General features: G+C 73.1%; 52 protein-coding genes, 2 tRNA genes and 1 riboswitch (1 of these 55 running past the window's edge). Of the genes, 49 read left to right on the top strand and 5 right to left on the bottom strand.

Annotated features, from left to right (window positions below; all coding sequences use genetic code 11):
• The first annotated feature begins 4 nt into the window (after positions 1-4).
• The 5 genes from dusB to EQG70_RS12030 all read left to right on the top strand — a co-directional run bounded on the left by dusB (position 5) and on the right by EQG70_RS12030 (position 6,127).
• Complete coding sequence (gene dusB, locus EQG70_RS12050) at positions 5-1,183, top strand: tRNA dihydrouridine synthase DusB (protein ID WP_017834110.1); 1,179 nt, start codon at positions 5-7, stop codon at positions 1,181-1,183.
• Positions 1,184-1,213: 30 nt separating this feature from the next.
• Positions 1,214-2,545, top strand: coding sequence for a deoxyguanosinetriphosphate triphosphohydrolase (locus EQG70_RS12045; RefSeq protein WP_017834111.1), 1,332 nt, complete (start codon positions 1,214-1,216; stop codon positions 2,543-2,545).
• Between the two features lie 115 nt (positions 2,546-2,660).
• Positions 2,661-3,989 carry an MFS transporter gene (locus tag EQG70_RS12040; RefSeq protein WP_208746202.1) on the top strand — a complete coding sequence of 443 codons (1,329 nt, stop codon included), beginning with the start codon at positions 2,661-2,663 and terminating at the stop codon, positions 3,987-3,989.
• 105 nt (positions 3,990-4,094) lie between these two features.
• Positions 4,095-5,975, top strand: coding sequence for a DNA primase (gene dnaG / locus EQG70_RS12035; protein ID WP_095651361.1), 1,881 nt, complete (start codon positions 4,095-4,097; stop codon positions 5,973-5,975).
• Between the two features lie 79 nt (positions 5,976-6,054).
• Positions 6,055-6,127 (top strand) — tRNA-Asn (locus EQG70_RS12030).
• Between the two features lie 345 nt (positions 6,128-6,472).
• Here EQG70_RS12030 and EQG70_RS12025 read toward each other — a convergent pair.
• Together EQG70_RS12025 and EQG70_RS12020 are read right to left on the bottom strand one after the other, a co-directional pair.
• Positions 6,473-7,192, bottom strand: a complete 720-nt coding sequence (locus tag EQG70_RS12025; RefSeq protein ID WP_095651362.1) for a hypothetical protein — start codon at positions 7,190-7,192, stop codon at positions 6,473-6,475.
• 305 nt (positions 7,193-7,497) lie between these two features.
• Positions 7,498-7,761: a hypothetical protein gene (locus EQG70_RS12020; protein ID WP_138976474.1), complete on the bottom strand. Its 264-nt coding sequence runs from the start codon at positions 7,759-7,761 to the stop codon at positions 7,498-7,500.
• Between the two features lie 416 nt (positions 7,762-8,177).
• On the opposite strand from EQG70_RS12020, the gene EQG70_RS12015 reads away from it, so the two are divergent.
• The 7 genes from EQG70_RS12015 to EQG70_RS11985 all read left to right on the top strand — a co-directional run bounded on the left by EQG70_RS12015 (position 8,178) and on the right by EQG70_RS11985 (position 13,843).
• Positions 8,178-9,347 (top strand): heparan-alpha-glucosaminide N-acetyltransferase domain-containing protein, encoded by a 1,170-nt coding sequence (locus EQG70_RS12015; protein ID WP_241975694.1) that lies wholly within the window; start codon positions 8,178-8,180, stop codon positions 9,345-9,347.
• A 129-nt stretch (positions 9,348-9,476) separates the two neighbouring features.
• Positions 9,477-9,863 carry a hypothetical protein gene (locus EQG70_RS12010; RefSeq protein ID WP_109222377.1) on the top strand — a complete coding sequence of 129 codons (387 nt, stop codon included), beginning with the start codon at positions 9,477-9,479 and terminating at the stop codon, positions 9,861-9,863.
• 173 nt (positions 9,864-10,036) lie between these two features.
• Positions 10,037-10,894, top strand: coding sequence for a phage holin family protein (locus EQG70_RS12005; RefSeq protein ID WP_017834120.1), 858 nt, complete (start codon positions 10,037-10,039; stop codon positions 10,892-10,894).
• 166 nt (positions 10,895-11,060) lie between these two features.
• Positions 11,061-12,056: a DMT family transporter gene (locus EQG70_RS12000; protein ID WP_035926345.1), complete on the top strand. Its 996-nt coding sequence runs from the start codon at positions 11,061-11,063 to the stop codon at positions 12,054-12,056.
• Complete coding sequence (locus tag EQG70_RS11995; protein WP_109268700.1) at positions 12,053-13,348, top strand: glycosyltransferase; 1,296 nt, start codon at positions 12,053-12,055, stop codon at positions 13,346-13,348. Before EQG70_RS12000 ends, EQG70_RS11995 begins: the two co-directional genes overlap by 4 nt.
• 33 nt (positions 13,349-13,381) lie before the next feature.
• Positions 13,382-13,455 (top strand) — tRNA-Ile (locus EQG70_RS11990).
• Positions 13,456-13,594: 139 nt separating this feature from the next.
• Positions 13,595-13,843: a hypothetical protein gene (locus tag EQG70_RS11985; RefSeq protein ID WP_017834127.1), complete on the top strand. Its 249-nt coding sequence runs from the start codon at positions 13,595-13,597 to the stop codon at positions 13,841-13,843.
• On the opposite strand, the gene EQG70_RS11980 is transcribed toward EQG70_RS11985, so the two are convergent.
• Positions 13,825-14,403: a M23 family metallopeptidase gene (locus tag EQG70_RS11980; RefSeq protein ID WP_109222381.1), complete on the bottom strand. Its 579-nt coding sequence runs from the start codon at positions 14,401-14,403 to the stop codon at positions 13,825-13,827. The genes EQG70_RS11985 and EQG70_RS11980 overlap by 19 nt on opposite strands.
• 440 nt (positions 14,404-14,843) lie before the next feature.
• Here EQG70_RS11980 and rpsB point away from each other — a divergent pair, with 440 nt between their 5' ends.
• The 18 genes from rpsB to EQG70_RS11890 all read left to right on the top strand — a co-directional run bounded on the left by rpsB (position 14,844) and on the right by EQG70_RS11890 (position 33,455).
• The gene (gene rpsB, locus EQG70_RS11975) at positions 14,844-15,752 is read left to right on the top strand and encodes a 30S ribosomal protein S2 (protein WP_109222382.1); all 909 of its coding nucleotides are present in this window, start codon (positions 14,844-14,846) and stop codon (positions 15,750-15,752) included.
• Between the two features lie 110 nt (positions 15,753-15,862).
• Positions 15,863-16,693 carry a translation elongation factor Ts gene (tsf, locus tag EQG70_RS11970; protein WP_017834130.1) on the top strand — a complete coding sequence of 277 codons (831 nt, stop codon included), beginning with the start codon at positions 15,863-15,865 and terminating at the stop codon, positions 16,691-16,693.
• A gap of 232 nt (positions 16,694-16,925) precedes the next feature.
• Positions 16,926-17,699: a UMP kinase gene (pyrH, locus tag EQG70_RS11965; protein WP_017834131.1), complete on the top strand. Its 774-nt coding sequence runs from the start codon at positions 16,926-16,928 to the stop codon at positions 17,697-17,699.
• Positions 17,700-17,825: 126 nt separating this feature from the next.
• Positions 17,826-18,383, top strand: a complete 558-nt coding sequence (gene frr, locus EQG70_RS11960; RefSeq protein ID WP_017834132.1) for a ribosome recycling factor — start codon at positions 17,826-17,828, stop codon at positions 18,381-18,383.
• Positions 18,383-19,339, top strand: coding sequence for a phosphatidate cytidylyltransferase (locus tag EQG70_RS11955; protein WP_017834133.1), 957 nt, complete (start codon positions 18,383-18,385; stop codon positions 19,337-19,339). Before frr ends, EQG70_RS11955 begins: the two co-directional genes overlap by 1 nt.
• Before the next feature lie 25 nt (positions 19,340-19,364).
• On the top strand, positions 19,365-19,973 hold the full coding sequence (locus EQG70_RS11950; RefSeq protein WP_095651366.1) for a DivIVA domain-containing protein: 609 nt from the start codon (positions 19,365-19,367) through the stop codon (positions 19,971-19,973).
• A gap of 164 nt (positions 19,974-20,137) precedes the next feature.
• A complete protein-coding gene (locus EQG70_RS11945) occupies positions 20,138-20,518 on the top strand; it encodes a DUF485 domain-containing protein (RefSeq protein ID WP_017834135.1) in 381 nt (126 codons plus the stop codon).
• A 3-nt stretch (positions 20,519-20,521) separates the two neighbouring features.
• A complete protein-coding gene (locus EQG70_RS11940; RefSeq protein ID WP_109222385.1) occupies positions 20,522-22,153 on the top strand; it encodes a solute symporter family protein in 1,632 nt (543 codons plus the stop codon).
• Positions 22,154-22,376: 223 nt separating this feature from the next.
• Positions 22,377-22,649, top strand: coding sequence for a GlsB/YeaQ/YmgE family stress response membrane protein (locus EQG70_RS11935; protein ID WP_017834137.1), 273 nt, complete (start codon positions 22,377-22,379; stop codon positions 22,647-22,649).
• A gap of 131 nt (positions 22,650-22,780) precedes the next feature.
• Complete coding sequence (gene dxr / locus EQG70_RS11930; RefSeq protein WP_232035319.1) at positions 22,781-24,055, top strand: 1-deoxy-D-xylulose-5-phosphate reductoisomerase; 1,275 nt, start codon at positions 22,781-22,783, stop codon at positions 24,053-24,055.
• A 44-nt stretch (positions 24,056-24,099) separates the two neighbouring features.
• Positions 24,100-24,216, top strand: a riboswitch (SAM riboswitch).
• A 100-nt stretch (positions 24,217-24,316) separates the two neighbouring features.
• Positions 24,317-25,210 (top strand): MetQ/NlpA family ABC transporter substrate-binding protein, encoded by an 894-nt coding sequence (locus tag EQG70_RS11925; protein ID WP_109268701.1) that lies wholly within the window; start codon positions 24,317-24,319, stop codon positions 25,208-25,210.
• Positions 25,207-26,286 carry a methionine ABC transporter ATP-binding protein gene (locus EQG70_RS11920; protein ID WP_109268702.1) on the top strand — a complete coding sequence of 360 codons (1,080 nt, stop codon included), beginning with the start codon at positions 25,207-25,209 and terminating at the stop codon, positions 26,284-26,286. Before EQG70_RS11925 ends, EQG70_RS11920 begins: the two co-directional genes overlap by 4 nt.
• Positions 26,287-26,342: 56 nt before the next feature.
• Positions 26,343-26,942 (top strand): methionine ABC transporter permease, encoded by a 600-nt coding sequence (locus EQG70_RS11915; RefSeq protein WP_081615817.1) that lies wholly within the window; start codon positions 26,343-26,345, stop codon positions 26,940-26,942.
• A 196-nt stretch (positions 26,943-27,138) separates the two neighbouring features.
• Entirely contained in the window at positions 27,139-28,473 is a 1,335-nt protein-coding gene (locus EQG70_RS11910; protein WP_035929719.1) for a M50 family metallopeptidase, read from the top strand.
• A 177-nt stretch (positions 28,474-28,650) separates the two neighbouring features.
• Complete coding sequence (gene ispG / locus EQG70_RS11905) at positions 28,651-29,817, top strand: flavodoxin-dependent (E)-4-hydroxy-3-methylbut-2-enyl-diphosphate synthase (RefSeq protein WP_017832938.1); 1,167 nt, start codon at positions 28,651-28,653, stop codon at positions 29,815-29,817.
• A gap of 18 nt (positions 29,818-29,835) precedes the next feature.
• A complete protein-coding gene (locus EQG70_RS11900) occupies positions 29,836-30,690 on the top strand; it encodes a GNAT family N-acetyltransferase (RefSeq protein WP_241975697.1) in 855 nt (284 codons plus the stop codon).
• Between the two features lie 148 nt (positions 30,691-30,838).
• Positions 30,839-32,638 (top strand): proline--tRNA ligase, encoded by a 1,800-nt coding sequence (locus tag EQG70_RS11895; protein ID WP_109268703.1) that lies wholly within the window; start codon positions 30,839-30,841, stop codon positions 32,636-32,638.
• Between the two features lie 49 nt (positions 32,639-32,687).
• The gene (locus tag EQG70_RS11890; protein ID WP_031282729.1) at positions 32,688-33,455 is read left to right on the top strand and encodes a TSUP family transporter; all 768 of its coding nucleotides are present in this window, start codon (positions 32,688-32,690) and stop codon (positions 33,453-33,455) included.
• A gap of 21 nt (positions 33,456-33,476) precedes the next feature.
• On the opposite strand, the gene EQG70_RS11885 is transcribed toward EQG70_RS11890, so the two are convergent.
• On the bottom strand, positions 33,477-34,511 hold the full coding sequence (locus EQG70_RS11885) for a hypothetical protein (RefSeq protein ID WP_109268704.1): 1,035 nt from the start codon (positions 34,509-34,511) through the stop codon (positions 33,477-33,479).
• Between the two features lie 100 nt (positions 34,512-34,611).
• On the opposite strand from EQG70_RS11885, the gene EQG70_RS11880 reads away from it, so the two are divergent.
• The 10 genes from EQG70_RS11880 to EQG70_RS11835 all read left to right on the top strand — a co-directional run bounded on the left by EQG70_RS11880 (position 34,612) and on the right by EQG70_RS11835 (position 44,300).
• The gene (locus EQG70_RS11880; RefSeq protein WP_095651572.1) at positions 34,612-35,127 is read left to right on the top strand and encodes a ribosome maturation factor RimP; all 516 of its coding nucleotides are present in this window, start codon (positions 34,612-34,614) and stop codon (positions 35,125-35,127) included.
• A gap of 191 nt (positions 35,128-35,318) precedes the next feature.
• Positions 35,319-36,299, top strand: coding sequence for a transcription termination factor NusA (nusA, locus tag EQG70_RS11875; protein WP_017832933.1), 981 nt, complete (start codon positions 35,319-35,321; stop codon positions 36,297-36,299).
• Between the two features lie 267 nt (positions 36,300-36,566).
• Positions 36,567-36,845, top strand: coding sequence for a DUF448 domain-containing protein (locus tag EQG70_RS11870; RefSeq protein ID WP_229588731.1), 279 nt, complete (start codon positions 36,567-36,569; stop codon positions 36,843-36,845).
• 204 nt (positions 36,846-37,049) lie between these two features.
• Positions 37,050-39,917 (top strand): translation initiation factor IF-2, encoded by a 2,868-nt coding sequence (gene infB, locus EQG70_RS11865; protein WP_031282722.1) that lies wholly within the window; start codon positions 37,050-37,052, stop codon positions 39,915-39,917.
• Positions 39,918-40,075: 158 nt separating this feature from the next.
• Positions 40,076-40,525 (top strand): 30S ribosome-binding factor RbfA, encoded by a 450-nt coding sequence (gene rbfA / locus EQG70_RS11860; RefSeq protein ID WP_017832930.1) that lies wholly within the window; start codon positions 40,076-40,078, stop codon positions 40,523-40,525.
• A 21-nt stretch (positions 40,526-40,546) separates the two neighbouring features.
• Positions 40,547-41,599, top strand: coding sequence for a tRNA pseudouridine(55) synthase TruB (gene truB, locus EQG70_RS11855; RefSeq protein WP_109268705.1), 1,053 nt, complete (start codon positions 40,547-40,549; stop codon positions 41,597-41,599).
• Positions 41,599-41,970: a hypothetical protein gene (locus EQG70_RS11850; RefSeq protein ID WP_109243412.1), complete on the top strand. Its 372-nt coding sequence runs from the start codon at positions 41,599-41,601 to the stop codon at positions 41,968-41,970. The genes truB and EQG70_RS11850 overlap by 1 nt, the downstream gene beginning before the upstream one ends.
• A 55-nt stretch (positions 41,971-42,025) precedes the next feature.
• Positions 42,026-42,508, top strand: coding sequence for a hypothetical protein (locus EQG70_RS11845; protein WP_081994572.1), 483 nt, complete (start codon positions 42,026-42,028; stop codon positions 42,506-42,508).
• Between the two features lie 100 nt (positions 42,509-42,608).
• Entirely contained in the window at positions 42,609-43,268 is a 660-nt protein-coding gene (locus EQG70_RS11840) for a GNAT family N-acetyltransferase (protein ID WP_109268706.1), read from the top strand.
• 30 nt (positions 43,269-43,298) lie between these two features.
• Positions 43,299-44,300, top strand: coding sequence for a bifunctional riboflavin kinase/FAD synthetase (locus tag EQG70_RS11835; protein WP_017832925.1), 1,002 nt, complete (start codon positions 43,299-43,301; stop codon positions 44,298-44,300).
• A 22-nt stretch (positions 44,301-44,322) separates the two neighbouring features.
• Here EQG70_RS11835 and EQG70_RS11830 read toward each other — a convergent pair whose 3' ends face one another.
• Positions 44,323-45,192, bottom strand: a complete 870-nt coding sequence (locus tag EQG70_RS11830) for an aldo/keto reductase (RefSeq protein ID WP_017832924.1) — start codon at positions 45,190-45,192, stop codon at positions 44,323-44,325.
• A gap of 298 nt (positions 45,193-45,490) precedes the next feature.
• Between EQG70_RS11830 and rpsO the strand changes: the two genes are divergently transcribed.
• The 9 genes from rpsO to pgsA form a co-directional block, all read left to right on the top strand.
• Complete coding sequence (gene rpsO / locus EQG70_RS11825) at positions 45,491-45,760, top strand: 30S ribosomal protein S15 (RefSeq protein ID WP_017832923.1); 270 nt, start codon at positions 45,491-45,493, stop codon at positions 45,758-45,760.
• A gap of 262 nt (positions 45,761-46,022) precedes the next feature.
• Positions 46,023-48,287: a polyribonucleotide nucleotidyltransferase gene (locus EQG70_RS11820; protein ID WP_017832922.1), complete on the top strand. Its 2,265-nt coding sequence runs from the start codon at positions 46,023-46,025 to the stop codon at positions 48,285-48,287.
• Positions 48,288-48,341: 54 nt separating this feature from the next.
• Positions 48,342-49,766 (top strand): M16 family metallopeptidase, encoded by a 1,425-nt coding sequence (locus tag EQG70_RS11815; RefSeq protein WP_017832921.1) that lies wholly within the window; start codon positions 48,342-48,344, stop codon positions 49,764-49,766.
• A 62-nt stretch (positions 49,767-49,828) separates the two neighbouring features.
• Positions 49,829-50,632, top strand: coding sequence for a 4-hydroxy-tetrahydrodipicolinate reductase (gene dapB, locus EQG70_RS11810; protein ID WP_017832920.1), 804 nt, complete (start codon positions 49,829-49,831; stop codon positions 50,630-50,632).
• A 5-nt stretch (positions 50,633-50,637) separates the two neighbouring features.
• Positions 50,638-51,270 (top strand): tetratricopeptide repeat protein, encoded by a 633-nt coding sequence (locus tag EQG70_RS11805; RefSeq protein ID WP_017832919.1) that lies wholly within the window; start codon positions 50,638-50,640, stop codon positions 51,268-51,270.
• A gap of 67 nt (positions 51,271-51,337) precedes the next feature.
• Complete coding sequence (gene dapA, locus EQG70_RS11800) at positions 51,338-52,294, top strand: 4-hydroxy-tetrahydrodipicolinate synthase (protein WP_017832918.1); 957 nt, start codon at positions 51,338-51,340, stop codon at positions 52,292-52,294.
• Between the two features lie 13 nt (positions 52,295-52,307).
• Positions 52,308-53,999: a ribonuclease J gene (locus EQG70_RS11795; RefSeq protein ID WP_017832917.1), complete on the top strand. Its 1,692-nt coding sequence runs from the start codon at positions 52,308-52,310 to the stop codon at positions 53,997-53,999.
• Between the two features lie 64 nt (positions 54,000-54,063).
• Positions 54,064-57,054 carry an FtsK/SpoIIIE family DNA translocase gene (locus EQG70_RS11790; RefSeq protein ID WP_109268707.1) on the top strand — a complete coding sequence of 997 codons (2,991 nt, stop codon included), beginning with the start codon at positions 54,064-54,066 and terminating at the stop codon, positions 57,052-57,054.
• Positions 57,055-57,091: 37 nt separating this feature from the next.
• Positions 57,092-57,234 carry the beginning of a CDP-diacylglycerol--glycerol-3-phosphate 3-phosphatidyltransferase gene (gene pgsA / locus EQG70_RS11785; RefSeq protein WP_017832914.1) on the top strand. The gene runs 463 nt beyond the window's last position, so the window shows 143 of its 606 coding nt (coding positions 1-143); it begins with the start codon at positions 57,092-57,094; its stop codon lies beyond the right edge, outside the window.

The raw sequence follows: 57,234 nt of genomic DNA, 5'->3' as shown, positions 1-57,234 counted from the left end.
GGTGATGGACACCCGTACCGAGAACCACCCCGCCCGGCTCGACCTGCCGCCGCTGCACCTGGGCGCGCTCACGATCGACGTCCCTGTGGTGCTGGCGCCGATGGCCGGGGTCACCAACAAGGCGTTCCGCCGGCTGTGCCGCGAGTACGGCGGCGGCCTGTACGTCACCGAGATGGTCACGGCCCGCGCCCTCGTGGAACGCCGGCCCGAGTCGATGCGGATCATCGACCACGACCCGGACGAGACGCCCCGCTCCATCCAGATCTACGGCGTGGACGCCGTCCACGTCGGGCAGGCCGTGCGGATGGTCGTCGAGGAGGACCGGGCCGACCACATCGACCTGAACTTCGGCTGCCCCGTCCCCAAGGTCACCAAGCGCGGCGGCGGCTCCGCCCTGCCCTGGAAGACCGACCTGTTCACCGCGATCGTGCGCACCGCCGTCCAGGAGGCCTCCCGCGGGAACGTCCCCGTGACGGTCAAGATGCGCAAGGGCATCGACGACGGCCACCTCACCTTTCTCGAGGCCGGCCGGATCGCCCGCGACAGCGGCGTCGCGGCCGTGGCCCTGCACGGGCGCACCCTCGAGCAGCACTACTCGGGGACCGCGGACTGGGACGCCATCGCGCAGCTGCGCGAGGCCCTGCCGGACGTGCCCGTGCTCGGCAACGGGGACATCTGGAGCGCCGAGGACGCCGTGCGCATGGTCGAGCAGACCGGCGTGGACGGCGTGGTCGTCGGCCGCGGCTGCCAGGGCCGGCCCTGGCTCTTCGGGGACCTGCAGGCCGCCTTCGAGGGCCGCCCCGACCGCTTCCGCCCCGGGGTGGACCAGGTCGCCCGCACGATCTACCGCCACGCCGAGCTGCTCGTGGAGATGTTCGGCGACGAGGCCAAGGGGCTGCGCGACATCCGCAAGCACGTCGCCTGGTACTTCAAGGGCTACCCGGTGGGCGGTGAGCTGCGCGCCAGGATGGCCCAGGTGCCGGATCTCGCGACCCTGCGCGAGCTGCTGGACGAGCTCGACCTGTCCCTCGGCTACCCGGGCGAGGCGGTCGAGGGCCCGCGCGGCCGCGCCGGCTCCCCGAAGAAGCCGCACCTGCCGGACGGCTGGCTGGGCTCCCGCGAGCTGGGGGACGCCGAGCGGCTGGGGCTGGTCGCGGCGGAGCTCGACGTCTCCGGCGGCTGAGCCGTCCCCACCACACGGAAAGGACCGGGCATGCCCCACACGTCCATCGAGATCGACCGCACCGGCGCGCCCGCCCCGGGCTACGAGGCCCGCGACGTCGCGCGCTGGGTGGCGGAGGACCACCACAACAAGTACCGCTCCGACTTCGAGCGGGACCGCGCCCGGATCCTGCACTCCTCGGGGCTGCGGCGGCTGGCGGCCAAGACCCAGGTCGTCTCCCCGGACACCGACGACTTCGTGCGCAACCGCCTGACCCACTCTCTCGAGGTCGCCCAGATCGGCCGGGAGCTGGGCCGGATGCTCGGCTGCGACCCCGACGTCGTCGACGCCGCCTGCCTCTCCCACGACCTCGGGCACCCGCCGTTCGGGCACAACGGGGAAGCGGCCCTGCACCGGCTGACCCAGCACATCGGCGGCTTCGAGGGCAACGCGCAGACCCTGCGCCTGCTGACCCGGCTCGAGCCCAAGGTGCTCGACGACGACGGGCGGCCCGCGGGCCTGAACCTCACCCGCGCCGTGCTGGACGCCGTGTGCAAGTACCCCTGGGAGGCCCACGAGGCGCCGCTGCGCCCGGACGGGACCAGGTCCCCGAAGTTCGGGGTCTACACGGACGATCTGCCGGTGTTCGCGTGGTTGCGCGACGGCGCCCCGGCGCGCACCAAGTGCCTCGAGGCCCAGGTCATGGATCTCTCGGACGACATCTCCTACTCCGTGCACGACGTCGAGGACGCGATCGCCTCCGGGCTCGTGCAGCTGGGCTGGCTCGCCGACACCACCCAGCGGGACCGGGTGCTCGAGCTCACCCGGCGCTGGTACCTGCCCGAGGCCGCGCCGGAGTCCCTCGACGCCGCCCTGACCCGCCTCGAGGACTCGTCCCTGTGGGTCCGGGAGATGGACGGGTCCCGCAAGGACCTCGCCCGGCTGAAGAACATGACGAGCCAGCTCATCGGCCGCTTCGCGATGTCCGCGGTCGGCGCCACCCGGGACATCTACGGCGAGGACCCGCTGACCCGCTACGACGCCCAGCTCGTGGTGCCGGAGGGGACCACGGAGGAGATCGGCGTGCTCAAGGGCATCGCCACGACCTACGTCATCACGGTGCGCGACGCCCAGCCGATCTACGACAACCAGCAGGAGGTGCTCTCGATCCTGGTGGGGGCGCTGATGGACTCCGACGGCCGTTTCCTCTCGCCCGCCTTCACCGCCGACTGGCACGACCTCGGCGACGGGCCGGGCACGGAGGCCGCCCGCCTGCGCCTCGTGGTGGACCAGATCGCGTCCCTCACCGACCTGTCCGCCGTGTCCCTGCACGACCGGATCCGCGGCACCCACTGGCGGGTGGGGGACAAGCCGCTCTGGTGAGCCGTCCCACCGGAGCGGCGGCCGATCCCGTTCAATGACTGTGCGCTGGGTCGCACGCGGCGCCGCTCCCTAGACTCGGCGCGTTTGTGCTCCTCCTCACAAAGGTCTGATCGTCATGGAAAACTCCACCGGACCCGCCCCGCAGGCCGCGTCCCCCTCCTCCCCGGGCGCCCGGCCCGTCCTCCGCTCCCGGGCGTGGGTGGCGCCGCTGTGCTGGATCGCGGTGCTGCTGGACGGCTTCGACGCCGTGGTCCTGGGCGCGGTGCTGCCGTCCATGCTCGAGAACAACGAGCTCGGGATGACCACCGCGCAGGGCACCGCCGTGGCCACCGTCGGCCTCGTGGGCATGATGATCGGCGCGCTGACCATGGGCTACCTCACCGACCGGCTCGGCCGCCGCAAGATGCTCATCGGCGCCGTGGTCATGTTCTCCCTGCTGACCTTCGCCGCGGCGTTCTCCCCGAGCGTGTTCGTCTTCGGCCTCCTGCGCTTCCTCGCCGGCCTGGGCCTCGGCGGCTGCCTGCCCACCGCCATCGCGATGGTCACCGAGTTCGCCCGCCTCGGCCGGGGCTCCGACGCCACGACCCTGGTGATGACCGGCTACCACGTGGGCGCGGTGCTCACCGCGGCGCTCGCCATCGTCGTCGTCGTCCAGTTCGGCTGGCAGGAGATGTTCGTCCTGGGCTCCCTGCCGGCGCTCGTCCTCGTGCCTCTCATGCTCGTGTTCCTCCCCGAGTCCCCCTCGTTCCTCGCGTCCAAGGGGCGGATGGCCGAGGCCCGCGCCGTGGCCGAGCACTACGGCGTGCACCTCGAGCACCACACCGCCGAGGAGCAGGCCGAGAAGGTCGGCGCCACCATGCTGCTCTCCACCGGCTGGCGCCGGAACTCGATCGCCATCTGGGTCGCCTCCTTCATGGGCCTGCTGCTCGTCTACGGGCTCAACACCTGGCTGCCGCAGATCATGCGGGCGGCCGACTACGACCTCGGCAACTCCCTCGGCTTCCTGCTGATCCTCAACGTGGGCGCCATCGCGGGGCTGGCGGTCGCCGGCCGGGTGGCCGACCGGATCACCCCGCGCGCAGCCGGCATCATCTGGTTCCTCGGCTCGGCCGCGCTGCTCGCGGCCCTGGCGATCAAGCTGCCGCTGCTCGGGATCTACGCCATGGTCTTCGTCACCGGCTGCTTCGTGTTCTCCTCCCAGGTGCTCGTCTACGCGTTCACCGCCGCCAACCACCCGCCGCGCGTGCGCGCCACGGCGCTGGGCATGTCCGCCGGGGTCGGCCGGCTCGGGGCGATCTCGGGCCCGATCATCGGGGGCACCCTGCTGACCGCGGGCCTGGCCTACCCGTGGGGCTTCTTCGCCTTCGCCGCGGTGGGCGCCCTGGGCGGCCTCGCCCTGACCGGTACCCGGACCCGGCAGGACTTGCGGGAAAGCTCCCGCTGAGCCGCTGACGGATCCCGCTCCACGGGCCGCCCCGGGCCGCACGGCGATCCACCGCGCGGCCCGGGGCGGCCCTCCGCCGTCCGGCCGCGCGCCTAGACTGGCGGTGTGGCAGGACTGATCAGACGCGAGGACATCGACGAGGTGCGGGCGCGCACCGACATCAAGGAGATCGTCGACGGCTACGTCACCCTCAAGAGCGCCGGCATCGGCTCCTGGAAGGGGCTCTGCCCGTTCCACGACGAGCGCACCCCGTCCTTCCACGTGCGGCCGCAGATGGGCACCTACCACTGCTTCGGCTGCGACGAGTCCGGGGACGTCATCTCCTTCCTCATGACGATGGACCACACCACCTTCTCCGAGACCGTGGAGAAGCTCGCGGCCCGGGTGGGCTACGAGCTGCACTACGAGCAGGGCTCCGGGCCGAACAAGGAGGAGGTCGGCCGCCGCCAGCGCCTGCTGGACGCGCACAAGGTCGCCGCGGAGTTCTTCCAGCGCAACCTCTACACCCGCCAGGCCGCCCCCGCCCAGCAGTTCCTGGGCGAGCGGGGCTTCGACGGCGAGGCGGCCCGGCGCTACGGCGTGGGCTACGCGCCCCGCGGCTGGGACCACCTCCTCAAGCACCTGCGGGAGCGCGGCTTCACGGACCAGGAGCTCAAGCTCACCGGGATGTTCTCCGAGGGCAACCGCGGGCTCTACGACCGGTTCCGCGGCCGGCTCGTCTGGCCCATCCGCGCGGTCGCCGGCGAGGTCATCGGCTTCGGCGCCCGCAAGCTCCACGACGACGACCAGGGCCCGAAGTACCTCAACACCCCCGAGACCGCCCTGTACAAGAAGTCCCAGGTGCTCTACGGCATCGACCTCGCGAAGCGGGAGATCGCCAGGCAGCGGCGCCTCGTCGTCGTCGAGGGCTACACCGACGTCATGGCCTGCCACCTCGCGGGCGTGACCACGGCGGTGGCCACGTGCGGCACCGCCTTCGGGGCCGAGCACATCAAGATCGTCCGGCGGTTCCTCTCCGACGACGGCGGCGGGGGAGAGGTCGTCTTCACCTTCGACGGCGACGCCGCCGGGCAGAAGGCCGCCCTGCGCGCGTTCGAGGAGGACCAGAAGTTCGTGGCGCAGACCTACGTGGCGGTCGAGCCCCACGGCATGGACCCCTGCGACCTCCGGCTCGCCCGCGGGGACGCCGCCGTGGCCGAGCTCGTGGAGAACCGCCGCCCCCTGTTCGAGTTCGCGATCCGGGCGACGCTGAAGAACTTTGACCTGGACACCATCGAGGGCCGCATCCGGGCGATGCGCGCCTGTGCGCCCATCGTGGCGCGGATCCGCGACCGCTCCCTGCGCCCCGCCTACGCGCGGCAGCTCGCGGGCTGGCTCGGGCTCGAGCCGGCGGAGGTCCAGCGGGCCGTCGACGCCGCGGGCCGCGCCCAGCGGGAGGAGGCCCCCGCGCCGCACCGGCCGGCGGAGCCGGAGGCGTCCGGGCCGGCCCCGGTCGAGCTGCCCGACCCGCGCGAGCCCGTGGCCCGGATGGAGCGCGAGGCCCTCGAGACCGTCATCCAGTGCCCGGACCTGATGCTCGCGCGGCACTGGGAGGAGTTCGGGCTCAGCGACTTCCGCTACCCCGTGCACGGGGCCGTGCACGACGCCGTGCTCGCCGCGCGCGCCGAGCTGCTCGGCGACGGCTCCGCCGTGCCGAGCGGGCAGGCCTGGGTGGACGGGGTGCGCGGACACCTGCCCGAGCCGCTGCACGGCTACCTCGCCGAGCTCGCCGTGACCCCGCTGCCGGCCACCACGCAGCAGCAGCTGGAGCGCTACACCGCGGACATCCTCAACCGCCTCTTCGAGCTGCAGATCAACCGGCGGAAGTCGGACCGGCTGGCGGAGCTCCAGCGCACGGATCCCACCGGGCAGCGCGAGCGCTACCAGGAGCTCCAGCGGGAGCTGCTGGAGCTGGAGATGCAGCGGCGCGGCCTCCGCCAGGACTGACGCCACCGGGCGGAACCGGATTTGTCGAAGCCCGGCGGGAACGGTAAAGTGATGGCTCGTTGCACGTCCGCGTGCACGGTCCCCCGTAGCTCAATTGGCAGAGCATTCGACTGTTAATCGAAGGGTTACTGGTTCGAGTCCAGTCGGGGGAGCAACACAGGAGGCCCTCACCGGCGGAAACGCCGGTGAGGGCCTCCGTCGTCCCCGACGACGGCTGCATCCTGGGGACACCGGGACCTGGTCTCAGGACCCGGTCCGTCGTTGCTCACTCGTGTGTGAGTGGTTCACAGTGCCTGCACGACGACGAGGACGCAGTCGTGGATGGTCGATGACCGCCTGTGGGAACTGATCGCCCCGGTGCTTCAGGAGCAGGGCGAAGGAATCGGTCCTCCAGGGCGGTGGCCGCCTCCTTGGGGGCGAGTGAGGGTCATCAGGGAGTCCTCTGGTGTCGGGCGGCCGCGCGCGGGTCAGGAGACCATGTGTGCTGACAGCCCGTCTCAGCCGCGCCCCTCGCGCCTTTCGCGCTCGGCCCGGCGCCGAGCCATCAGGGCGTGCTTCATGTGGCGTATCGCCTCTGCTTGCGCATCGTCGGTGAACGCTTCGGCGAGCTCGGTACTGGCCCCGACCAGGGTGATGATGTTGAACAGGTCGGCAGTGCGCTCCGCCAGCAGGCCCAGGGCCTCCAGGGAGAAGCTGCTCAGATCTGCGCAGTCCAGCAACGCCTCCTGCGGCGGCAGGTCCCGGCCGGTGAACGGCGCCAGCAGCGCGGTGACCTGCTCGGGCTCCAGCAGCCTACCCGGCATGGTGATCGTGACCGGGAGGAGGGAGTCGGGGCCCGGCTTCAGATGGGTGAGAGCCATCTTGATCATCTCGCCGAGCACCTCGATGAGCTGGTCGGCCGTCAGGGAGCTGGACAGCGGGTCGCCGACGATCTTGCCGCGGGAGGACTCCAGCTTCGGGAACCCGGAGGGCCGGTGGTCATGGACGCTCGGGGTCTGGGTGCCGGTGGGCCACACTCGGAAACGGGCGAGGTCGCCCCGGTAGGTGAAGACGAAGGGGCGACCGGACAGCACGCCGGTGGCCGTGAGCGGGATGTCACTGAAGCGGTGCAGCGCCCCGTCCTCGTCACGGCGGAACTGCAGTCCCGGATGGCGGGATTCCAGGGCGGCGGCGACCTCTGCGTCCGCGTCGTGCTCGACAGGGGGCTCGTGCTCCACGGGGGTCTCCTCGGGGTCTGACCCGGATACGGTAGCCCCGGGTCATGATCCATTTGTACGGACTGGCCCTGTGGTGATGCTGAGACAGCCCTATGGTTTCTCCAGCGCATTCGCCGCCGGTATCACTCCCGGCCGGTCGGTGACCGCCTAGGAGTGCTACCCACTGCCTCCAGTGCGCGTACTCGGCGGCGAGCTCGCGGGCTGCGGCCCGGACCTGCTCGTCCGTGGCGTTCAGGGGCACCTCGACGGTGTCGCACCCACGACGCGGCCAACCTCATGGCCGTGACGCCCCGGCGCGTCGCGCGTCAGCCGGTGACGCTGATCCGCACCCCGTCGGAGGGCGCGGGCACGTCGAAGACGGCCGTGTAGTTGAGGACGGCGGTCCAGACCGCCACCCGCACATCGCTCTCCGACATGTCGGGCGGGTGGTGGGACACGGTCACGGACCACTCCTGGCCGTCGAACAGCATCTCGACGGAGGTGACGGTGACGCCGCGGGCGGCGAGCGCGCCGACGACGCCGGCCCGGACGAGGGACTCGGCGGGATGGGCCCGGGGGATGGCGGTCATGGTGGTCGTCCTTCCGGCGGGAGCTCGGATCAAGCTCCCTTCCATTGACTCGCATCCGATCGCGAAAGTAATGCCCGCTCTTTGCCCGACAGGGCGGAAGCGGCGGGAAACGGGCTGTCGGTCCCGCTCCGAGCCGCACGCATGTCTTATGGAATCCTTATGTTCTTCCTAGCCAGGACGGAAGTCCGTGGCGCACCCTGGGTCCAGGGCGGTCCCGGGCGAGTCGAGATCCTGGACGCACCGGACGGGATCCTCCGTGCGGCTTCCGGACGGGGCCCGACATTTCGGGAGGAATCATGCGTCGGTCGGCCAGGACAGCCGGACCCGCCGCGAACCGGGGCCGGAGCGCCGCGGGGAAGCCGTCAAGGCGTCTGACCGGCGTCGACGCGGCCCGCGGTCTGGCGCTCATCGGTCTCATGTCCGTCCACGTCCTGCCGTCCTCCGACGACGAGACCGGCGAGCCGACCTGGTCGCAGATCCTCTTCTCCGGGGACTCGGCGGCGCTGTTCGCGCTGCTGGCGGGCGTGGGACTCGCCCTGTCCACCGGTGGACCCCGCCCGCACGGTGGCCGGGAGCTGGGCGCGGACCGTGTGGCGCTCGTGGTGCGGGCGGTGCTGATCGCGGTGCTGGGACTGGCCATCGGATCCCTGCTGGCCGACGACCTGCCGGCGGACAACATCCTCATCTACTACGGCGTGTTCTTCCTCCTGGCCGTGCCCTTCCTGCGCGCGGGCCCGAAGCCGCTGTTCGGCTCGGCGGCGGTCTTCCTGCTCGTGGCTCCGGTGCTCATGCAGTCGCTGCGCGACGCACTGCCCGAGCCCGTCGCCGACAACCCCGCGTTCGGGGAGCTGCTGACGGAGCCGGGGGCGACGGCGGCCCAGCTGCTGCTGACCGGCACCTATCCGGCGCTCGCCTACCTGACCTACCTGCTGACCGGCATGGGGCTCGGCCGGCTCGATCTGCGGAGGAGGGCGACCCAGCTGCGCCTCCTGGCGGTCGGCCTGGGTCTGTCGGTCTGCGCGCAGGCGGCCTCGTACGTCCTGCTCCACGGCCTCGGCGGCTACGAACGGCTGCTGGCCTCCTCGTCGGGGGACGCGAGGCAACTGGACGAGATCCTGATCTGGGGCGAGGACTGGCTGCCCACCGACACCTGGTGGTCGCTCGCCGTCGACGCGCCGCACACCAACACCCCCCTGGCCATCGCGGTCAGCCTCGGCACGGGCATGGCCGTCCTGGGCGCCTTCCTGCTGATCTCCCGCGTGGTCGGCGCCTGGCTGCTGCCGCTGTCGGCGATGGGCTCGATGACCCTGACCCTGTACACCGCGCACCTGGTCGTCCTGTCGTTCGAGGTCCACGAGGACCGGCCCCACCTGTGGCTCGCCGTCCAGCTCGTGTCGGCGGTCCTGTTCGCCGTGACGTGGCAGCGGACCATGGGGCAGGGGCCGCTGGAGCGGGCGCTCGGCGCCGTCACGAAGGGCGCGCGGCGCCGGTCCCTCGTCGCGTCCTCCGGCCCCCGGGGCGTCGAGGAGCCCGGCACCGGCGGGAGCCGACCGCCGGGCGAACCGGACAGTAGTTCCGATCCGTGACCGTACCGCGTCCGGAACGTCACCGTTTGCTATTGAGTGCCTTGTCAGAAGCGAATTAGGCTGATCTCACCTTATTCACCAAGGGGGAACACAGTGAAAACTCTGGAAAAGCTGGTAGCGAGTGTCGCCGTGGCGGGACTGCTGATCGGGGGAGCAGGTCCGGCGCTCGCTGACGGCAAGGACGATCGCAAGGGCGACGACAAGGGGCACAGCAAGAAGGACGAGCGCAAGAACGGCGAGGTCGACGTCGTCGTCAAGTACAAGCACCGCGGCGACTGGAAGACGAAGCGCTACGAGGACAAGAGCCTCGAGAAGGCCGCGTCCATCGCCAAGGAGAAGTGCCACGGGGGCGACTGGCGCGAGTACTACAGGGACGCCCGCCAGGTCGACCGCACCGGCAAGTCGGACAAGGTCTGCCAGAAGAAGTACGTGAGGGTGTACTTCGAGCAGGACGAGGACCGGCACTGGGACAAGGACAAGGGCGACAAGGGCAAGGGCCGGGACGGGAAGAAGTAGCACCGGACCCGACTCCGACGCACCGACGGGAGGGCCCGTCCGGGGAACCGGACGGGCCCTCCCGCACGTCCCGGCAGGCTGAGCCGCGACCCCGTGCGCGCCCGCCGGCGGCGTCCCCGATGGTAGCTTGGTGCTCAGTCCACGTACTTTTCTCATCATCAACGGAGGCGGGCATGAGTCATTCGGTAGGCCCCAGCACGGGCGGAGCGTCGGGAGCGGGGTCGGAGCACTCCGATCCCGGATCGGCGTCGATCCTCGATGTCGTCAAGGTCTTCGCCAGGCTGCTGCCCAAGCAGCTCAAGGACGAGGCGCAGCTCGCCAAGCTCGAGCTCACGGAGAAGGCGAAGACGCTGGGCAAGGGCGCGGCCTTCGTCGTCGTCGGCCTCGTGTTCCTGCTGCTCGCCACGATCGCCCTGGTCGGCGCGGCGATCGCGGGTCTGTCGCAGATCATGCCGGCCTGGCTGGCCGCCCTGCTGCTCGCCGTGCTGTTCCTGATCATCCTGGCCGTCGCGGCGCTCATCGGGGTGTCCACCATCAAGAAGGCCCTTCCGCTCGTGCCGCGCAAGGCGCTCTTCGGGGTCAAGTACGACCTCGGCGTGGTCAAGGAGGGCTCCGCCTACACCGAGAGCCGTGTCCAGCGCGAGGAGCAGCTGGCCCGCGAGCGCAAGGAGCAGGAGAAGCGGGAGGCCGCGCAGGACCCGGCCCAGCAGAAGCCCCCGGCGCCCACCGAGGAGCAGCTGCGGCACCGGCTCAAGCTGCGCCGCGAGCACCTCAAGACGCTGCGCGACGACGTGCAGGGCCGTGCGGAGACCATCCAGTCCACCACCAAGGGGTTCGTGGACCGCACCAGCCGCACCGTGAAGACCACCCCGAAGGACGTGAAGGGCCTGCTCGCCCAGGGCGGCGCGAAGTCCCGCTCGACCTCCGGCTCGTCCGCCGGGTCCGGCCTCGGCGAGCGGTGGCAGCCGCTCACGGTGCTGGCCGTTGCGGGGAGCGCGTTCGTCGTCTTCCTCCGCAAGCTGTTCCGGTGACGTCGCCGTCCATGGGTTCCCCGTGGACGAGCGCACCGGTCGAGGGCCCGGAAGCCACAGGCTTCCGGGCCTTCCCCGTGCGTTCACCGGGTGTCCACGCGCCCCGGGCCGGACGGGCGGGCCGGCTCGATAGACTCCCGGGCGTGACGACAGATCGGTGGATGCCATGAGCCAGTGGTTGGCGGTCGCCCTGGCGCTGCTCTCGGCCGTGTGCCTGGCCGTCGGGACGCAGCAGCAGGGCAGTGCCGTGGCGGACGTCGCGAAGGGACGGCTGCGCCTGCGCAGCATCGCGGTCCTGCTGCGCCGTCCCCGCTGGCTGCTGGGTCTCACCCTGCTGGGCCTCGGCACCGGCCTCAACGTCACCGCCCTGGGACTCGCCACCGTGACGGTGGTCCAGCCGATCGGCGTGGTGGCCCTGGTGATCACCACATTGCTGCACGCACGGCACCGCCGGCTGCGGATCAACCGGCGCACCTGGACGGCGATCGGACTGTGCACCGCGGGCGGGGCGGTCTTCGTGACGTGCGCCGTGGCGGCGACCGACCCCGCCCGGGGCATCTCGCGGTGGGCCGAGCACACCGTGGTGGTCATGCTCGTGGTGCTGATCTGCGTCCTGGGGGTCTCCGCGGCGATGTTCGGCCGCAGCCTGGGCGGGACGTTCTACGTGGTGGGCGCCGGCATCCTCTACGGATTCGTGGCGGTGCTCGTGCGGCTGACCCTGATCCGCATCCAGGGCAGCGCCGGGACGCCCCTGGACGACGTCAACTGGCTGGCCGCGGGCACCGCCGTCGTCGCCGCCGTGCTGGGCGGGTGGTTCGTGCAGACGGCCTTCGCGTCGGGTCCGCCGGACCTCGTGATCGCGGGGCTGACCGTGATCGACCCCATGGTGGGCGTCCTCCTGGGGCTGCTGGTGCTGGGCGAGGCGGTGCCGGGCTTCTCCGTCCCGGTCGGGATGCTGATGGCCGCGGCAGGCGGCGTTGCTATAGTCGGGGTCGCCGTGCTCTCGCAGCACCACCCGGAGGTGCTCGAGCGCCGGGCCGAACGCGCACGGCAGGACCGGGCGCAGCCCCCCTCGGGCTCCGCCGCACGGCGCCCCGCAGCATCCGACCGCCCCACGGCATCCGACCGCCCCGCACACGACCGACCGGGAAGACACGCTTGAGCGCCCACACCCCCTCCGCCGCACGCCCCCTGACCGTCCTCCTGGGCGCCGAGACCTACCCCCCGGACGTCAACGGGGCCGCGCAGTTCGGGCACCGTCTGGCCCGGGGCCTGCACGAGCAGGGCCACCGGGTGCACGTCCTGTGCGCACGGCCGGGCCCCGGGCCGTCGTACCGGGCCGAGGACGACGGCGTGGTCGAGCACCGGCTCCGCTCCCACCGGGCCTTCACCCACCCGTACTTCCGCCTGTGCTTCCCGTGGCAGGTGGCCGGGGAGATCCGCCGCGTGCTGGACGAGGTGCGCCCCGACGTCGTGCACGTCCAGTGCCACTACATCCTCGGCCGGATGCTGGTGCGGGAGGCCCGGCGGCGGGGCATCCGCACCGTGGCCACCAACCACTTCGTCCCCGAGAACCTGGAGCCGTTCCTGCCGTTCCCGGCATGGGTTCTGAACCGCTACCGCGCGGTGTCTTGGCGGGACATGGTGCGGGTGTTCGGCGCCTGCGACGTGGTGACCGCACCGACCCCGCTCGCGGTGGAGGCCATGCGCCGCAACGGCTTCCCCGACACGGTGCTCGCCGTGTCCAACGGGATCCGGATCGCCGACTACGAGGCCCACGACGGCGAGCGGCGGCAGCCGGCCGCGCACCCGACCGTCCTGTTCACCGGCCGGCTCGCGGTGGAGAAGAACGTGGACGTGCTCATCGAGGCGATCTCCGTGCTGCCCGCCGAGCTCGACGCCCACCTGGAGATCGTGGGCGACGGCGAGCAGCGGCCCGCGCTCGAGAAGCTGGCGCGGACCCTGGGGGTCGCCCACCGGGTCCGTTTCCTGGGCTACGTCCCGGACGAGGGCCTGCGCGCGGCCTACCTGCGGGCCGACGTGTTCTGCCAGCCGGGCACGGCCGAGCTCCAGTCGCTGGTCACCCTGGAGGCGATGGCGGCGTCCCGGCCCGTGGTCCTGGCCGACGCACGGGCCCTGCCGCACCTGGCCGAGGACGGCGTCAACGGCTGGCTCTTCGCCCCCGGCGACGCCCAGGACCTGGCGCGCAAGCTCGCCCTCGTCCTGGGCGCCCCGCGCGAGGAGCGCGCCCGGATGGGCCGGGAGAGCCGCCGCAAGGTCGCGCAGCACAGCTTCCCGCGGACCCTGGAGACGTTCCTGCGGCTCTACCGCGGCGAGCACCCGGAGTCCGTGCGCACTCCTGCTCCGGGAGCGCGCGAGCACCAGGAGTCGGCGCGCGCCCCCGCCGCGGGCCCGCGACGGATCCGGACCAGGCTGGCCTCGCTCGTGCGGTAACGTGGTGCTGCGCCGCCGGGCCCGTCCCGGCGCGGGGCCGTAGCTCAGCTGGTCAGAGCAGAGGACTCATAATCCTTCGGTCGTGGGTTCAAGCCCCACCGGCCCTACCCGACACCCCTTCCACCGCGCGTCCCCCGGTGGGAGGGGTGCTTCCGTCCGCACGTCCCGTCCACCGGGTGCGCGTCCCCTGCGGATGTGGTGCACTGGTGGTCCGATCCGCGCACCACCCACCGAGAGGACGCCGAGATGAGCCGACGCACGCCGTGGAGCCTCCTGTCCGTCGCCGCCCTGGCGCTCGCCGCACTGACCGGCTGCGACACTTCCACCGAGGACGTAGAGGAGGGCGCTGACCAGGTCCAGCAGGAGGTCGAGGAGGGTGCCGACCAGGTCCAGCAGGAGGTCGAGGAGGGCGCCGGCCAGGTCGAGGAGGGTGCCGACCAGGTCCAGCAGGAGGTCGAGGAGGGCGTCGACGACGCTCAGGACGACGAGGGCTGAGCGGCCGCGCGCAGCCGCTCGGGCACGGGGAGCAGCACCGACGGCTCGAGCGCGCCGACGAACTGCAGCGGGTTGACGTAGTCGCCGTCCCGGCGCACGCCCCAGTGCAGACAGGTCCCCGGGCCGCAGTGGTCCCGGCCGCGCAGCACGCCCACGACCTGGCCGCGGTGCACCCGGTCCCCGGGGACCAGGGACGACTCGACGGGCTCGAAGCTCGAGCGCAGACCCCCGCCGTGGTCGAGCGTGAGCACCGGGCGGTCCACCACGAACCCCACGAAGGCCACCGTTCCCGCGGCCGGGGCGCGCACGGCGGCGCCCGGGCCCGCGTCCAGGTCCACGCCCCGGTGGCCCCGCGCCCACCGCTGGGCGGGCGGAACCCACTCGCCCACCACGGCCGGCCGCGGCGACAGGGGCCACGCCCACCCCTGGGCCGCCGAACCGGGGGAGGGGAGCAGCACCCCCAGCACGAGCACGATCGCGAGCCCCACCACGCCGGCCGGCCCGGTCCGGGCACGGGGCCGGTGCAGGAGACGGAGGAGCGGGGAGGGTCCGGTGGGCATGTCCCGACTGTCCGCCACCGGGGCCGGGCGGAGGGCCGCCCGGCCCCGTGCTGTGGACGGTCCCGGGGCCCCTCCGGCAGCCCCCGGCCGGGTGCAGGGCGGACGAGGCCCTTGTAGTACACTCGATCCCGCAGTGTGCTCTGAGGCGCCCCTCGTGGCGCGCCCTCGCGCCCACCCGGACCCGGCCGCGACGCCGGAGCCGACGGCGCGGTGGCGAGCAGCTGACTTCGCGCGCAGCGCCGCCGGGACCTCCCGTCCCGGTCCGGCCGCCCCGGTCCGCGTTCCCCGTCCCGGCGGGGTGCGGCACGGCGGCCGGGAGACGGACCCGCAGGGTCCGCCCACCGCTGCACCAGGGGCTCGTCCGCCGGACGCAGCCGAGAACCGAACCCGCGGGCCGGGCGTCGTCGCACGCCCTCCCGCACGAGAGACCAGGAGACGACATGTCCGTCGTTACCATGCGCCAGCTCCTCGACAGCGGCGTGCACTTCGGCCACCAGACCCGCCGGTGGAACCCGAAGATGAAGCGCTTCATCTTCACCGAGCGCAACGGCATCTACATCATCGACCTCCAGCAGTCGCTGTCCTTCATCGATCGCGCCTACGAGGCCGTCAAGACCACCGTGGCCCACGGCGGCACCATCCTCTTCGTCGGCACCAAGAAGCAGGCCCAGGAGGCCATCGCCGAGCAGGCCACCCGCGTGGGCATGCCCTACGTGAACCACCGCTGGCTCGGCGGCATGCTCACGAACTTCGCCACGGTCTCCAAGCGCATCGAGCGCATGAAGGAGCTCGAGGAGATCGACTTCGACGACGTCGCGGGCTCGCAGTACACGAAGAAGGAGCTCCTGCTCCTGCGCCGCGAGAAGGAGAAGCTGGAGCGCACCCTCGGCGGCATCCGCAACCTGACCAAGGCCCCCTCCCTGATCTGGATCGTGGACACCAAGAAGGAGCACCTCGCGGTGGACGAGGCCCAGAAGCTGGGCATCCCGGTCGTCGCGATCCTCGACACCAACTGTGACCCCGACGAGGTCGCCTTCCCGATCCCGGGCAACGACGACGCCATCCGCTCCGTCAACCTCCTGACCCGCGTGATCGCCGACGCCGTGGCCGAGGGGCTCATGGAGCGCCACAACAAGAAGTCCGGCGGCGCCGACCAGGCCGCCGAGCCGATGGCCGAGTGGGAGCGCGAGCTGCTCGAGCAGCACGCCGCCGAGCAGACCGCCGCGACCGAGGCCCCGGCCGAGACCGCTGCCCCGGCCGAGACCGAGACCGCCGCCGCGACCGAAGCCCCGGCCGAGACCGAGGCTCCCGCCGAGGCCCCGGCCGAGACCGAGACCGCCGCCGAGTAGTCTCCGTCCACCGTCCGTTTCCCCCGGCGGGGCACCGTCCCCGCCCGAGGCCGGCCGGGGCGGGCCCGTGCCCGCCCCGGCCGGCACCACCGACCGAGTGAGGAGTTTCCATGGCGAACTACACCGCCACCGAGATCAAGGCCCTGCGTGAGCGCACCGGCGCCGGCATGCTGGACGTCAAGAAGGCGCTCGACGAGGCCGACGGCGACCTCCAGAAGGCGCAGGAGATCATCCGCGTCAAGGGCCTCAAGGGTGTCACCAAGCGCGAGGGCCGGGCCACGGCCGAGGGCCTCGTCGCCGCGCGCGTCGAGGGCACCGTCGGGTACATGGTCGAGGTCAACTCCGAGACCGACTTCGTGGCGAAGTCCGCCCCGTTCGTCGAGTTCGGCAACAAGGTGCTCGACGCCGCCGTGGCCGCCGACGCCACCACGCTCGAGTCCCTCATGGACGCCCAGGTCGACGGCAAGGCCGTCTCCGAGCTCGTCACCGAGACCGGTGCCCTGCTCGGCGAGAAGGTCGTCGTCCGGCGCATCGCCCGCGTCGAGGGCGACAACGTGGCCGTCTACCTGCACAAGACCTCCAAGGACCTCCCGGCGCAGGTCGGCGTGCTGCTGGCCGTGGCCGGTGCCGACGCCGGGCAGGTCGCCCACGACGTCGCCGTGCACATCGCCGCGATGTCCCCGACGTTCCTCTCCCAGGAGGACGTGCCCGCCGAGACCGTCGAGTCGGAGAAGCGCGTCGCCGAGGAGACGGCCCGCGCCGAGGGCAAGCCGGAGAAGATCCTGCCGAACATCATCAACGGCCGCCTCAAGGGCTACTTCAAGGACGTCGTCCTGCTGGACCAGGACTTCGCCAAGGACTCCAAGAAGACCGTCGGCAAGGTGCTCGAGGAGGCCGGTGCGACCGCCACGGCCTTCGCCCGCTTCCGCGTCGGCGCCTGACCGGTCCTCTCCCGGGCGCCCGGCGCCCGCCCGCGACGGAGGCGTTCCTGCACGGCAGGGACGCCTCCGTCGTCGTTCCCGGTCCCGCTTGCGACGACGCCCTCGAGGCCCCGGGGGCCGGCGCCCGGGGGCGGACGCGTTCTGTATGCTGAGGGAGGCCCGCCCCCCGCGCCAGCTGCACCCTCGCGGGGCCGAGCCGGTCCACGCAGCTCCGTCGTCGCCGGGAGGAACCATGCCCACCACTTCTGCCTCCGAGATCAAGGACGAGGCCCTGCGCCTGAGCAGGGACCCCCGGGTCGCCCCCGCCCGCCGCCGGGTGCTGCTGAAGCTCTCGGGCGAGGTTTTCGGCGGCGGCTCCATCGGGGTGGACACGCGCGTGGTCCGCGACATCGCCGAGCAGATCGCGGCCACCGTGGGCCAGGTCGAGACCGCCATCGTGGTGGGCGGCGGCAACTTCTTCCGCGGCGCGGAGCTCTCCCAGGCCGGCATGGACCGCTCCCGTGCGGACTACATGGGGATGCTGGGCACCGTCATGAACTGCCTGGCCCTGCAGGACTTCCTCGAGCAGTGCGGGGTCGACACCCGGGTGCAGTCCGCGATCAAGATGGAGCAGGTGGCCGAGGTCTACATCCCGCGCCGGGCCATCCGGCACATGGAGAAGGACCGGGTCGTGATCTTCGGCGCCGGCGCCGGGCTGCCCTACTTCTCCACCGACACCGTCGCGGCCCAGCGGGCCCTGGAGGTCCACGCGGACGAGGTCCTCATGGCGAAGAACGGGGTGGACGGCGTCTACACGGCGGACCCCCGCACGAACCCGGACGCCCAGCGGCTGTCCACCCTCACCTACGGCGAGGCCCTCGCCCGCGACATCCGCGTCATGGACCAGACGGCCTTCAGCCTGTGCCGCGACAACGACGTGACGATGCGCGTGTTCGGCATGGAGGGCGAGGGCAACGTCACCCGCGCCATCCTCGGGGAGCAGATCGGCACCCTCGTCACCGCGTGAGCCGGCGCCGGGCGGCCCCCGGTTAGACTGGGGCGAGCACGGCCGGGCGGCGTGGTTCCCGCGCGGCGACCGGCCGAACCGACCCCGCGCGGAGGACTCCGTGCGACACGACGAAGGAGCCCCTACGTGATCTCAGAGACCATGTCCGAAGCGAAGACCAAGATGGGCAAAGCCGTGGAGGGCGCCAAGGAGGACTTCGCCGCGATTCGCACCGGCCGGGCCAACCCCTCCCTCTTCTCGAGCCTGCTGGTCGAGTACTACGGCACTCCCACCCCGCTCCAGCAGCTCGCCTCCTTCCAGAACCCCGAGGCCCGCACGCTGCTCATCACGCCGTACGACCGCTCCGCCCTCAACGACATCGAGAAGGCGCTGCGCAACTCGGACATCGGGGCGAACCCCGCCAATGACGGCAACGTCATCCGCGTGGTCATGCCGGAGCTGACGCAGGAGCGGCGCAAGGAGTACGTCAAGGTCGTCGGGCACAAGGCCGAGGAGGCGCGCGTCTCCGTGCGCAACATCCGCCGGCACGCCAAGGACCAGATCGAGAAGGCCGTCAAGGACGGCGACATCGGCGAGGACGAGGGCAAGCGCGCCGAGAAGGACCTCGACGCCGCGACCAAGAAGCACATCGACCAGATCGACGAGATGCTCAAGAACAAGGAAGCGGAGCTGCTGCAGGTCTGATGCCGGACCAGCCGCGACCGCACCAGGAGACGAAGGCTTCCCCGGGAACCGCCGGGGGGGCCTTCTCCCCGCGTGCCCGGCCGGCGCCCGTCCGGGCCGGCGCCGCGACGACCCCCGGCACGCCGGGGCGCCGGCACACCGCCCCCTCCCGCGCCGGCCGGAACCTGCCGGCCGCCGTGGGCGTCGCCGTGGTGCTCATCGGGACCCTGCTCGTCGGGCTGTTCGTCCAGCCCCTCGTCCTGGCGCTCTTCGCCGGGACGGCGGCGGGGATCGGCGTCTGGGAGGTCGGCCGGTCCCTGCGCTACCGCGGCATCGTCATCCCGCGCGTCCCGGCGGTGACCGCGGGCGTGCTGATGCCGGTCGCCGCGTTCGCCGGTGGCGGCGAGGCGCTGATGATGGCCGTGATCGTGGGGCTGACGCTCGTGATCGTCTGGCGGGCCCTGGGGGGCCGGGACGGCATGATCCTGTCCATCATGGGCTCCGTGTTCGCCCTGGTCTGGGTGGGCTTCCTGCTGAGCATCGCCCTGCTGCTCTACCACACCGAGGCGGGCCCCCTGAAGGTGCTCACGGTCATCCTGCTGGCCGTCGGCTCGGACACGTGCGGCTACGCCGTGGGCGTGGTCTGGGGCCGCCACCCCATGGCGCCGCGGATCAGCCCCAAGAAGTCCTGGGAGGGCTTCGCCGGGTCGCTGGGCGGCTCGGTGCTGATCGGCGTCCTGTGCGCCGTGCTGCTGCTCGACCACGCCTGGTGGGAGGGCGCCGTGCTCGCCGCGGTGCTCGTGCTCGCAGCCACCCTCGGCGACTTCTCCGAGTCCATGGTCAAGCGCGAGCTGGGGATCAAGGACATGGGCACCCTCCTGCCCGGCCACGGGGGCGTGATGGACCGGATCGACTCCATCCTCTTCGCCGTCCCCGCCGGGTACCTGCTCTTCGAGCTCTTCGCCGCGAGCGCCTGAGCCCGGCGTCCAGGACCCGCAGCCCATGCCTCCCGACCGCCCCGGAGCCCGGCCGGCCACCGCCCGCATCCCGCGGTGCACCGAGGCCGAGCGCGGCTACGACGTCGTCCAGGTGGACGAGCTCCTGGCCGGCGTGCACGCGGCCCTGCAGGACGCGCCGCCCGGTCCCGGACCGGCGCACCGGTCCGGGGCCGTGCTGAGCACTCAGGTGCGCGCCGCCGTCTTCGCCGACGCGCGGGGCGGTTACCGGCCGGAGGCCGTCGACGGGCTGCTGGACGCGGCCGAGGACGCGCTGGCCGCGGCCGAGCGCGAGCAGTGCCTGCGCGACCGGGGCCCCGAGGCCTGGCAGGAGCACGTCGACGCCCTGACCCGGCTGCTCCGGAACCGTCTCGACCGGCCGCGCACGCAGCGCTTCCGGCGCCCCTCCCGGCCGCGGGCCCAGGGCTACTCCGCGGCCCACGTGGACGTCCTCTGCGAGCGCCTGGGCGCCCGGCTGGAGGGCGCCGCGGACCTCGCGCCGGCCGAGCTGCGCCGGGCCGTGTTCCCGCCCGCGCAGGGGGAGCGCAGCTACGAGGAGCAGCAGGTGGACGCCTTCCTGGACCGCGCCGTCCAGCTGCTCCTGGCCTCTCGCTGAAACAGGCTCTCCGAAGCCTCTGTGTATACATGCTGGACCGGGCCTCGTCCAGAAACGCCGTTCCGTGTTCATCCTGACCCCTGAAAAGCAACTTTTGGGTGTCACGCCTTGCTCCTGTGCATACAACGGCCTAGTGTGGGCCACATCACATGAGGAGGTAGCCCATGTCCACCCAGCCACCCATCGACGCCGACGACCTCGTCGCCGACATCGATTTCCCCGCGGCCCAGCGGTCGCCAGAGTTCCAGGAGCTGCGGAAGACCCATCGCGGCTTCGTCTTCCCGCTCGCCGTCGCCTTCCTGGTCTGGTACCTGCTGTACGTGGTGCTCGCCATGTACGCGCCGCAGCTGTTCGCCATCCAGGTCATCGGCAACGTCAACCTCGGCGTCGTCCTGGGCCTGCTCCAGTTCGTCACGACCTTTGCCATCACGGGGGCCTACGTGTCCTTCGCCAACCGCAAGCTGGACCCGAAGGCCACGGCCATCCGGGAGCGTCTCGAGCCCAGCCTCGGCACCACCGGCGGCGTCCACGGACAGGAGAACTGACCGATGCACCAGCTGCACACCGCGCTCGCGCCCATGACGGCCGCCACCACGGAGACGGTCGGCACGCCCTGGATCAACATCTCCATCTTCGGCGCGTTCGTCGTCGTCACGATGGTCATCGTCCTCCGCGCCTCGAAGTCCACGTCCACGGCGGCCGACTACTACGCCGGCGGCCGTGGCTTCAGCGGCACCCAGAACGGCCTGGCCATCGCGGGCGACTACCTCTCGGCGGCGTCCTTCCTGGGCATCGTGGGCGCGATCGCCCTCCAGGGCTACGACGGGTTCCTCTACTCCATCGGCTTCCTCGTGGCCTGGCTCGTGGCGCTGCTGCTGATCGCCGAGCTGCTGCGCAACACCGGCAAGTTCACGATGGCGGACGTCCTGTCCTTCCGCCTGCGCCAGCGCCCCGTGCGCGTCGCGGCGTCCATCTCCACCCTCGCCGTGTCCGCGTTCTACCTGCTGGCCCAGATGGCCGGGGCGGGCGCCTTGGTGTCGCTGCTGCTGGGCATCAGCTCGCGGGTCGGGCAGTCGCTGGTCATCGTGGTCGTGGGCGTGCTCATGATCGTCTACGTCCTCGTGGGCGGGATGAAGGGCACCACCTACGTGCAGATCATCAAGGCGGTGCTCCTGGTCTCCGGCGTGGCGGTCATGACCGTCTGGATCCTGGCGCTCTACGGCTTCAACTTCTCCTCCCTGCTCGGTGACGCGGTCGCCGTCTCCGGCAACCCGGCCATCCTCGAGCCGGGCCTGAAGTACGGCGTGAGCGAGACCAGCAAGCTGGACTTCATCTCCCTGGGCCTGGCCCTCGTCTTCGGCGCGGCGGGCCTGCCCCACGTGCTCATGCGCTTCTACACGGTGCCCACGGCCAAGGAGGCGCGCACCTCCGTGGTCTGGGCCATCTCGCTGATCGGCCTGTTCTACCTCTTCACCCTCATCCTGGGCTTCGGCGCGGCGGCCCTCATCGGCGCCGAGCGGATCCAGGCGGCACCCGGCGGCGTGAACTCCGCGGCCCCGCTGCTGGCCTTCGAGCTCGGCGGGTCCCTGCTGATGGGCATCATCGCGGCGGTGGCCTTCGCCACGATCCTCGCGGTCGTCGCCGGCCTGGCCATCACGGCCTCGGCCTCGTTCGCCCACGACATCTACACCAGCGTGATCAAGAAGGGGAACTCCGATCCCCGCAAGGAGCTGAAGGTGGCGAAGACCACGGTGGTGGTCATCGGTCTCGTCTCCATCGCGGGCGGCATCGGCGCCCAGGGCCAGAACGTCGCGTTCCTCGTGGCGCTCGCCTTCGCGGTCGCGGCCTCGGCGAACCTGCCGACCATCCTGTACTCCCTGTACTGGCGGCGCTTCACCACCCGGGGGGCGGTCTGGTCCATGTACGGCGGCCTGATCATCTCGGTGGGCCTCATCGTCTTCTCCCCGGTCATGTCCGGCACCGAGACGTCGATGATCCCGACGGCCGACTTCGCGTGGTTCCCGCTGCAGAACCCGGGCATCGTCTCGATCCCGGCCTCCTTCCTGCTCGGCTTCATCGGTTCCATGACGGAGCGCCGTCTCGAGGACCCGATCAAGCAGTCCGAGATGGAGGTGCGCTCCCTCACAGGCATCGGCGCCGAGAAGCCCGTCGCCCACTGACGGATTCCCCGCTCCCACCTGGGAGGATCCACCGGCCCGCCCGAAGCCCCGGCTTCCGGCGGGCCGGTCCGCGTCCGGGAGGAACGCGTCGATTGGCTAACGGGAACAGACAGGCGGCTGACCGTCGGCTAGGGTGAGGCGCAGAAGCAACCTCAGGGTATTCCAGGGATACTCGCCGGTTGCGTACAATAAAAGTCCCTCCCGGGACGGATAAGGAGCCATCATGGGAATCATCAGCTGGATCATCCTCGGCCTCATCGCCGGCGCCCTCGCCAAGCTCATCATGCCGGGCAGCCAGGGTGGCGGCATCATCGTCACGATCGTTCTCGGCATCGTGGGGGCCCTCCTCGGAGGCTTCCTCGGCTCGCTGATCGGCATCGGGGACCTGGAGTCCGCGTTCGACATCGGCACCATCATCACCGCCGTCGTGGGAGCCCTCATCGTGCTCTTCATCTGGGGCGCGGTCTCCGGCCGCAAGGGTCGCGCCACGCGCTGACCCCACCCCCGTCGGTCGCCGAGGCCCCGTCCACCGCTCCCGGTGGACGGGGCCTCGGCCCGTTCCGGGCCGTCCGCAGGCACCCCCTGCGGGCACCGCACCGAGGAGTGGCGCTGGGGGATACTGGGGCCATGACGCCCCCCGCCACCTCGCCCCGCACCCGCCCGACACCCGAGCTGCGCGCCCTGGCCGCCGCCGGCCCCCGCCGGATCAGCGTCCTCGGCTCGACGGGCTCGATCGGCACCCAGGCGCTCGACGTCGTGCGGGCCGCCCGCGAGCTCGAGGGCGCGGACCCGTTCACCGTGGTCGCCCTCGCCGCCGGAGCACGGCACCTCGAGCTCCTCGCCGAGCAGGCCCTCGAGACCCGCGCCGCGCTCGTGGCGACCAGCGGCACCGCCCAGGACGCCGCCCGGCTGGCCGGCCTCATCGCGGACGGGGCCGCGTCCGCCGGGGCCGGGGGATACCGCCCGGACGTCGTGCACGGGCCCGACGCCGCGTCCGCGGCCGCCGCCCACCCCGACGCCGACCTCGTGCTCAACGGGATCACCGGCTCCATCGGCCTCGCCCCCACGCTGGCGGCGCTGCGGGCCGGGCACCGGCTCGCCCTGGCGAACAAGGAGTCCCTGATCGCCGGCGGCGCCCTCGTCAAGGCCGCCGCCGCGGCCACCGGGGACCCGGACGCCCTGATCCCCGTGGACTCCGAGCACTCCGCGCTGGCGCAGGCGCTGCGCGGCGGCACCGCCGGGGAGGTGGACCGGCTCGTGCTGACGGCCTCCGGCGGGCCCTTCCGCGGCCGGTCCCGGGCGGAGCTCGAGACGGTCACGCCCCGGGACGCGCTGCGCCACCCGACGTGGGACATGGGCCTGATGGTGACGACCAACTCGGCGACCATGGTGAACAAGGCCCTCGAGGTGCTCGAGGCCCACCTGCTCTTCGACGTCCCCCTCGAGCGCATCGACGTGGTGGTCCACCCCCAGTCGGTCGTGCACTCCATGGTCCAGTTCGTGGACGGCTCCACCCTCGCCCAGGCCTCGCCCCCGGACATGCGCCTTCCCATCGCCCTCGGCCTGGCCTGGCCGCACCGGGTGCCCGGGGCCGCCCTGCCGTGCGACTGGACGCGCGCCACGGAGTGGACCTTCGAGCCCCTCGACCCGGTGGCGTTCCCCGCCGTCGAGCTCCTCAAGGCGGCGGGGGAGCGGGGCGGGACCTTCCCCGCCGTGTTCAACGCGGCCAACGAGGAGGCGGTGCACGCCTTCCACGACGGCCGGATCCGGTTCCCCGCCATCGTGGACACCGTCGAGGCGGTGCTGGGCGAGCACGACGACGACGGCCCGCTGGAGCTCGAGGCCGTGCTGGCGGCCGAGCGCTGGGCCCGCCGGCGGGCCCGCGAGGTCCTCGCCCGCTGACCGGGCCGGGCCCGGCCCCGCCGCACGTGCTAGTGTGTCAGGCGGATGACGAGTCCCAGCGTGCAGCCCTGGCTTGCTGGGCGGCAACCCTCTCCCGTAGTGGGGTGCCCCAGGTGAACCATCCGGCACCGGCCGACGACGGCCGGCGGCAAGTACGGTCCGACCGCGCACGCGCCCTCCGGCGCGCCCTCGACCGTGGCCGCCGGACCCGTTGGCCCCGGTGGAGACCTCCGACACCCCGGACCCACGGAAAGGCACCACATGCGATCGCAGCGCCTCCCCTTCCTCGCCCTGGCCACGACCCTCGGCCTCGCCCTCACCGCCTGCGGCGGCTCCGCCGGGGAGTCCTCCGGCGAGGGCGTGCTCGCCGACGACAAGGTCACCATCGGCGTGGTGGGCACCGACCCGACCCACGACGCCCTCCAGCGGGTGGCCGAGGAGCAGGGCATCACCGTCGAGTACGTCGACTTCTCCGACTACAACCAGCCGAACCCCGCCACCGAGTCCGGTGACGTGGAGATGACCTGGTTCCAGCACGTCCCGTTCCTCGCCGACTACAACAACGCGGCCGGCGGCTCCATCACCCCGATCGGCTCGACCTCGATCTACCCGCTGGGCCTGTACTCCAACCAGTACGACTCCGTGGAGCAGTTCCAGGAGGGCGACGAGATCGCGGTGCCCAACGACGCCGTGAACCTCTCCCGGGCCCTGCTCGTGCTCGAGGCCGCAGGTCTCGTGGAGCTGACCAGCGACACCCTCATCCCCACCGAGCTCGACGTCGACACCGAGGCCTCCACGGTGCGGGTCACCCCGGTCTCCGCGGAGCAGACGGTGCTCTCGCTCGACTCGGTGGCCGGCTCGGTCATCAACAACGACTTCCTCTCGCGGGCCGACATCGACCCGCAGTCCGCGCTCGCCCAGGACGACCCCGAGTCCGAGGGCTCCCGCGCCTACGTCAACCTCTTCACCACCACGGAGGAGCTCGCCGACGACGAGACCCTCCGGCAGGTCGCGGACCTCTACCACGAGCAGGCCGTGCTCGACGCCGAGATGGAGGAGACCAAGGACACCGCCGTGCCGCTGCAGCTGGAGCCGGAGGAGCTCCAGGAGCTGACCGCGCGCTACCAGCAGGAGCTGAAGGACCAGGAGCAGTGAGCGCGGCGGTCCCCGCCGGGCCGCCCGCACCCGGGCGCCCGGACGAGGTGCTCGTCTCCTTCCGCAACGTCTCCAAGACCTTCCGCACCGGCTCGGGGCGGGCGGCGCGCGAGGTGCTCGCGGTCAACGACGTCACCCTCGACGTCCGCCGCGGCGAGATCTTCGGCGTGATCGGCTACTCCGGGGCGGGCAAGTCCACCCTCGTGCGCCTGATCAACGGGCTCGAGCCCGTGTCCTCGGGCTCCCTGACCGTGGAGGGCTTCGAGGTGGCCGGCCGGCGCGAGACCGAGCTGGCGCCCGTGCGGCAGGAGATCGGGATGATCTTCCAGCAGTTCAACCTCTTCACCTCCCGCACCGTCGCCGGCAACGTCGAGTATCCGCTCAAGCGGGCCGGCTGGCCGAAGGAGAAGCGCCGGGCGCGGGTGGCCGAGCTGCTCGAGTTCGTGGGCCTCGCCGCCCGCGCCGGCAACTACCCGGAGCAGCTCTCCGGCGGGCAGAAGCAGCGCGTGGGCATCGCCCGCGCCCTGGCGACCAGCCCGAAGCTGCTCCTGGCCGACGAGTCGACGAGCGCCCTCGACCCGGAGACCACCCAGGAGGTGCTGCAGGTGCTGCAGCGGGTCAACCGGGAGCTCGGGATCACGATCGTGATCATCACCCACGAGATGGACGTGGTCCGCGCGATCGCCGACCGCGTGGCCGTGATGCAGGACGGGAAGGTCGTGGAGCACGGCTCCACCGTGGACATCTTCGCCCGGCCCCGCACCGAGACCGCCCGCCGCTTCGTCTCCTCCGTCCTGCACTCGGTGCCCGACGCCCGTGAGGTCGAGCGGCTGCGCCGCGCCCACCGGGGGCGCCTGGTGATCGTGGACGTCGGCGACGGCGTGGACATCGGCGGGGTGCTCTCGGACGGCGCCGCCCGCGGGGTCCGCTTCACCATCGCCTACGGCGGGATCAGCGTGCTCCAGGAGCAGTCGTTCGGGTCCCTGACCTTCGAGCTGACCGGTGCGGACGCGGCCGTGCAGGCCGTGGTCGACGAGATGTCCCGCATCACGACCCTGAGAGAGGTGGCCGCGTGAACGACTGGTCCGTCCTGGGACCCGAGCTGCTGTCCGCGCTCGGGGAGACCCTCTACATGGTGGCGGTCACGCTGCTGCTCGCCGGCCTGCTCGGTCTGCTCGTGGGCGTCGGCCTCTACGTCACCCGCCGGGGCAACATCCTGGAGAACCGGGCGGTGCACGAGGGCCTCAACCTCGTGGTGAACTTCGTCCGGCCGATCCCGTTCATCATCCTGCTTGCCGCGCTGGGACCGGTGACCCAGGGGGTCGTCGGGACCCGGCTGGGGCCCAACGCCGCGATCTTCGCGATGACCATCGGGGCCATGTTCGCGGTGGCGCGCATCGTCGAGCAGAACCTCATGAGCGTGGACCCCGGGGTCGTGGAGGCGGCCCGCTCCATGGGCGTCTCCCGCGGCCGCATCATCACCACGGTGATCCTGCCCGAGGCGCTGGGCCCGCTGGTGCTCGGCTACACGTTCCTGGTCATCGGCATCACGGACATGTCGGCGATGGCCGGGGCCATCGGCGCCGGCGGCCTGGGCGACTTCGCCCTGCGCCTGGGCTACCAGCGGTTCAACGACGAGGTCACGTGGGCGGCGGTCGCCGTCATCGTGGTCCTGGTCCAGCTCGTGCAGGTGGTGGGCAACCGGCTGGCCCGCCGGATCCTGCGCCGCTGAGGCGCCCCGCCCCGCAGCCCACCGACGGCCGGTGCGCCTCCCTCCCGGGAGGGCACCGGCCGTCGTCGTGCCCTGGTGCGCCCGGTGCCCGACGTCCAGGATCGTGGTGCAGACTGGTCCTCGCCGTGCCGAGCGCACGGCCCCGACGTCCCCGGCGCCCGCCGGGGTCCCTCGACGATCCCGGGAGGTCCGACGGATGGGTGTCGTGCTGTTCCTCGTGGGCGTGCTGCTGGCCGCCGCCGCCATCGCGGTCTCCATCGCCCTCCACGAGATCGGCCACCTCGTGCCGGCCAAGCTCTTCGGCGTGCGCGTCACGCAGTACATGGTCGGCTTCGGGCGCACCGTGCTCTCCCGCCGGCGCGGCGAGACGGAGTACGGGCTCAAGGCGGTCCCGCTGGGCGGCTACATCTCCATGGTGGGGATGTACCCGCCGGCGCGCGCGGGCTCGACGGCCCGCGCCTCGAGCACCGGCGTCTTCCAGCAGATGGCGGCCGAGGCCCGCGGCGGCGCCGCGGACCAGCTCCTCCCCGGGGACGAGGACCGCGTGTTCTACCGGCTGCCCGTGTGGAAGCGGATCGTGATCATGCTCGGCGGCCCCGTGATGAACCTCCTGCTCGGGACCCTGTGCCTGGCCGTCCTGCTCTCCGGCTTCGGGACGGCGACGCCCACCACGACGGTCGCGTGGGTGTCCGAGTGCGTGGTGGCCGCGGAGCGCCAGGCCGCCGGGCAGACCGAGTGCCGGCCGGAGGATCCCCAGGCCCCCGCGAACGCCGCCGGGCTGCGCCCCGGGGACGTCGTCACGGCCGTCGACGGCGCCCCGGTCGGCTCCTGGGACGAGCTCACCGCCCGGATCCGGGACCGGGCCGGCGAACGGATCCCGGTGGTGGTCGAGCGGGACGGCCGGACCGTGTCCGCGGCGCTGACCCCCATCCTCTCCTCGCGGCCCGTGCTGGACGACTCCGGCGCCGCCGTGACCGGCGAGGACGGCGCCCCCCGCTACGAGGAGGTCGGTTTCATCGGCATCAGCCCCACGAGCGAGCCCGTCCGGCAGCCGCTGACCGCGGTGCCCGGGGCGGTGCTGGACGGGCTGCAGCAGATCGCCGGGGTGGTCCTGCACCTGCCGCAGCGGATCTACGAGGTGGGGGAGGCGGCGTTCTCCGACGCGCCCCGGGACCCGGACGGGCCGATCTCCGTGGTGGGGGTCGGCCGGATCTCGGGGGAGATCGCCGCGCACGAGGAGATCGCGCTGCGGGACAAGGCCGCCTCCCTCGTGGGCCTGGTCGGCTCCGTCAACCTGGCCCTGTTCGTCTTCAACCTGCTGCCGCTGCTGCCGCTCGACGGCGGGCACGTCGCCGGGGCGCTGTGGGAGGCGCTGCGCCGGGGGAGCGCCCGGCTGCTCGGCCGCCGCGACCCTGGCCCCTTCGACCCCGCCCGGCTGCTGCCGGTGACCTACGCGGTGGCCGTGCTGATGATCGGGATGTCCGTGCTGCTGATCTACGCGGACATCGTCAAACCGGTCCGGCTGTTCTGAGCCCGGGCCGGCCGGCGCGCCCCCGGGGCCGGCGGGCGTTCGGCGTGGGAGGAATCGCACCCCGGCACCGGGGGCCGCCCCGGAGCATGGGGCACAATGGGAACCGGTGACGGGCCCGGCCAGCGGGTCCCGGCGCCACCGCTCCAGCTCCTGCCCTCGATTCCTCGGAGGAACTCCTTGACCCCGGTCAGCCTCGGCATGCCCGCCGCGCCCCAGCCCGTCCTCTCCCCGCGCCGGAAGACCCGGCAGATCCGGGTCGGGTCCGTGGGCGTCGGCTCCGACTCGCCGGTGAGCGTGCAGTCCATGACGACCACCCCCACCACGGACATCAACGCCACCCTGCAGCAGATCGCGGAGCTCAACGCCACCGGGTGCGACATCGTCCGGGTGGCGTGCCCGTCCCAGGACGACGCCGACGCCCTGCCGATCATCGCCATGAAGTCCCCGATCCCGGTGATCGCCGACATCCACTTCCAGCCGAAGTACGTCTACGCGGCCATCGAGGCCGGGTGCGCGGCCGTGCGCGTCAACCCGGGCAACATCCGCAAGTTCGACGACCAGGTCGGCCAGATCGCCCGCGAGGCCAAGGCCGCCGGGGTGTCCATCCGGATCGGCGTGAACGCCGGCTCCCTCGACCAGCGGATCATGGACAGGTACGGCAAGGCCACGCCCGAGGCGCTCGTCGAGTCCGCCGTGTGGGAGGCGTCCCTGTTCGAGGAGCACGACTTCCACGACTTCAAGATCTCCGTCAAGCACAACGACCCGGTCACCATGGTCCGGGCCTACCAGCTGCTCGCCGAGCGCGGCGACTGGCCCCTGCACCTCGGCGTGACCGAGGCGGGCCCCGCCTTCCAGGGCACCATCAAGTCCGCCACGGCCTTCGGCGCCCTGCTGTCCCAGGGCATCGGGGACACCATCCGGGTCTCCCTCTCGGCGCCGCCGGTCGAGGAGGTCAAGGTCGGCAACCAGATCCTGCAGTCCCTGGGCCTGCGCCCGCGCAAGCTCGAGATCGTCTCCTGCCCCTCCTGCGGCCGCGCGCAGGTCGACGTCTACACGCTCGCGGACGAGGTGACGGCGGGCCTCGAGGGGCTCACCGTCCCGCTGCGGGTGGCCGTGATGGGCTGCGTCGTCAACGGCCCCGGCGAGGCCCGCGAGGCCGACCTCGGCGTGGCCTCCGGCAACGGCAAGGGCCAGATCTTCGTCAAGGGCGAGGTCGTGAAGACCGTCCCCGAGGACCTCATCGTGGAGACGCTGATCGAGGAGGCCAACCGCATCGCCGCCGAGATGGAGACGGACGAGAACGGGGAGACCACGGCGGGCAGCCCCGTCGTGAGCGTCAGCTGACGGGCCGGTGACGGGCGGGTGAGGACGCAGCGGAGGACGGCGCCGCGGCTGGTGCCGGCGGGGGAGGTCGATCCGGCCCAGCTGGACCGGCTGCTCGAGGCGGACCCCGTCGCCCACGCCTTCGTGGCCGCCCACGTCGAGTCGTACCGCGGGAGCAGAGGCTCGCGGATCCCGCCCGTGGTCGGCACCGCCGGGCCGGACGGTGAGCTGACCGGCGCGTGCTGGGTGGGCACGAACGTGGTGCCCGTGTCCCTGGACGGCCCGGGCCTGGACCTCGTCGGAGGGCACCTGCGGCGGGGCGGGTCCCGGCACGCCTCGCTGTTCGGGCCCGCCGAGCTGGTCCTCGGGCTGTGGTCCCGGGTGGAGCGCTCGTGGCCCCGGCCCTTCGACCTGCGCCCCGTCCAGCCCCTGCTGGCCATCGACCGGGACCCCGCGCCCGCCCCGCACCCCGGCGTGCGCGTGGCACGCCCCGAGGACCTGCCCGCCGTGCTCCCGGCGAGCGCCGCCATGTTCGAGGAGGAGGTCGGGTACTCCCCGTACACGGGCGGCGACCGCGGGTACCGGGACCGGGTCTCCGCGCTCGTCGAGGCGGGGCGCTGCCTCGTGCTGACCGACGACGGGGGCCGCGTGGTGTTCAAGGCCGACCTCGGCTCGGTGGCCCGCGGCGTGGCGCAGGTGCAGGGCGTGTGGGTGGACCCGGCGCACCGCGGCCGGGGGCTGGCGGCGCCCTGCATGGCGGCGGCCGTGCGCCTCGCCCGCCGGCGCACCCCGGTGGTCAGCCTCTACGTCAACGACTACAACGTCCGGGCCCTCGCCACCTACCGGCGGGTCGGCTTCGAGCGGGTCGGGACCTTCGCCACCGTCCTGCTCTGAGCGCCCGGGGCCGCCGATCCCGGTGCGGCCGGGCGGGGCGGGGGGTGTAGATTTGACCGGAATCAGCGGCGCCGTCGGCGCCGCCCATCCTCTCGACGCCCGGGCCCGGCCGCACCACGCCGCGCTCCCCGGGAGAAACGGAGCCCTCGTGGCGCTGCGACTCTCCTCCCTGTTCCTGCGAACCCTCCGCGAAGACCCGGTCGACGCCGAGGTGGACAGCCACAAGCTGCTCGTCCGCGCCGGCTACATCCGCCGGGCCGCCCCGGGCATCTACACCTGGCTGCCGATGGGCCTGCGGGTGCTCGGGAAGGTCGAGCAGGTGGTGCGCGAGGAGATGGATGCGATCGGCGCCCAGGAGGTGCACTTCCCGGCGCTGCTGCCGCGCGAGCCCTACGAGGTCACGAACCGCTGGACGGAGTACGGGGAGAACCTCTTCCGCCTGAAGGACCGCAAGGACGCCGACTACCTGCTCGCGCCCACGCACGAGGAGATGTTCACGCTGCTCGTCAAGGACCTGTACTCCTCCTACAAGGACCTCCCCGTCACCCTCTACCAGATCCAGGCGAAGTACCGGGACGAGGCCCGCCCCCGCGCCGGTCTCCTGCGCGGGCGCGAGTTCGTCATGAAGGACTCCTACTCCTTCGACGTCGACGACGCCGGTCTCGACGAGTCCTACGCCAGGCACCGCGAGGCCTACGTCCGGATCTTCGAGCGCCTCGGCCTGCCCGTGGTCGCCGTCTCGGCCCAGTCCGGGGCCATGGGCGGCTCCCGCTCCGAGGAGTTCCTGCACCCCACGGTCATCGGCGAGGACACGTTCGTGCGCTCGCCCGGCGGCTACGCGGCCAACGTCGAGGCGGTGACCACCGTGGTGCCCGCGGAGACCGATCCCGCCGGGGCCCCCGAGGCACGGGTGCTCGAGACCCCGGAGAGCCCCACGATCGACACGCTCGTGCAGCGCTCGAACGAGCTGCACCCGCGCGCCGAGGGGCCCTGGACCGCCGGCGACACCCTCAAGAACGTGGTGCTCGCCGTCGTCCTGCCCGACGGCGCCAGGCGGCTCGTGGCGGTCGGCCTGCCCGGCGACCGCGCCGTGGACCTCAAGCGCATCGAGGCCGGCATCGGCGCCGCCCTGGACGTCTCCGGCGAGGTGCTGGTGGAGCAGGCCGGTGACGAGGACCTGCGCGCCTGCCCGCTGCTGGTCAAGGGCTACATCGGGCCGGGGCTGTCCCCGGACCAGGCCGTGCTCGGCGAGAAGTCCTCGACCGGCATCCCCTTCTTCGTGGACCCGCGCGTGGTCCGCGGCACCCGGTGGGTGACCGGGGCGAACGTGGCCGGCCAGCACGTCTACGACCTCACGGCCGGGCGCGACTTCGCCTGGGACGGCGTCCTGGAGTGCGCCGAGGTCCGGGCCGGCGATCCCGCGCCGGACGGCTCCGGCCCGCTCGAGGCGGCCCGCGGCATCGAGATGGGCCACATCTTCCAGCTGGGCCGCAAGTACGCGGAGGCACTGGGGCTGAAGGTGCTCGACCGCAACGGCAAGCTCGTCACCGTGACCATGGGCTCCTACGGGATCGGGGTCACCCGGGCGGTGGCCGCCCTCGCCGAGGCCTACCACGACGACAAGGGGCTGCTCTGGCCGCGCCAGGCCGCCCCCGCGGACGTCCACGTGGTCGCCACCGGCAAGGGCCCCGAGGTGCTGGAGGAGGCCGAGAAGGTCGTGGCCGAGCTCGAGGCGGAGGGGCTCGAGGTCCTCTTCGACGACCGGCCCAAGGTCTCCCCGGGCGTGAAGTTCGGCGACGCCGAGCTGCTCGGCGTGCCCACCGTGCTGGTGGTCGGCCGCGGCCTCAAGGACGGCGTCCTCGAGCTCAAGGACCGCGCGAGCGGCAGCAGCGAGGACGTGCCCCGGGACGGCGTCGCCGCCGTGGTCGCCGCCGCAGTGCGCGGCTGATCCCGTGCAGGGGCTCGGCGCCTGGCTCGGGGCCTCGGGCCTGGAGCAGATGGACCCCGGCGTCGTCGCCCTGCTGGTGGCGGCCGGGCTCGCCGCGGGATTCGTCGACGCCGTGGTCGGCGGCGGCGGCCTGCTGCAGCTGCCCGTGGTGCTGATGGTCCCGGGGATCAGCCCCGTCCAGGCCCTGGCCACCAACAAGATGGGCTCCGTGTTCGGCACCGCGACGAGCGCGCTGACCTTCTACCGGCGCACGTCCCCCGACCTGCGCACCGCCCTGCCCATGGCCGGCGTCGCGCTTCTCGGCAGCTTCGGCGGGGCGGCGCTGGCCGCGTCCCTGCCCGAGGCGGTGTTCCGCCCGATCATCCTCGCCGCGCTGGTGGCCGTGCTCCTGTTCACCGTGGCCCGGCCCACCGTGGGGCAGCTCACCGAGCTGCGCCACAGCGGGGCGCGGCACTACGGCACCGCGATGGTGATCGGCACCGTCATCGGCTTCTACGACGGCGTGATGGGCCCGGGCACCGGCTCGTTCCTGGTCATCGCCATGATCACGCTGCTGGGCTACAGCTTCCTGGCCGCCAGCGCCAAGGCGAAGATCGTCAATCTCGCGACCAACGTGGGCGCGCTCGTGTTCTTCTTCGGCCACGGGTCGGTGCTGTGGGGCCTGGGTCTCGTCCTGGGGCTGTCCAACATGCTGGGCGGCTACCTCGGGGCGCGCACCGCGGTGGCCCGCGGCAGCCGCTTCATCCGGGTGGTGTTCCTCACCGTGGTCTCGCTGCTCATCCTCAAGCTGGGCGTCGACGTGCTGCGGGGAGCCTGAGCCGCCCCACCGGGCGGGAGGTCACTGCGGCGGGTCGTCCCGGACCACGCCGGGCAGGGCGTCGACCTCCCCCGTGAGCGCGGCGCGCAGCCCGGTCGCGCGCTCGAGCGCCACGAGCGCCCAGCACCGGTCGCCGGCGTCCCCGCGGGCCAGCACGTGCGCGGCGGCATCCTGCACGTCCCGCGCCGCCGTGTCCGCGACCCGGCCGGGGTGCTCCCGCACGTCCTCGGGCAGGACGTAGGCGCCCGCCGGCAGCCCCGGGTCCGCCGCGAGCACCCGCCGGGCGGACGGGGACCCCAGGAGCTCCTCGACGTCCGCCCGCGCCCGGGCCGCCAGCTCGGCGGGGACGGCACCGGCCGGGGCGGCAACGTCAGGGGCGGCGGCGTCCGGGGCCGTCCCGGTGCGGGCGGCCAGCGCCTCGAAGGCGTAGCCGGCGCGGTCCAGCGCCGACCACAGGACGGCCCCGGGAGCGGTCGTCCCGCCGGGGGCCGGATCCCCGGCGGCGTCGCACAGGTCGGCGCCGGCCGGAGCCGGGACCTGCGGCGCCGGGCCCTGCGGGACCGCGAGCTGCCGGGCCGCCGTGGCCCGCGAGACCGCCGCCGCGGCGAGCACCCGCGCCAGGGCGGGGTCCTCGGCGGCCAGGGCGTCCCCGGCGAGGGCCGTCGCCGTCGTCCGCAGCGCGGCGGACGCCGTGGCGCCCGGTTCCGCGGCGTCCCCGGCGTCCCCGGCGTCTCCGGGGCTGACGCCGCCGGTGCCGCCGGCGGGGGAGGGACGCCCGGCCCGGGCGGCGGCGCTCGTGCGGTCGTCGGGCGCGGGACCGAGGGCCTCGAGCTGCCGGGCCAGGTCGGCGCGCACGTCCGCCCACGCGGCGGCGGGCGCCGGGGCGGGCGCCGCGAGCAGCGCCTCGGTTCCCCGCCACGCCTCGGCGCGCGCGACCTCGTCCGGGGGCACCGGCCGGGCGGAGTCCAGCCACCACGCCCCGGCCGCCCCGGTGGCGAGCAGGACCCCCAGCACCAGCGGGAGCACCCGGGGGACGGGCGTGCGGGGATCGGTCACCGGGGGCTCCTGGGGGACGCGGCGGGGGACGGCGGAGGGCCGCGTTCATCATAGGATCTCCAGGACCGACCCCGACGTCCCGACAGCACGAGGAGACCCCGTGAGCGAGCAGAGCACCCCCGGACCCGACGACCAGCGGCTGGCCGAGCTGATCGGCCCCGCGGTGGAGGAGTCGGGGCTCGTCCTGGAGCACGTCGCCCTGAAGCCCGCCGGCACCGGGCTCGTGCTGCAGGTGCTCGTGGACCTGCCGGAGGACAGCACCGACAGCGTGGACATCGACCGGATCGCCGCGGTCTCCCGGGCCGTGTCCGAGCTCCTCGACCGCACGGACCCCGTGCCGGGCTCGGCCTACGAGCTGGAGGTGTCCTCCCCGGGGGCCACGAGGGAGCTCGCGGCCCCGCGGCACTGGCGCCGCTCGATCGGCCGGCTGGTGCGGGTCACCCCGGTGGAGGGCGAGAAGTTCACGGCCCGCCTGCTCGAGGTCGGCCAGGACGGCGTGGTCCTGCAGCGCAGCCACCAGGTGAAGAAGGGGATGCCGGCCCGGCTGCTCGACCCGGAGCGCTGGGCCTTCGAGGCCGTGCGCCGGGCCAGGGTGGAGGTCGAGTTCACGGACTGACGGACCCGGCCACACTCGGCACGAGTGTAAGATGTGCCGTTGACGCCGCGGCGCCCACCGGCGCCGCGGTCCGCAGTGCGACGACAACCGAGTGCGACGACGAGTGCGCGAGCACGACCCGTGGCGGCGCCCCGTCATCCCCGACGGTGCGCTGCGCCGTCCCCGGGGCCGTCAGGTGAGGAAGGCCGGACATGGACATCGATATGAGCACCCTCCGACTGCTGGAGCGTGAGCGCGACATCCCCGTGGACCTGCTCATCCCCACCATCGAGCAGGCCCTCCTGCTGGCGTACCACAAGACCGCCGGCGCGCTGCCGGGAGCGCGCGCCGAGATCGAGCGCCGGACCGGCCACGTCACCATCTGGGCGCCCGAGCTGGACGAGGACGGCGAGGCGGTCGGGGAGTTCGACGACACCCCGGCCGGCTTCGGGCGGATCGCCGCCTCCACGGCCCGCCAGGTCATCCTCCAGCGCCTGCGCGACGTCGAGGACGACGCCGTCCTGGGCCACTTCAAGGGCCGGGAGGGAGAGATCGTCTCCGGGCAGATCCAGCAGGGGCACAACCCCCACATGGTCCAGGTCGACCTCGGCACCGTGGAGGGCGTGCTGCCCCCGCACGAGCAGGCCCCCGGCGAGAAGTACCCGCACGGCGCGCGCATCCGCGCCTTCGTCGTGGAGGTCAAGCGCGGCATGAAGGGCCCGTCCATCACGCTGTCCCGGTCCCACCCGGACCTGGTGCGCCGCCTGTTCGAGATGGAGGTGCCGGAGATCGCCGACGGCTCCGTGGAGATCATGGCGATCGCCCGCGAGGCCGGCCACCGCACCAAGATCGCCGTGCGCGCCACCCAGTCCGGGATCAACGCCAAGGGCGCCTGCATCGGGGAGATGGGCTCCCGCGTGCGCGCCGTGATGAACGAGCTGCACGACGAGAAGATCGACATCGTCGACTGGTCGGACGACCCCGCCCGCTGCATCGCCAACGCCCTGTCCCCGGCCAAGGTGTCCCGGGTGAGCGTGCTCGACGAGCGGGCCCGCTCGTCCCGCGCCGTGGTCCCCGACACCCAGCTGTCCCTGGCCATCGGCAAGGAGGGCCAGAACGCCCGCCTGGCCGCCAAGCTCACGGGCTGGAAGATCGACATCGTGCCCGAGTCGAAGGCCGCCGAGCGCCGCTGAGCCCCGCCGCGGCGGGACCGGCGCCCCCGCCCCGGGGCGGTCCCGGGATCCCGCGCGCCCCCGGTTTCGGCCCAGGGCGGTCCCCGGGATAGACTGGACAGCGGTCAGATCGTTGGTGGTCCCTGTCCGGCGCCCGCTCCCGGCCCGCACGGGACGTCCCCGACGTCCCGGCGCGAGACGAGGAGTACCGAGCGAGTGAGTGCAGACTCCCGTCGCACGTGCATCGGATGCCGGACCACCGAACACCCTGACCAGCTCGTACGTGTGGTGACCGAACCGACCGACAGCGGCCTCCGGGCCGTGGTCGACCGGGACGGCCGCCTCGGCGGTCGCGGAGCCTGGCTCCACCCCTCCCACGAGTGCCTGGACTCGGCCCTGCGCCGGCGCGCCTTCCGGCGCGCGTTCCGGGCGGTCGTGGACACGGAGGCGGTCGCCCCCGCACTGGACGCCCTGCTGTCCACGGGGGCAGCCCCGGCGACCGGACGCACGAGTGCCGACCACAGCCGTCCCCGGACGGCAGCCCGCGCGGTCCGACCGGACCGGTGACCACGTCCGTTCGCGGGTGAAGAACTGGAAAGCGAGTCAGAGAACCGATGGAAAACCGATGAGTGCCCAGCGATGAGTGCTTCGTTGTGCTCTGCCAACGGCCTCCCGCGACCCCGCGCCGTCCTCGACGGCCGATGCTCCGGGAGCCTCAACGGAAAATAAGTGGTTCGTGCCTGTTTCGGTGCGGACCGAGACAGGAGAGAAGTGGCCAAGCCCCGCGTTCACGAGCTCGCGAAAGAGCTCGGAATAACGTCCAAGGAAGCGATTTCCACGCTTCAGACCCTGGGTGAGTTCGTCCGAGGCGCGTCCTCGACCGTCGAGCCGCCCGTCGCCAAGAAGCTGCGCTCCGCCCTCGCCGGCCGGGCGGAGAAGTCCGCCCCGGCGGCCCCGGCGCCCGCCGGCAAGCCCGCGTCCAAGCCCGGCGCCTCGTCCCGGCCCGGCACCTCCGCGCCCGCCCCGGGCCCGGCGGCCGCCAAGCCCGCCGAGAAGGCGCCGGAGCGCGCGCCCGAGAAGGCCGCCGAGCAGCGGCCGGCCGAGAAGGCGCCCGAGCAGCGCTCCGCCGAGCCGTCCTCGACCCCGGAGCGGTCCGCGCCGCAGCGCCCGGCGGCCCCGGGCGCCAGGACCCCCGCCCCGGGCCCGCGCCCGGGCAACAACCCGTTCGCCAGCCAGCAGGGCATGGGCCGCAGCGGAGCGCCCCGTCCGGGCTCCGCCGCGCCGCGTCCCGGTGGCACCGCGCCCCGTCCGGGCTCGGCCGCGCCGCGCCCCGGTGCTCCCCGCCCGGCGGGTCCGCGTCCGGGCAACAACCCGTTCGCCGCCCAGCAGGGCATGCGCTCGGGCCGTCCCGAGCGCCAGGGCGGACCGCGTCCCCAGGGCCAGGGCCAGGGCGGTCCCCGCCCGCAGGGCCAGGGTCAGGGCGGTCCCCGTCCGCAGGGCCAGGGCGGCCCGCGGCCCCAGGGCGGTCCCCGCCCCGGCGGCGCACGCCCCAGCCCGAACATGATGCCCGGGCACACCACCGGCGTGGCCCCGATCGGCTCCCGGCCGGCCGGCGGCGGCGCAGGTCCCCGCCGCGGCGGTCCCGGCGGCGGCGGGGGCGGGTTCTCCCGTCCCGGCGGCGGCCCCGGCCGCGGCGGCCGCGGCGGCACCCAGGGCGCCTTCGGGCGCGGCGGTGCCCGCGGCAAGCAGCGCAAGTCGAAGCGGGCGAAGCGCCAGGAGCTCGAGCAGATGAAGGCCCCGTCCGTCGGCGGCGTCTCCGTGCCCCACGGCGACGGCACCACGGTCGTCCGCCTGCGGCGCGGCGCGTCCCTCACGGACTTCGCCGAGAAGATCAACGCGAACCCGGCCTCCCTCGTCACGGTGCTCATCCACCTCGGCGAGATGGCCACGCAGACGCAGTCCCTCGACGAGGAGACCTTCCAGCTGCTGGGCGCGGAGCTCGGGTACCGGATCCAGGTCGTCTCCCCGGAGGACGAGGAGCGCGAGCTCTTCGAGTCCTTCGACATCGACCTGGAGGCCGAGGCCGCGGCCGAGGGCGAGGACGTCCTGGAGGCGCGCCCGCCGGTCGTCACCGTCATGGGCCACGTCGACCACGGCAAGACCCGCCTGCTCGACGCGATCCGCAACACGAAGGTGATCGAGGGGGAGGCCGGTGGCATCACCCAGCACATCGGCGCCTACCAGATCGACACCGAGGTCGACGGCCAGGAGCGGCAGATCACGTTCATCGACACCCCGGGCCACGAGGCGTTCACCGCCATGCGTGCCCGTGGTGCCCAGGTGACGGACATCGCCGTGCTCGTGGTCGCCGCGGACGACGGCGTCATGCCGCAGACGGTCGAGGCGCTCAACCACGCCCAGGCCGCCGGCGTGCCGATCGTGGTCGCGGTGAACAAGATCGACAAGCCCGACGCGAACCCGGAGAAGATCCGCGGCCAGCTCACCGAGTACGGCCTGGTCCCCGAGGAGTACGGCGGCGACACCATGTTCGTCGACGTCTCCGCGCGCCAGAACCTCAACATCGACGACCTGCTGGACGCGATCGTGCTGACCGCGGACGGCGCGCTCGAGCTCTCGGCGAACCCGAACAAGGACGCCCGCGGCGTGGCCATCGAGGCGAACCTGGACAAGGGCCGCGGTGCGGTCTCGACCGTGCTCGTCCAGTCCGGCACGCTGCACGTCGGCGACGCGATCGTCGCCGGTGCCGCGTACGGCCGGGTGCGCGCCATGTTCGACGAGAACGGGCAGTCCGTCGAGGAGGCGGGTCCCTCGCGTCCCGTGCAGGTGCTGGGCCTCGACTCGGTGCCCCGGGCGGGCGACACGTTCCTCTCCACCCCGGAGGAGCGCACCGCACGCCAGATCGCCGAGAAGCGCCAGGCGGCGGACCGCAACGCCCTGCTCGCCAAGCGCCGCAAGCGGATCACGCTCGAGTCCTTCGACGAGGCCGTGGCCGCCGGCAAGATCGACACGCTCAACCTCATCATCAAGGGCGACGTGTCCGGTGCCGTGGAGGCGCTCGAGGACTCGCTGCTCAAGATCGACGTGGGCGAGGAGGTCCAGCTGCGGGTCATCCACCGCGGCGTCGGCGCGATCACCCAGAACGACGTCAACCTGGCGACCGTGGACAACGCGATCATCATCGGCTTCAACGTCCGTCCCGCCGAGCGCGTGACGGAGCTGGCCGACCGCGAGGGCGTCGAGATGAAGTTCTACTCGGTGATCTACAACGCCATCGACGAGGTCGAGAGCGCGCTCAAGGGCATGCTCAAGCCGGAGTACGAGGAGGTGGAGCTCGGCACCGCCGAGATCCGCGAGGTGTACCGCTCCTCCAAGTGGGGCAACATCGCCGGTGCCTACATCACCAAGGGCACCATCCGACGCAACTCCAAGGCCCGGCTCGTCCGGGACGGCAGCGTCGTGGCGGACAACCTCACCATCGACTCGCTGCGCCGGTTCAAGGACGACGCGACCGAGGTCCGCGAGGGCTACGAGTGCGGTATCGGGCTCGGCTCCTTCAACGACATCCACGAGGGCGACCTCATCGAGACGTGGGAGATGCGCGAGAAGCCGCGCGCCTGACCCGTCCCGAGTCCCGCGCCCCGCGCGCGGGACACCCGCGGCGGCACGGGCGGGCCCAGCGCCCGCCCGTGCCGCCGCCCCCGTTCCAGCACCGTTCCCCGCCTCGTCGCCAGCACCGCGCCGAGCACCGCACCGCCCCGACCCGAGGAGCATCCACCATGGCTGACGCAGCACGCGCCGCCCGACTCGCCGACCGGATCAAGGTCGTCGTGGCCCAGGCGCTCGAGCGCCGGGTCAAGGACCCCCGGCTGGGCTTCGTGACCATCACGGACGCCCGCGTCACCAACGACCTCCAGCACGCCACCCTGTACTACACGGTGTTCGGCACCGCGGAGGAGCAGCAGAACACCCGGGCGGCCCTCGAGTCCGCCAAGGGCGTCCTGCGCAGCGAGGTGGGACGGAACATCACGGCCCGCCTGACGCCCACCCTGACCTTCGTCCCGGACGAGATCCCGGTCAACGCCTCCCACCTCGAAGAGGTGCTGCGCGCGGCCAAGGAGAAGGACGCCGAGGTCGCCGCCCAGGCCGCCGGGGCCAGCTGGGCCGCCGGCGAGGACCCCTACCGGAAGCCGGCCGAGGAGGACGACGAGTCCTCCCGGGACCGCTGAGCAGGCGGGGGCACCGGGGAAGTGACCCGCACGAAGCCTGACGTCCCGAGTCCGGACCCGTCCCTGCCGACGCCGTCCGGGCTCGTGGTCGTGGACAAGCCCGCCGGCTGGACCAGCCACGACGTCGTCGCCCGCGCCCGCCGCCTCGCGGGCACCCGCAAGGTGGGCCACGCCGGCACCCTGGACCCCATGGCCACGGGCGTGCTGGTGCTCGGCGTCGACCGGGCCACCCGCCTCCTGACCTGGGTGGTGGGCCGGGACAAGACGTACGCCGCGACGATCCGGCTCGGCCTGACCACCGTGACCGACGACGCCGAGGGGGAGGTCGTCGACGTCGCCGCCCCCGGGGCCGTGGCGGCGGTGGACGAGGACGCGGTGGCGGCCGGCGTCGCCCGGCTCACCGGGGACATCCAGCAGGTCCCCGCGAAGGTCAGCGCGATCAAGGTCGAGGGCCGCCGCGCCTACGCCCAGGTCCGCGCCGGGCAGGACGTGGAGCTCGCCGCGCGCCCCGTCACCGTCTCCGAGTTCGCCGTGCACCGGCTCGTGCGCACCGCCGACGACGCCGGACGGGAGGTCCTCGACGTCGACGTCACCGTGACCTGCAGCTCGGGCACCTACGTCCGGGCGCTGGCCCGGGACCTCGGCGCCGACCTCGGGGTGGGCGGTCACCTGACCGCGCTGCGCCGCACCCGGGTGGGCGCGTGGACCCTCGAGGACGCGTCCACCCTGGAGGAGCTCGCCGCGGAGGTGGCCGCCGGCCGCCCGCTGCCCGTGACGAGCCTGGAGGAGGCCGCCGCCGGACTGTTCCCCGTCCGCCGGCTGACCGCCGCCGAGACCCAGGACGTCGCCCACGGCCGCCGGATCGGTCCCAGCGCCGCCGACGGCGGCGGGGACCACGGCGGGACCCCGCCGGATCACGACGCCGTCACCGCCGGCTTCGCCCCCGACGGGCGTCTCGTGGCCCTGCTGTCCGACCGCGGCCACCGCGGCGAGCGCACCGCCAAGCCCGTGCTCGTCTTCCTGCCCGGGGAGCGGTTCCCCGGGCCGCCCGGGACCACCCGGGAGGAGCGCTGATGCTGTGGGGCTACGACGGCTGGTTCTGGGCCGCGGCCCTGCTGGGCGCCCTCTCCTTCCTGGTGTGCGCCGTGCAGGCCGCACGCGGGCGGCGGCCCGACGACTGGACCCAGGGCTCCGTGCTGCTGCTCGAGGCGTTCCTGCTCGTCTACGCCGTGGGCACGGTCGTCATGCACGTGCGGGGGCCCGGGCCCACCGGATCGGCCCTCGAGTACTGGGGCTACCTGCTGACCGCCCTGCTCATCCCGGCCGGAACCTTCGTGTGGTCCCTCGTGGAGCGCTCGAGCTGGTCCAACTGGGTGCTCGCAGCCGCGGGGCCGGTGGTCGCCATCATGGTCTACCGCATGAACTACATCTGGTACTACCAGTGAGCCCCGGACCCCGGACCGGCTCCCGGCCCGCCACGACCCCGCAGGAGAGGCCCCGATGACGCACGACCGCCCGCAGGACGGCCCCACCCGGCTGCAGCGGCGCTTCGGGCCCCGCGCCGCCCCGGCGCGCGGCGACCGCAAGTCCTCGGGCTTCGGCCGGCTGGTCGTCGTGGTCTACGCGGTCTTCTCCCTCTCCGCCGGTGTCCGCTCGCTCTACCAGATCGCGACGGACTTCCAGGCCGCGCCGCTGCCGTACCTGCTCTCCGCGTTCGCCGCGGCCGTCTACGTGGTGGCCACCGTGGCCCTCGCCCGGCCCGGCCCCCGCTGGCACCGGCTCGCCACGGCCGCCGTGGCCGTGGAGCTGCTGGGGGTGCTCGGCGTGGGCCTGCTCTCGGTGCTCGTCCCGGAACTGTTCCCCGAGGCGAGCGTGTGGTCCCACTTCGGGCAGGACTACGGCTACGTCCCGCTCGTGCTGCCGGTGGTCGGCCTCGCCTGGCTCCGCCGGTCCCGGCCCCGGGGCGGGCGGGCACCCGCCTGAGCGCCCGTCCGTCCCGCGCGGCGCACCGGCACGCACCGGGTAGGCTCGGTCGCGGGCCGGAGCGCCCCGTGCCGCACGCCTCCCGAAAGGACCCCCGCCGATGCCCGTACGCCCCGACGGCGCCGAGGACTACGACGTCCCCGTCCTCAACGACGGCACCGTGGTGCTGCGCCGGCTCGAGGAGCGCGACGTCCCGCAGCTGGCCCGCAACTGCGCGGACCCCGCGGCCGCGGAGTTCACCACTGTGCCCCTGGGCTACACGGAGGCCGATGCGCGCTGGTACGTCGAGGAGTTCGTCCCCGCCGCCTGGCGCGCCGGCCGCGAGTACAACTGGGCGGTCGCCGACGCCCGGACCGACCGGCTGCACGGGACCGTGGGGCTCAACGCCCTGCGCGGGACCACGGCGGACATCGGGCTCAACTTCGGCCCCCACGCCCGCGGCACCGGCGCCGCCGAGGCCGCCTGCCGGCTGCTGCTCGAGCACGCCTTCGGGCGCCTGGGCCTCACCTATGCTTACTGGATGGCGAAGGTCCCCAACTGGGCCAGCCGCAAGCTCGCCTGGAGGCTCGGCTTCCGCTCCCCGGTGCGGATCGACGGGTTCATGGAGCAGCGCGGCGCCTCGGTGGACGCCTGGATCCTGACCCTCGGCGCGGAGGACCCCCGCTCCCCGCAGGCCCCGTGGGACGGTCCGCCGTCCCCGGCCGCCGCCCCCGCGGAGGAGCCCGGCGGCCCGCACCGGCCCGTGCCGCCCCGACCCTGACCTGCCTGTTCCGTTCCTGCGAGGAGAAGCGTGTTCCGCTGGCGAGATCTCTCTGACGTCCCCCCGGGCTTCGGCCCGTCGGTCGTCACCATCGGCAATTTCGACGGTGTCCACCGGGGCCACCAGCGGGTGCTGTCCCAGCTCGTCGACTCCGCCCGCGAGCTGGGCTGGGCCTCGGTGGTCGTGACGTTCGACCCGCACCCCGCGCAGGTGCACCGCCCCGGCAGCCACCCGGGACTGATCATGGGCACCGAGGACAAGCTGGACGCCCTCGAGCGAACCGGCGCGGACGCCGCCCTCGTGCTGGAGTACAGCCTGGAGTTCGCGGCCCAGTCCACCGAGCAGTTCGTGCTGGGCACCCTGGTGGGCCCGCTCGGCGCGCGCTGCCTCGTGGTGGGCGAGGACACCCGCCTGGGCAAGGACAACACCGGCAACATCGACACGCTCCGGGAGCTGGGGCAGCGCCACGGGTTCGAGGTCCGTGTGGTCGACGACCTGCTCGACCCCCTGCACGAGCAGCACCCGGAGCACGCCCCGGCCGTGACCGCGGCGGGGGAGCGGCGCTGCTCCTCCACGTGGATCCGCGCCTGCCTGCAGGCGGGGGACGTGCGCGCGGCCGCCCGGCTGCTCGGGCGCCACCACCGGATGCGCGGGGAGGTGGTGCACGGGGCCGCCCGCGGGCGGGAGCTCGGCTATCCCACGGCCAACCTGTCCCCGGACGCGGCCGGGTTCGTCCCCGCGGACGGGGTGTACGCCGGGTGGCTGCTCGACGCCCACGGCACCCGCTGGCCCACCGCGATCTCCGTGGGGTCCAACCCGACGTTCGAGAACGTGCCCCGGCAGGTCGAGGCGCACGTCATCGACCGCCCCGAGGAGCGGGTCGAGGACTTCGACCTCTACGGCCAGGAGGTGGTCGTGGAGTTCGTCGCCCGGTTGCGCGGGATGGTCGCCTACGAGGGCGTCGACAAGCTCGTGGCCCAGATGGACGACGACGTCGAGCGCACCCGCGGCATCCTGGCCGCCGAGGCCTGAGCCCCGGCGGCCGGCCGGGCCCCTACATCTCCTCGTGCTCGTTCGGGTCGAACCCCGACCCGCTGATCCCCGTGTGCAGCATCTGCATCCGGTGCATCTGCTCCTCGTCCAGCTCCCAGTCGAAGACGTCGAGGTTCTCGGCCATGCGCCGGGGGTCGGAGCTCTTCGGGATCGGCACGGTGTGCGACTGCAGGTGCCAGCGGAGGACGACCTGGGCCGGGGTGCGGCCGGTCCGCCGGGCGATCCGCGCGATCCACTCGTGCTGGAGCAGATCGGTCTTGCGGCCCAGCGGGGACCAGGCCTGGGTGATGATGCGGTGCTCCGCGTGGAACTCCCGCAGCCGCTCCTGCTGGTACTGCGGGTGCAGCTCCACCTGGTTGACGGCCGGCGTCTCGCCGGTCTCCTCGACCAGGCGGCGGATGTGGGCGGGCGTGAAGTTGGACACCCCCACCGAGCGGACGAGCCCCTCCTGCCGCAGCTCCAGCATCGTCCGCCACGTCTCGACGTACCGGCCGACCGACGGGTTCGGCCAGTGGATGAGGTACAGGTCCACGTGGTCGGTGCCCAGCCGCCGCAGGGAGCCCTCGAGCGAGCGGCGCACGGAGTCCGTGCCGTGGTCCCGGCCCGGCAGCTTGGTGGTGAGGAACAGCTCGTCGCGCGGCACGCCGGCCGCCGCGATCGCGCGCCCCACGCCCGTCTCGTTGCCGTAGTTCACCGCGGTGTCGACCATCCGGTAGCCCAGCATGAGGGCCTCGGCGACGTCGGCCTCGGCCCCGGCGTCGTCCATCGGGTAGGTGCCCAGCCCGATCGCGGGAATGCGCCGGCCGTCCCGCATCGTGTGCGTGCGGTCGGCGACCGCCGGGCCCCGCCCGTCCTTCTCGTCCTTGCTCACGCGCTGCTCCTGCTCGTCTCGTCCTGCTCGTCCACGTGCTGCCGGCCCGGTCCTGCCCGGCCCGGACGGGCCGTGCGCCGGGACCCCGCCGTCGTGTCCCTCCCATCTTGGCCCACCGGCCGGGGGAGGCCCAGCGCAGCGCGCCGCGCCGCCCGGGGGTGGGGCGGCGCGCCCGGGTCCGCTAGACTGGACGGCGGTCCGACTGCAGTCCGTGGTTGTCGGACCCCCGGGGAGTCCCGGGACCCGGCGACGAGCCCGTCGTCCGGGCCGCACGGTACTGACTCGAACGGAGTTACACGTGGCACTCGACGCCGCCATCAAGCAGGAGATCATCAAGGACTTCGCCACCCACGAGGGCGACACCGGTTCGCCCGAGGTGCAGATCGCGGTCCTGACCCGCCGGATCGCCGATCTGACGGAGCACCTGAAGCAGCACAAGCACGACCACCACACCCGCCGCGGCCTGATGGCCCTGGTCGGTCGCCGTCGCCGCATGCTGACCTACCTGCGCGACACCGACATCACGCGCTACCGCACGCTCATCGAGCGGCTCGGCCTGCGCCGCTAGTCGGCACCCGGCGGCGTCCGCCCGGCAACGGGAGGACGCCGCCGAGCACCGGGCCCGCACGGCACAGCAGCCGGGCGGACCCCCGCACCACCAGAGACAGCACCATCGAACACCAGACGGGGCCACCGCGCCGATCATTCGCGGTCCTCGGTAGTGATCTCCGGACACCGGACGGCCCCCGCGGCCCCGGACCTTCCGTGGATCTCGATCGAAGACCGGGTGACGCGCGGACGGTCCCGCCGACACGAAACGGAGGTGACCCTTGGAGGGTCCCGAGATCCAGTACGCCGAAGCCGTCATCGACAACGGCTCCTACGGAAAGCGCGTCGTGCGCTTCGAGACCGGCCGCCTCGCCAAGCAGGCCGCCGGCTCCACCCTCGTCTCCATCGACGAGGACACCACCATGCTCGCCGCCACCACGGTGGGCAAGTCCCCCCGCCAGGGCTTCGACTTCTTCCCCCTGACGGTCGACGTCGAGGAGCGGATGTACGCGGCCGGGCGCATCCCGGGCTCGTTCTTCCGCCGCGAGGGCCGCCCCTCCACGGACGCGATCCTCACCTGCCGGCTCATCGACCGCCCGCTGCGCCCCGCCTTCGGCAAGGGCATCCGCAACGAGGTGCAGGTCGTCGTCACGATCCTGTCCATGAACCCGGACGAGATCTACAACACCGTCGCGATCAACGCCGCGTCCATGGCCACGACCCTGTCCGGGATGCCCTTCCAGGGTCCCGTGGGCGGCGTGCGCGTGGCGCTCATGGCCGGCGAGAACGGCCAGCACCAGTGGGTGGCCTTCCCGAAGCACTCGCAGCTCGAGAACGCCGTGTTCGACATGGCCGTGGCCGGCCGCGTCGTGACCGGCAAGGACGGCTCCGAGGACGTCGCGATCATGATGGTCGAGGCCGAGGCCACCGACAACTCCTGGAACCTGATCAAGAACAACGGCGCCGTGGCCCCCACCGAGGAGCTCGTGGCCCAGGGCCTCGAGGCCGCCAAGCCCGCCATCAAGGCCCTGTGCGACGCCCAGGCCGACCTCAAGGCCCGCGCCGGCAAGCCCGACATGGACCTGCCCCGCTTCGGCGGCTTCGGCGACGACGTCAAGGAGGCCGTCGCGGCCTCCGTCGGCACCCGGCTCGCCGAGGTGTACTCGATCGCCGACAAGCAGGAGCGCGAGACCGCGACCGACGCGCTGCACCAGGCGACCCTGGCCGAGCTCGCCGGCGAGGACGGGCCCTTCGCCGACCGCAAGGACGAGGTCAACGGCGCCTACCAGGCGCTCACCAAGCAGACCGTGCGCCAGCGCATCCTCACCGAGCAGGTCCGCATCGACGGCCGCGGCCTGACGGACATCCGCCAGCTCACCGCCGAGGTCGAGGTCCTGCCCCGCGTGCACGGCTCCGCGATCTTCGAGCGCGGCGAGACCCAGATCATGGGCGTGACCACGCTGAACATGCTCAAGATGGAGCAGCAGATCGACTCGCTGTCCCCCGTCAAGCACAAGCGCTACGTGCACCACTACAACTTCCCGCCGTACTCCACCGGCGAGACCGGCCGCGTGGGCTCCCCGAAGCGCCGCGAGATCGGCCACGGGGCACTGGCCGAGCGGGCCATCACCCCGGTGCTGCCCTCCCGCGAGGAGTTCCCCTACGCCATCCGCCAGGTCTCCGAGGCGCTGGGCTCCAACGGCTCCACGTCGATGGGCTCCGTCTGCGCCTCCACCCTGTCGCTGCTCAACGCCGGCGTGCCCCTGCGCGCGCCGGTGGCCGGCATCGCCATGGGCCTGGTCTCGGACGAGGTGGACGGGGAGACCCGCTACGCCGCGCTGACCGACATCCTGGGCGCCGAGGACGCGCTGGGCGACATGGACTTCAAGGTGGCGGGCACCTCCGAGTTCGTGACCGCGATCCAGCTCGACACCAAGCTCGACGGGATCCCCTCCTCGGTGCTGGACGCCGCGCTGACCCAGGCCCGCGAGGCCCGGCTGCACATCCTCGGCGTGCTGAACGCGGCCATCGACCAGCCGGACGAGATGAGCGAGTTCGCCCCCCGCGTGATCTCCGTGACCGTCCCCGTCTCCAAGATCGGCGAGGTCATCGGCCCCAAGGGCAAGATGATCAACCAGATCCAGGAGGACACCGGCACCGACATCTCGATCGAGGACGACGGCACCGTCTACATCGGCGCCACCGACGGCCCCTCGGCCGAGGCGGCCCGCGCGGCGATCAATGCGATCGCCAACCCGCAGGTCCCGGAGGTCGGCGAGCGCTACCTGGGCACCGTGGTCAAGACCACGACCTTCGGCGCCTTCGTCTCCCTCACCCCGGGCAAGGACGGCCTGCTGCACATCTCGGAGCTGCGCAAGCTCAACGAGGGCAAGCGCGTCACCGACGTCGAGGACGTCCTCGGCGTGGGCCAGAAGGTCCAGGTGGAGATCACGAAGGTCGACGACCGCGGCAAGCTGTCCCTGGCCCCCGTGGTCGCCGAGGAGCCCAACGTACCCACCGAGGACGACGACGCCACCGAGGCCTGAGCCGGGCCCGTCCCGCGCACAGCACCGCACGAGCACAGAAAGCAGCACAGCTGGATGACGGCAGTCGATCTGCCGCTGGAGGCGGGCGACCGCGGCCCGGGGAGCACCCCCGGCCCGGACGCCCGCCTCTCGGCGGTTCCCCGCAGTTCCCCCTCCGCCGCGGCCGCGGCCCTGACCACGGCCGCCGCGGGGTTCAGCCACACCCTCCACGAGGGCGCCGGCGGCAACGTGGTCCGTCGCACGGTCCTGCCGTGCGGCACCCGGGTGGTCACCGAGCGGATGCCCGCCCAGCGGGCCGTGACGGTCGGCTTCTGGGTCGGCGTCGGCTCCCGCGACGAGCAGCCCGGCCGCCTGGGCTCCACGCACTTCCTCGAGCACCTGCTGTTCAAGGGCACCGAGCGACGCTCGGCGCTGCAGATCGCGGAGGCGTTCGACGAGGTGGGCGGGGAGTCCAACGCCGCCACGGCCAAGGAGCACACGTGCTACTACGCGCGGGTCCTGGCCGAGGACCTGCCGATGTCGATCGACGTCATCACCGACATGGTGACGTCGGCCGCCCTGGACCCGGACGAGCTCGAGCGGGAGCGGGGGGTCATCCTCGAGGAGCTCGCGATGGACAAGGATGACCCCGAGGACGTCGCCTTCGAGGAGTTCACCCAGCGGGTGCTGGGGGCCCACCCCCTCGGCCGGCCCATCGGCGGGACCCCCGAGGAGATCCTCGCGGTGCCCCGTGACGCGGTGGTCGAGCACTACCGCCGCCACTACCGGCCCGAGGGCCTCGTGGTCACGGCCGCCGGCGGCCTCGAGCACGACGTCGTCGTCGCCCTCGTCGCCGAGGCCCTCGAGCGCGCGGGCTGGGACCCGGCCGCCCCGGCGGCCCCCCTCCCGCGGCGCGAGCGCACCCCCGCGCCCCTGGAGCCGGACTGGGGCGAGCACTTCCTGGAGCGGCCCGTGGAGCAGACCAACGTGGTCGTCGGCCGGCCCGGGCTCGTGGCCGGGGACGACCGCCGCTTCGCGATGACCGTGCTCAACGCGGCCCTGGGCGGCGGGATGTCCTCCCGCCTGTTCCAGGAGATCCGCGAGAAGCGCGGCCTGGCCTACAGCACGTTCTCCTTCTCGGGCGCCTACTCGGACGCCGGCTACTTCGGGATGTACGCCGGGTGCCTGCCCGCGCGCACCGACGAGGTCCTGGCGCTCATGGCCGGCGAGCTGGAGACGCTCGCCCGGGACGGCATCGGGGCGGACGAGCTGCGCAAGGTCGTGGGCCAGCTGGGCGGGGGCACCGTGCTCGCCCTCGAGGACACCGGGTCCCGGATGTCCCGGCTGGGCTCCGCGGAGCTGAAGTCCGGGGAGTTCCTCGACATCGACGAGTCCCTGGACCGGGTCCGCTCCGTGACCCCGGAGCAGGTCCGGGAGCTCGCGGGGTGGCTCGCCGAGGGCCCGGTCGTGACCACCATCGTGGCGCCCACCCGCCGCTGACCGCACGCCGCCGCCGGGAGCCGGCGGCGGCGCCGCCCCTCCCGTGACCTAGAGTTGGAGCCATGACCGAGCGCACCGCCCCCGTGACCACCGACGCCCCGCCGTCCGCCCCCGCCGAGCTGCGCGTCGCCGTGCTCGGCGCGCGCGGGCGGATGGGCAGCGAGGCCGTGCAGGCGGTGCGCCGCACCGAGGGCCTCCAGCTCGTCGCCGAGCTCGGCCGGGAGGACTCCCTCCAGGCCCTGGTCGCCGCCGGCGCGGAGGTCGTGGTCGACCTCACGGTCCCCTCCGCCACGGAGGCCAACGTCCGCTTCGCGGTGCAGCACGGCATGCACTGCGTCGTGGGCACCACCGGCTGGGACGCCGAGCGGCTGGACCGGCTCGAGGCGCTGCTGGCCGAGCACCCCGGGGTGGGAGTGCTCGTCGCCCCCAACTTCTCGGTGGGCGCGGTGCTGGCCATGCGCTTCTCCGCGCAGGCCGCCCGGTTCTTCGAGTCCGTCGAGATCGTCGAGCTGCACCACCCGGACAAGGTGGACGCCCCCTCGGGCACCGCAGCCCGCACCGCCGCCCTCGTCGGGCAGGCACGGCGGGCCGCGGGGGTCGCGCCGTCGCCGGACGCCACGGAGCAGGACCCGGGCGGGGCCCGCGGCGCGCTCGTGGAGGACGTCCGGGTGCACTCCGTGCGCCTGCGCGGGCTCGTCGCCCACCAGGAGACGCTGCTGGGCGGCGTCGGCGAGCAGCTCACCATCCGGCACGACTCCTTCGACCGGATCTCCTTCATGACCGGCGTGGTGCTCGGCGTCCGGGAGGTGGGCTCCCACCAGGGGCTCACGCACGGGCTCGAGGGCTACCTCGACCTGGGGCTGTAGCGCCGATGGACTCCATCCGGGCCTGGATCTGGGGCCTGCTCGCGGCGGCCCTGCTGACCCTGTGGCTGCTGCCCGTCCCCGGTGGCTCGAAGCTGTGGATCCTCGCCGTGCTCGTCTTCGCGGGCGTCTTCACGCTCCTGGAGTCCACGAGCAAGGCGAAGCTGCTCGCCGCGGCCATGGTGACGCTGCTCGTCGTCTACCTGGGCCTGAGCCTGCACCGCGCGGTGCTGCTGCTGGGCACGGACGGCTGGATCGCCAAGGCCTTCGGCGTCGCCATGCTGGTGCTCCCGGCCGTGGGCGTGTGGGCGCTCGTGCGCGAGATCCTGTTCGGGGTCCGGACCGAGCAGCTCGGCCGGACGCTGCACGAGGAGGGCGGGCTGCCGCCCGACGACCTCCCGCGCACCCCCGGCGGGCGCATCGTGCGCGAGGCCGCCGACGAGCGCTTCGGGGCCGTCCGGGCGCAGACCGAGGCGGACCCGGGCGACTGGCGCAACTGGTACCGGCTCTCCCTGGCCTACGCGGCCGCCGGGGACCGGACCCGCGCCCGCTCCGCGATGCGCGACGCCGTGGCCCTCTCCCGCGGGCGCACCCCCCGCAACGTGGAGCCCGCCGACCCCCCGGGCGAGGGCCGGGCCTGACCGTGGTGGCGAGCCCCCGCCGCCCGCCCGCCGGTGCCCCCGCCGCGGAGGCGGTAACCTGGCACCCATGACTGCCAACGCCTCGCCCTCCTCCGCCGACCTCCCCGCGACCCGGTCCGAGCCCCTGTTCGGGACGCTGCTCACCGCGATGATCACCGTCTTCGCCGCGGACGGGTCCGTGGACCTGGACGCCACCGCGGCCATGGCCGTCCAGCTCGTCGACGACGGCTGCGACGGCCTCGTGGTGTGCGGCACCACGGGGGAGTACTCCACCATGACCGACGAGGAGAACCTCTCCGTGTTCCGCGCGGTGAAGGAGGCCGTCGGCTCCCGCGTGCCGCTGCTCGCGGGCACCGGCTCCAACGACACCGAGCACTCCCGCTACCTCTCCCGCGCGGCCGAGAAGCTCGGCATGGACGGGCTGCTCATCGTCACCCCGTACTACAACAAGCCTTCCCAGGCCGGTGTCGAGGCCCACTTCCGCAGCCTCGCGGACTCCGTGGACCTGCCGATCATGCTCTACGACATCCCCGGCCGCGCCGGCATCCCGATCGCGACCGAGACCCTCATCTCCCTGGCCGGGCACCCCAACATCGTGGCCGTCAAGGACGCCAAGGCGGACCTGGTCGCCGCGACCCGGGTGCTGGCCGAGACCGACCTGCTCTACTACTCGGGCGACGACGGCCTGACCCTGCCCTGGATGGCCATCGGCGCCGCCGGGCTCATCGGCGTCACCACCCACGTGGCCACCGCCCGGTACCGCGAGCTCGTCGACGCGGTCCGTGCCCAGGACCTCGCCGCGGCCCGGCGGATCAACGCCGAGCTCGAGCCCGTCGTCCGCGCCACGATGACCCGCGCCCCCGGCGCCGTCGCGGCGAAGACGATCCTCATGTGGCAGGGCCGGCTGCCGCACAACACCGTGCGGCTCCCGCACGTCCCGCCCACGGAGGCCGAGGCCGCCCTGATCCGCGCGGACCTGCGGGGCTCGGTCGTCGCCGACACCCTCCTCGAGACCATCGACTGACGAAAGGGGTCCCATGACCCAGTGGCACACCGACCTGGCGGCTCCCCCCGCCCTCGGCAAGGACGTCCTGCGCGTCGTCCCGCTGGGCGGGCTGGGCGAGGTCGGACGGAACATGACGGTGTTCGAGATCAACGGGCAGCTGCTCGTGGTCGACTGCGGCGTGCTCTTCCCCGAGGAGACCCAGCCGGGCGTGGACCTCATCCTCCCGGACCTCAACCACATCGTCGACCGGCTCGACGACGTCGTGGCCGTGGTGCTGACCCACGGCCACGAGGACCACATCGGCGCCGTCCCGTACCTGCTGAAGCGCCGCCCCGACATCCCCGTGATCGGCTCCCGGCTGACGCTCGCGCTCATCGAGGCGAAGCTCCAGGAGCACCGGATCAAGCCCTACACCATGGCGGTGCGGGAGGGGCAGGTCGAGCGGCTCGGCGAGTTCGAGTGCGAGTTCGTGGCCGTCAACCACTCGATCCCGGACGCCCTCGCGGTGTTCCTGCGCACGAAGGCCGGCACCGTCCTGCACACGGGCGACTTCAAGATGGACCAGCTGCCGCTCGACGGCCGGATCACCGACCTGCGCCACTTCGCCCGGCTGGGGGAGGAGGGCGTGGACCTGTTCCTCACCGACTCCACCAACGCCGAGGTCCCCGGGTTCACCCCCACGGAGAAGCACATCGGCCCCGTCCTCGCGGACGTGATCGGGCGCGCCCCGAAGCGCGTGGTCGTGGCGTCCTTCTCCTCGCACGTCCACCGCGTGCAGCAGGTGCTGGACGCAGCCGCCGAGCACGGGCGCAAGGTCGCGTTCATGGGCCGGTCCATGGTGCGCAACATGACCATCGCCGAGAAGCTGGGCTACCTGGAGGTCCCGCCGAACACCCTGATCGACCAGAAGCGGATCGACGAGCACGCGGACTCGGAGCTGGTCATCATGTGCACCGGGTCGCAGGGGGAGCCGATGGCCGCGCTGTCCCGGATGGCCAACGGCGACCACAAGGTCCAGCTCACCGAGGGCGACACCGTGATCCTCGCGTCCTCGCTCATCCCCGGCAACGAGAACTCGGTCTTCCGGATCATCAACGGGCTCATGCGGCTGGGCGCCACCGTGGTCCACAAGGGCACCGCCAGGGTGCACGTCTCCGGGCACGCCGCCGCGGGCGAGCTGCTGTACTGCTACAACATCGTGGAGCCCGGCTACGTCATGCCGGTGCACGGCGAGGTCCGCCACCTCATCGCCAACGGCAAGCTCGCCGAGGAGACCGGCGTGCCCACCGACCACGTGCTCCTGGCCGAGGGCGGCACCGTGGTGGACATGGCCGACGGCGAGGCGCGGATCACCGGCCAGGTCGAGTGCGGCTACGTCTACGTGGACGGCTCCTCCGTGGGCACCATCACCGACGCCGACCTCAAGGACCGGCTCGTGCTGGCCGAGGAGGGCTTCATCTCCGTCATCACCGTGGTCAACCGGGACACCGGCAAGGTCGTCACCGGCCCGGACGTGCACGCCCGCGGCGTGGCCGAGGACGACAGCGTGTTCGACGAGATCAAGCCGAGGATCACCGCCGCGCTCGAGGACGCCATCAACCACTCGGGCAAGAACCACACCACCCAGCAGCTCCAGCAGGTGGTGCGCCGCACCATCGGCTCCTGGGTCAGCCGCAGGCTGCGCCGCAAGCCCATGATCGTCCCGGTCGTCATCGAGGCCTGAGCCCCCGGTCCCTCCCCCCGTGCGGCACCGCTGACGGGGGGAGGCCGTGGTCTACCCTGGGAGCATGGCGACTCGTACTTCCCCCGCCCGCAAGGGCGCCTCGACGTCGCGTGGCAAGAACAGCACGTCTTCTGCGCGGTCGTCGGGATCCAGCCGGTCCACCTCCACCCGCCGTCCGTCGACCGCCGGACGGGGCTCCGCGGCGCCCGCCGCGAGCTCCCCGCGGGTGCTGCACGGCACGGGCGCCGCCCTGGCCTGGTGCGCCCGCGCCGTCGGAGGCGTCTGGACGGCCCTCGCCCACGTGGTCGGCGGCGCCGTGCGCCGCATGGGCACCCTGCGCACGGACGTGCCCGCGGAGTCGCTGCGCGACGGCGGCGCCCTCTTCCTGCTGCTGCTGGGCCTGCTCGCCGCGGCCGTCGAGTGGTGGAACCTGCCCGGCGCGTCCGCGCCGTGGCTGGCGGTCCCCGCCGTGGCGGTGCACGAGGTCCTCGCGGGGACCTTCGGCTGGACGTCCCTGGTGCTGCCGCTGCCCCTCGTGGGCTTCGCCCTGCGCCGCTTCCGCCACCCCGAGGACACCTCGGCCAACAACCGCATCGCGATCGGGCTGGGCGCCGCCGTCGTCGCCGGCTCCGGCCTCGCGCACGTGCTCCTGGGGCAGCCGTCCCCGAGCCAGGGCCAGGAGGCGCTCCGGAGCGCCGGCGGCTACGTGGGATTCCTCGCCGCCGACCCGCTGAGCGCCCTCATCACCCCGGTCGGCGCCGGCGCGATCTTCGTCGCGGCCCTGTTCCTGTCCGTGCTCGTGGTCACCGCGACGCCCGTCAACCTCATCCTGCCGCGACTGCGGCAGGGCTACTGGCGGCTCATGGGCCAGGACGGGCCCGTCTCCGCGACCGACGTGTCCGCCGCCCGGCACGACCGCTCCTACCTGGACGAGCACGCCGCGCGCGCCGAGGCGGCCAAGACCCGCCGCGAGAAGCGCCGCGAGCGCAAGGCGGCCGAGGCCGAGCGCCGCGCCCTCGACGGCTACCGCGGGGACGAGGCCTTCGAGCGCGCCGTCGTCGCGGAGGAGGCCGCCGACGGCCAGGCGCCCACCCGCGTCTTCGACGTCGACTCCGCGCGCGCCGCCCGGCAGCGGGCCGCCGCGGCGGGAACGGCGGGAACGGCGGGGGCGGCGGGATCCGCCGAGCCGGCCGCCGCCGCGGAGCAGAGGGGCGACGTCCCCCGGCCGGGGCAGAAGCGGCCCACCCAGGAGCAGCTCGCCGCCCGCCGGCTGCGCCGGGAGCAGGGCCTCGAGCCGGCCGCGGACACCGCCGCGGGCTCCGGCTCCCCGGCGCTGGAGGACGTGGCCGCCGAGCCCACCGGCTCCACGTCCGTCACCGCCCGCACCCACACCCCCGAGTCGCCCATCCCCGCCCGCGCGGAGCAGCTCAAGCTCGAGGGCGACATCGCCTACTCCCTGCCCGCGGCCGGCGCGCTCGTGCAGGGACCGCCGCCCAAGGAGCGCTCCGAGGCCAACGACGCCGTGGTCGCCTCCCTGACGAGCGTGCTGGAGCAGTTCAACGTGGACGCCGTGGTCACCGGCTTCTCCCGCGGGCCCACCGTCACCCGGTACGAGATCGAGCTGGGCTCCGGCACCAAGGTCGAGCGCGTCACGGCGCTGTCCAAGAACATCGCCTACGCCGTGGCCTCCGCGGACGTGCGCATCCTCTCGCCGATCCCCGGCCGGTCCGCGATCGGCATCGAGATCCCGAACACCGACCGCGAGACCGTGTCCCTGGGCGACGTCCTGCGCTCGCACAACGCCCGCAAGACGGAGCACCCCATGGTCATGGGCGTGGGCAAGGACGTCGAGGGCGGCTACGTGGTGGCCAACCTCGCGAAGATGCCGCACCTGCTCGTCGCCGGCGCCACCGGCGCGGGCAAGTCGAGCTTCGTGAACTCGATGATCGTCTCGCTCCTGATGCGCGCCACCCCGGACGAGGTGCGGATGGTCATGGTCGACCCGAAGCGGGTCGAGCTGACCGCCTACGAGGGCGTGCCCCACCTGATAACCCCCATCATCACGAACCCCAAGAAGGCCGCCGAGGCGCTGCAGTGGGTCGTGCGGGAGATGGACGCCCGCTACGACGACCTCTCGCACTACGGGTACAAGCACGTCGACGACTTCAACAAGGCCGTGCGCAACGGCAAGGTCCAGCCCGAGCCCGGCTCGAAGCGCGTGATCCGGCCGTACCCGTACCTGCTCGTGATCGTCGACGAGCTCGCGGACCTGATGATGGTCGCCCCGCGCGACGTCGAGGACGCGATCGTGCGGATCACCCAGCTCGCCCGTGCCGCCGGCATCCACCTGGTGCTCGCCACCCAGCGGCCCTCCGTGGACGTGGTCACCGGTCTGATCAAGGCCAACGTGCCCTCCCGGATGGCGTTCGCGACGTCCTCGGTCACCGACTCCCGCGTGGTCCTGGACCAGCCGGGCGCCGAGAAGCTCATCGGCCAGGGCGACGCCCTGTTCCTGCCCATGGGCGCCTCCAAGCCGATGCGCGTGCAGGGCGCGTGGGTCACCGAGTCGGAGATCCACGAGGTCGTCGACCACGTCAAGGGCCAGATGAAGGCGCACTACCGCCAGGACGTGGTGCAGGAGGCCCCCAAGAAGACCATCGACGAGGACATCGGGGACGACCTCGACGTCCTCCTGCAGGCCACCGAGCTCGTGGTGACCACGCAGTTCGGGTCCACCTCCATGCTCCAGCGCAAGCTGCGCGTCGGCTTCGCCAAGGCCGGCCGGCTCATGGACCTGCTGGAGTCCCGCGGCGTCGTCGGGCCCTCCGAGGGGTCCAAGGCGCGGGACGTGCTCGTCAAGCCCGACGACCTCGCCGCGACCCTCGCCGTGCTCCGGGGCGAGGAGCCGCCCGCGCCGCCGGCCGGCGCCGGCGGGTCGGTCGACTACGGCGAGGACCCGGTCGAGGCCTCGCTGGCCCGGACCGCGACCGACCACGGCGACGGCGCCGAGGACCCCGAGGAGTCCGAGGACGCCTGGCAGCTGACCGGCCGCTGAGCCGACCCCGTCCCACCCACCAGGAAGCGAGCACCAGATGAGCCCCGCGGACCCGGCGTCCAACCTCAACCTGCCGAACGCGCTGACCGCCCTGCGCATCGTGCTGGTGCCCTTCTTCGTGTGGTTCCTGTGGGTGGGAGGCACCCAGGGGGAGGACTCCCTGGGCATGCGGTGGGCCGC

This window comes from Kocuria rosea (assembly GCF_006094695.1).
In the GTDB taxonomy this organism is placed as follows: domain Bacteria; phylum Actinomycetota; class Actinomycetes; order Actinomycetales; family Micrococcaceae; genus Kocuria; species Kocuria rosea.
This window is presented reverse-complemented; position numbering and strand designations above follow the sequence as displayed.

What these genes read in the sequence shown, in the direction of transcription:
- EQG70_RS12000 (WP_035926345.1), top strand. Translation starts at nt 11,061, where the DNA reads ATGAGCCAGTGGTTGGCGGTCGCCCTGGCGCTGCTCTCGGCCGTGTGC.
- EQG70_RS11795 (WP_017832917.1), top strand. Translation starts at nt 52,308, where the DNA reads ATGACCCAGTGGCACACCGACCTGGCGGCTCCCCCCGCCCTCGGCAAG.
- rbfA (WP_017832930.1), top strand. Translation starts at nt 40,076, where the DNA reads ATGGCTGACGCAGCACGCGCCGCCCGACTCGCCGACCGGATCAAGGTC.
- EQG70_RS11850 (WP_109243412.1), top strand. Translation starts at nt 41,599, where the DNA reads ATGCTGTGGGGCTACGACGGCTGGTTCTGGGCCGCGGCCCTGCTGGGC.
- EQG70_RS11840 (WP_109268706.1), top strand. Translation starts at nt 42,609, where the DNA reads ATGCCCGTACGCCCCGACGGCGCCGAGGACTACGACGTCCCCGTCCTC.
- EQG70_RS11945 (WP_017834135.1), top strand. Translation starts at nt 20,138, where the DNA reads ATGTCCACCCAGCCACCCATCGACGCCGACGACCTCGTCGCCGACATC.
- EQG70_RS11955 (WP_017834133.1), top strand. Translation starts at nt 18,383, where the DNA reads ATGCCGGACCAGCCGCGACCGCACCAGGAGACGAAGGCTTCCCCGGGA.
- EQG70_RS12045 (WP_017834111.1), top strand. Translation starts at nt 1,214, where the DNA reads ATGCCCCACACGTCCATCGAGATCGACCGCACCGGCGCGCCCGCCCCG.
- EQG70_RS11940 (WP_109222385.1), top strand. Translation starts at nt 20,522, where the DNA reads ATGCACCAGCTGCACACCGCGCTCGCGCCCATGACGGCCGCCACCACG.
- EQG70_RS11845 (WP_081994572.1), top strand. Translation starts at nt 42,026, where the DNA reads ATGACGCACGACCGCCCGCAGGACGGCCCCACCCGGCTGCAGCGGCGC.
- pyrH (WP_017834131.1), top strand. Translation starts at nt 16,926, where the DNA reads ATGCCCACCACTTCTGCCTCCGAGATCAAGGACGAGGCCCTGCGCCTG.
- EQG70_RS11935 (WP_017834137.1), top strand. Translation starts at nt 22,377, where the DNA reads ATGGGAATCATCAGCTGGATCATCCTCGGCCTCATCGCCGGCGCCCTC.
- EQG70_RS12005 (WP_017834120.1), top strand. Translation starts at nt 10,037, where the DNA reads ATGAGTCATTCGGTAGGCCCCAGCACGGGCGGAGCGTCGGGAGCGGGG.
- EQG70_RS11925 (WP_109268701.1), top strand. Translation starts at nt 24,317, where the DNA reads ATGCGATCGCAGCGCCTCCCCTTCCTCGCCCTGGCCACGACCCTCGGC.
- EQG70_RS11890 (WP_031282729.1), top strand. Translation starts at nt 32,688, where the DNA reads ATGGACCCCGGCGTCGTCGCCCTGCTGGTGGCGGCCGGGCTCGCCGCG.
- EQG70_RS12040 (WP_208746202.1), top strand. Translation starts at nt 2,661, where the DNA reads ATGGAAAACTCCACCGGACCCGCCCCGCAGGCCGCGTCCCCCTCCTCC.
- EQG70_RS12015 (WP_241975694.1), top strand. Translation starts at nt 8,178, where the DNA reads ATGTCCGTCCACGTCCTGCCGTCCTCCGACGACGAGACCGGCGAGCCG.
- EQG70_RS11910 (WP_035929719.1), top strand. Translation starts at nt 27,139, where the DNA reads ATGGGTGTCGTGCTGTTCCTCGTGGGCGTGCTGCTGGCCGCCGCCGCC.
- EQG70_RS11980 (WP_109222381.1), bottom strand. Translation starts at nt 14,403, where the DNA reads ATGCCCACCGGACCCTCCCCGCTCCTCCGTCTCCTGCACCGGCCCCGT.
- rpsB (WP_109222382.1), top strand. Translation starts at nt 14,844, where the DNA reads ATGTCCGTCGTTACCATGCGCCAGCTCCTCGACAGCGGCGTGCACTTC.
- dapA (WP_017832918.1), top strand. Translation starts at nt 51,338, where the DNA reads ATGACTGCCAACGCCTCGCCCTCCTCCGCCGACCTCCCCGCGACCCGG.
- nusA (WP_017832933.1), top strand. Translation starts at nt 35,319, where the DNA reads ATGGACATCGATATGAGCACCCTCCGACTGCTGGAGCGTGAGCGCGAC.
- EQG70_RS11815 (WP_017832921.1), top strand. Translation starts at nt 48,342, where the DNA reads ATGACGGCAGTCGATCTGCCGCTGGAGGCGGGCGACCGCGGCCCGGGG.
- EQG70_RS11950 (WP_095651366.1), top strand. Translation starts at nt 19,365, where the DNA reads ATGCCTCCCGACCGCCCCGGAGCCCGGCCGGCCACCGCCCGCATCCCG.
- EQG70_RS11985 (WP_017834127.1), top strand. Translation starts at nt 13,595, where the DNA reads ATGAGCCGACGCACGCCGTGGAGCCTCCTGTCCGTCGCCGCCCTGGCG.
- dxr (WP_232035319.1), top strand. Translation starts at nt 22,781, where the DNA reads ATGACGCCCCCCGCCACCTCGCCCCGCACCCGCCCGACACCCGAGCTG.
- EQG70_RS11790 (WP_109268707.1), top strand. Translation starts at nt 54,064, where the DNA reads ATGGCGACTCGTACTTCCCCCGCCCGCAAGGGCGCCTCGACGTCGCGT.
- dapB (WP_017832920.1), top strand. Translation starts at nt 49,829, where the DNA reads ATGACCGAGCGCACCGCCCCCGTGACCACCGACGCCCCGCCGTCCGCC.
- EQG70_RS12020 (WP_138976474.1), bottom strand. Translation starts at nt 7,761, where the DNA reads ATGACCGCCATCCCCCGGGCCCATCCCGCCGAGTCCCTCGTCCGGGCC.
- tsf (WP_017834130.1), top strand. Translation starts at nt 15,863, where the DNA reads ATGGCGAACTACACCGCCACCGAGATCAAGGCCCTGCGTGAGCGCACC.
- EQG70_RS11805 (WP_017832919.1), top strand. Translation starts at nt 50,638, where the DNA reads ATGGACTCCATCCGGGCCTGGATCTGGGGCCTGCTCGCGGCGGCCCTG.
- EQG70_RS11915 (WP_081615817.1), top strand. Translation starts at nt 26,343, where the DNA reads ATGGTGGCGGTCACGCTGCTGCTCGCCGGCCTGCTCGGTCTGCTCGTG.
- dusB (WP_017834110.1), top strand. Translation starts at nt 5, where the DNA reads ATGGACACCCGTACCGAGAACCACCCCGCCCGGCTCGACCTGCCGCCG.